Below are 57,066 nucleotides of genomic sequence, written 5' to 3'. Positions count from 1 at the left end.
GGCCGAGAGCAGCGGCGGCATGGTGGCCAGCACCACCGCGCACGGGGACGCGACGATCATGAAGGTCATCGCGCGCAGCAGCGTCGGCTGAAGCGCGGCACCGAGGGCGAGCGGGACCGCGAACAGCGCGAGCGTGGCGGCCACCATTACCAGCGAGTACCGCTGCTCGACCCGCTCGATGAACAACTGCGTGGGCGCCTTGGTCTCCGACGCCTCCTCGACCATCCGCACGATGCGTGCGATCACCGAGTCCGACGGGTCTCGCTCGACCCGTACCCGCAGCGCCCCGGTGCCGTTGACGGTCCCCGCGAACACCTCGTCCCCGGGCGCCTTGGCCGCGGGCAGCGGCTCGCCCGTGATGGTGGCCTGATCGACCTCGCTCGCCCCGTCCAGCACCCGCCCGTCGGCCCCGACCCGCTCCCCGGGCCGGACCAGCACCGTGTCCCCGACCGCCAGCGCGTCGGCGGCCACCGTCTCCTCGCCGCCGCCGGGCAGCAGCCGGGTGGCGGTCGCGGGCGCCAGGTCCAGCAGCCCGCGCACCGAGTCGGCCGTCCGCGCGGTGGCGACCGCCTCCAGGGCGCCGGACGTCGCGAAGATGACGATCAGCAGCGCGCCGTCCAGCACCTGCCCGATGGCCGCCGCGCCGATCGCCGCGACCACCATCAGCAGATCCACGTCCAGCGTCTTGTCCTTGAGGGCCTTCAACCCCTCCAGCCCCGGCTCCCACCCCCCGGTGACATACACGGCGACGTACAGCGGCTCCCACACCCACTCGGGCGCACCGAGCAGCTGCCCCGCCAGCGCGACCAGGAACAGCACGAGCGCCGACAGCGCCCAGCGGGCCTCCGGCAGGGCGAGCACACGGGTACGGCGACGGGGCACGGTCGACGGCCGGGCCGTCGGGGGCGCGGAGCGGGTGGTGAGCGTGGAGGTCATGGCCGCACACCGTACCACCAACACTTGAACAAGCATTCATGTGTTGCGTGGTCCGTAGGATGAGCCCATGGGCCATGGAGCACAACCCCCCGCCGGTGACGCCACCGCCCCGCGCGCCCGGCTCACCCCCGAGAACGCCCCGACGGTCGCCGCCACCCTCCAGGCCCTCGCCACCCCGTCCCGCCTGCTGATCCTGGCCCGCCTCCGCGAGGGCCCCTGCCCCGCCACCGAACTCGCCGAAGCCGTCGGCATGCAGCAGTCCGCCTGCTCCCACCAACTCCGCCTGCTCCGCAACCTCGGCCTGGTCACCGGCACCCGCCAGGGCCGCTCGGTCGTCTACTCCCTCCACGACAACCACGTGGCGGAACTCCTCGACCAGGCCCTCCACCACGTCGAACACCTCCGCCTGGGCGTCACCGACTGACCCCCTCGGCTGAACCGCCCGGGTCGCGCTCTAGGTGTCGTAGCCGGTCAGGCTGTCGGCCGCCTCGTTGAGCCGGCTGAGGTCCACGTCGCTGAGGAACGGCAGCAGGGCGCCGCAGTCGAGGCAGGCGCGGGCGAAATCGACGTCGAACGCCGGACGGAGCTTGTAGGCGCGTGGCCGGGGGAACTTGAGGCGGAGGCGGTTGGTCTGGCTCTCGTACGTCCTGAGCTGCCCGGCCGGGGTCAGCCGACTGGATCCACATATCCCGCAGCGCAGCACCCCAGTTCCCATGCGGGTGACGATACCTCAGGCGACCGGCGCCACAAGGGAATTGGACCCTCCGCCAGAAGCCTCCGGGCGGCCTGCCGCCGTCTCGGGGCCGGTGGGCCGGTTGGGCTGGGGTCAGGAACCGTCGGGCTGAGTCGAGTCGGCGGCGGGCTTCCGCAGCTCTTCGTTGAGCCGCTGGGCTTCTTCCAGCTGATCTTCGAGTATGACGATGCGGCAGGCGGCGTCGATCGGAGTGCCCTGGTCGACGAGTTCGCGAACGCGTGCCGCGATGCGCAGCTGGTAGCGGGAGTAGCGGCGATGACCCCCTTCGGACCGCAGGGGGACGATGAGGCGGGCTTCGCCGACGGCCCGCAAGAAGGCGGGTGTGGCGCCGATCATCTCCGCGGCGCGGCCCATGGTGTACGCCGGGTAGTCGTCGTCATCGAATTTGTCGGTGGCTCGCTCTCGGGGCTTTGAATTCATCGAACCTCTCTGTAGGACGCGTCGAGGAGCCCTGGTGCCTTATGGCACCAGGGCCCCGAGGGTTTCAACACCATCTACCGGCGATGTGCACCGGCCTTCTGTTTCCGCTGTCCGCCCGAGGGGCGGGGTGCGGGGATCGCGGTTGCGTGACCGGGGACCACCTTCCAATCCGGGTCCTGCGGTACCCGAGCGGACCAGGAGGTCCGTGCCCGGGCGATCCTGATGGCGTCTCCTCCTCTCCTGTTGCTCTCGCCGCTCTTGCTGGAACTGCTGTCGTGCGTCATACGTGGTGGCCCTGGAGCCACCCGGCCCGGCAGCCAGTGGCGGGACCTTTACGTACTTCCCGGCCCCGCCACTCCGCTGTCGTGCCGTGTTCCGTTCGCGGCAGTTCGTCTCTGCCGCGCCTGACTGACGTCGTTGGCTACGCGAGAAACAGTAGCCGCAGGAGCGCCACATGTCTACTGCGGCCGATGCAGGTTTACCTCTATTGCCGCAACAGGCCCAGGGTGACCCGGGTCATGGGGCCGGGGAGGCGAAGGTGCGGGCGCGGCGACGGCGACCTCGGTCGTCACCGGCGCCGCCCACCGCGTGGCCGTCTTCCCGGTGATCCGCTGATCCTCGGCGGCGTTCTCCCCGCCGATGCCCAATATGTAATGCCGCGACTGCAGAAATAGCCTCTGAATTGGCAAGGAGTTTTTACCTCGCCGAGGGTGACTGTCGATTTCCGTGCATGATCCGGTGTGCCGTGCTACTGTCGTTGTCAGTTGCAGTTGTGGTTCCCAGACTTCAAGCGTCCTCGCCGTCGCACACGGCGGGAATGCTTTTGTATTTTCCGGTGCATTTCCGGAGGGGCGATCATCGCGGCGACGCGGGGTCCGCAAAGTGTGGGCTCCGGGCACTGCGCCCGAAGGAGATATGGCATGGCTACTGGCACCGTGAAGTGGTTCAACTCGGAAAAGGGCTTCGGCTTCATCGAGCAGGACGGTGGCGGCCCCGACGTCTTCGCCCACTACTCGAACATCGCCGCCCAGGGCTTCCGTGAGTTGCAGGAGGGCCAGAAGGTGAGCTTCGACCTCACGCAGGGCCAGAAGGGCCCGCAGGCCGAGAACATCGTTCCCGCCTGACGCTGACGCGTACAGCGACGTTGGGGCCCGCACCTTGGGTGCGGGCCCCAACTCGTTTTCGCTTCGTTCAACGTCAGCAGCATGAATTCGGTCCGTTCTTGCGATTCTTTTATGTGCGGCCTACTGCTGCCGAGAATTCCTCAACGTACCGCATCGAGGAAGGTTCGCATGAAACGCACTGCCCGAACGAACAACCGCTCCGTCCGCCCCCGCTCCGGTGGAAACGGCCGTCGTCCCGCCGCGCCGCAGGGTGAATTCGCCCTGCCCGTCACGCGGACCCCCGCTCTGCCTCCGGCCGAGACCTTCGCCGAGCTGGACATGCCGCCCGCGCTGCTGGCGGCCCTGGCCGCGGAAGGCATGGCCGTGCCGTTCCCGATCCAGGGCGCCACGCTGCCGAACTCCCTCGCGGGCCGCGACGTCCTGGGCCGTGGACGCACCGGCTCGGGCAAGACCCTCGCCTTCGGCCTGGCCCTGCTGGCCCGCACCGCCGGACAGCGCGCCGAGCCCCGCCGGCCCCTGGGGCTGGTCCTGGTCCCCACCCGGGAGCTGGCCCAGCAGGTCACCGACGCGCTCGCCCCCTACGCCCGGGCGCTGAAGCTGCGGCTGACCACGGTCGTCGGCGGTATGGCGATCGGTCGGCAGGTCAGCGCTCTGCGCGGCGGAGCCGAAGTCGTCGTCGCGACCCCCGGGCGGCTCAAGGACCTCATCGACCGTGGTGACTGCCACCTGAACCAGGTCGGCATCACCGTGCTGGACGAGGCGGACCAGATGGCCGACATGGGCTTCATGCCTCAGGTGACCGCCCTGCTGAACCAGGTTCGGCCCGAAGGGCAGCGGATGCTCTTCTCCGCCACCTTGGACCGCAATGTCGACCTTCTGGTCCGGCGCTACCTGGCCGACCCGGTGGTCCACTCCGTCGACCCCTCGGCGGGCGCCGTCACCACGATGGAACACCACCTGCTGCACGTCGACAGCGCCGACAAGCACGCCACCACCACGGAGATCGCCGCCCGCGACGGCCGGGTGATCATGTTCCTCGACACCAAGCACGCGGTGGACAGGCTCACCCAGCACCTGCTGAACAGCGGCGTCCGCGCCGCGGCACTGCACGGCGGCAAGTCCCAGCCCCAGCGCACCCGCACGCTCGCCCAGTTCAAGACCGGCGATGTGACGGTACTGGTGGCCACCAACGTCGCGGCCCGTGGCATCCACGTGGACAACCTCGACCTCGTCGTCAACGTGGACCCGCCCAGCGACCACAAGGACTACCTGCATCGCGGCGGCCGCACCGCCCGGGCCGGCGAGTCCGGCAGCGTCGTCACCCTCGTCCTGCCGGGCCAGCGCCGTGACATGACCCGCCTCATGAGCACGGCCGGCATCACCCCGCACACCACCAAGGTCCGCTCCGGCGAAGCCGAACTGAGTCGGATCACCGGCGCCCAGGCGCCCTCCGGTATCCCCGTCACCATCGCCGTGCCGGTCGTCGAACGCGCCAAGCGCGGCGGCTCCTCCTCGCGGGGACGGCGTAGCCGCCCGGCCCGGGCCCGCCGCGCCGCCGGATCGACCCGGACGGGGTCGGGGGCCTCGCAGCGGCGGTCCACCTTCGGCCCGGCCGCGTAAGTCCGGGACCGGACGCTCAGGTACGGCTCCGCTGATCTCTCCGGCCGACCGTCCAATTCCGCCTTCTCTTCGACCTTGTTGAGGCATTATGCGCTGTGTCATCGCCCGCTTCCCCTTCGATCTGATCAAGAGTGAGGTGCAGGAAGCGATGGCAGATATCAAACCCGAACCCGTCACGGGCGACTTCGTGATCATCGGCCGCCGTCATTACCCCGTCAAACAAGTGGGTGCGGTCATCACCCGTCAGGACCGCCGTGACTTCACCGCCGACGAGGTCACCCGAGCACTGACTCGTCTGGGCTTCACCTGCCGTTCGGTTCCCGTATCCGTAGCCGACGCAGCCGACACTCCGCTCAAGGCGGCGTCAGCACTGCTCGGATCCCCGGAACGCGCCTGACCGGGAACGACACGCTTGCATGATGAGGGCCCCGACCGTACCGGTCGGGGCCCTCATCCGTGTGCATTCAGCGGTCGTGCGCGATGTCCGCTGTCCGTTATCCGGTGCACCATTTCGGAATGAGGCGGTCCGCCGCATCATTCGTGATGACGCCTTCACAAGGGGTCGCCCTATTGACGGCATCCAGAAGCGATCAAAGAGTGTCCATTACAGTTCAAGGCACTCCCGGGCCATACACGTATCGAAGAAAAGGGGAAAGGTCGTGACCGCAACCGTCAGCGCAGCGACCGGCGTATGGGGCCGCGCCGAACAGCAGGACTTCCGCAGCCGGGTACGGGGCTGTCTGCTCGGCGGGGCGATCGGGGACGCCCTGGGGGCGGCCGTGGAGTTCTCCTCGCTGGCCGACATCCGGGCGAACCACGGCCCGCAGGGCGTGACGGACTTCCTGCCCGCGTACGGGCGGCGCGGCGCGGTCACCGACGACACCCAGATGACGCTGTTCACCGTGGACGGCCTGATACGCGCCCAGGTGCGCCGCGACACCGGCGCCTGGCATCCGCCCACCGACATCCACTCCGCGCACCGCCGCTGGTACGCCACCCAGCGCGACTGGGGCCCCGACGAGCGCCGCGAGGACGACGGCTGGCTGGCCCGCGAGGAGTGGCTGTACGCCCAGCGTGCCCCGGGGCGGGCCTGCCTGACCGGGCTCGGGGACGCGACCATGGGCACCCTGGAGGCGCCCAAGAACCCCGACTCCAAGGGGTGCGGCGCCGTGATGCGGTCCGCGCCGTTCGGGCTGCTGGTGGGGTGGGAGCCGCAGCTGGTGTTCCAGCTGGCCATCGAGTGCGCGGCCCAGACCCACGGCCACCCCACGGGATACCTGGCGGCGGGCGCGTTCGCCCTCATCGTCCACGGGCTGGCCCGGGGGGAGGCGCTGGACGGCGCCGTCCAGCGCGCCCTGGCCCATCTGTCCGGCCGCCCCGGCCACGAGGAGACCACGGACGCGCTGCGGCGCGCACTCGGCGCCGTACGCCAGGGGCTGCCGACGCCCGAGCGCGTCGAATCGCTCGGCGAGGGCTGGACCGGCGAGGAGGCGCTGGCCATGGGGCTGTACTGCGCCCTGGTGGCCGAGGACGTACGGCATGGTCTGCTGCTCGCCGTCAACCACGGCGGGGACAGCGACTCCACGGCGGCGATCTGCGGCAATCTGCTGGGCGTGCTGCACGGCGAGACGGCGCTGCCGCCCGCGTGGCTCGCCGAGGTGGAGGGGCGCGGCACGATCCTGGAGCTGGCGGACGACTTCGCGATGGAGATGACCCAGGGCCCCGCCCTGCACAGCCCCGAGAACTCGGCGCCCGCCTGGCTCAGCCGCTACCCGCGCGCGTGAGCGGCCGCGACGTCCGCGCCGGCGCGCCCGCCACGGTGCGGGGCGTGGGCGGAGGCCCCGGGGTGTCGCCGCGCGGGGCGCGGAAGGTGACCCGGGCCGCGACCGCCAGGAAGACGGTGCCGATGATCGGGTAGACGGCGGTCATCAGCATCTGGGGCGGCGTCTGGTGCAGCTCGACGCGCTCTTTCATGCTGTGCGGGGCGTACCAGATCATGAAGGAGCAGAAGAGCAGCCCGGTCAGCGCCGTGCAGCCCGCCCAGGCCCGGGACGCCCGGCGGACCGTCTCGACGGCGAGCAGCAGCATCATCGGGAGCGCCCACACCCAGTGGTGGGACCAGGAGATCGGGCTGACCATGAGGGCGGTGACGGCGCAGCTGACGGCGGCCCAGGCGCGGGCGTGCGGGAGGGCGCGGTCGTCGGCGAGCTGGGCGGCGACGGCGGTCGCCAGGCCGACGCAGCCGATCACTGTGGCCGCGGCGAGCCACCACAGGTCGGGGTCGGGGGTGTGCAGCACCCGGGCGAGGGCGCCGCGCAGGTTCTGGTTGCCCGCGCCCTCGACGTCGCCGGGCCGGTCGGTGGCGAAGAGGACCTGGGTCCAGAAGCGGTGCGAGTCGTACGGCAGCGCCAGCGCCGACAGGCAGACCGTCCAGGCGAAGGCGGCCGTGGCGACGCCCGCCCGCCGCAGGTGGTCGCTCCGGAACCCGCACCCGGCACGCAGCCGCCGGATCGCGTCGATCAGCCCGGCGGCCGCGAGGAAGACGATGAAGAGCCCGGGGGTCAACTTGATCCCGGTGGCGATGCCGGTGCCGACCCCGGCCCACCGGTGGCCCGTCGGGCGGGTCAGGTCCCACAGCACCAGGACGGCGACAGCCAAGTTGATCTGGCCGTAGCGCAGGGTCGTCCACACCGGTTCGCACCACACCGCGACCCCGGCCAGGGCCAGGACGGCGGCGGCGCGCGGCACCCGGCGCGGGCGGGCCACGAGCCGCAGGGACAGGTGGGCCAGGGCGACCATCAGGGCCAGGTTGACGGCGGTGCCGAAGGTGCGCAGGACGCCCGTGCCCATGAGGGTCAGCGGGGTGAACAGCATGGCCGCGAACGGCGGATAGGTATTGGGCAGCTGGTGCACGCTTGCCCGCATGTCGTACAGATCCGCCGCATTGCGTACGGTCCAGCCCTCGGCCTGGTAGACCAGCAGATCGACCATGGACACCTCGGCGGCCCGCTGCGCGATCCAGAAGCCCGTGAACGACAGCAGACAGAACACCGCCGCGCAGAGCGTGGGCCGCCGAGTGATCATCTGTGTCGCGGTCACGAGGGTCGCTCCAGAGGTGCATGAGGCGGCAGACGGCACAGGCAGCCGACGATAGTTCATTCCGGATGATGGCCCCACCTGGGGGAATGGTTGCCTGTACGGGTCACAGTCACGGGCCCCGGTCACCCAGGAGCGAGTGGGTGGCCGGGGCCCGGTGGCGCTGCCGCCGTACGACGGGGGCGGCGGGGCGTCAGTCGGACGCGCCCGAGACCTTCGTGCGGCCCGTCGTGTCCGACGCCGGAACGGTCCGCGCGGCACCCGCCGAGCCCGGTCCGTCGCCGTCCGAGTTGAGCGAGGCGAGGATGGCGTCGCGCTCGGGGGTGTCCTCCGGCTTCAGGTAGCCGATGGCGATGAAGAGCACGAGCGAGACCGCGAGCGGGACGGCGACCTGGTACTCGAGGTTGACGCCGCCGTCGACCGCCTCGTTGATCGGGTAGTTGACCAGGTAGAAGGCGATCAGGCCCAGGGCCCAGCTGGTGAGCGCCGCCGTCGGCCCGGACTTGCGGAAGGCGCGCAGCATGCCGAGCATCAGCGGGATCGCGATCGGCCCCATCAGACCGGCGACCCATTTGATGACGACGGTGATGATGTCGCCGAAGAAGGGCGAGTTCACCTGGGTGGCGATGCCCATCGACAGGGCGAGGAAGAGCAGCGTGGTGTAGCGGGCGGCGAGCAGCCCGGTGCGGGTGCTCCACTGCCGTACGGACTTGAAGATCGCGGGCATGATGTCACGGGTCACCACCGCGGCGATCGCGTTGGCGTCCGAGGAGCACATGGCCATGGTGTGCGAGAAGAAGCCGACGATGACCAGGCCCAGCAGACCGTGCGGCAGCAGGTGTTCGGCCATCTCCGCGTACGAGTCGGCGGGCTTGTCCGTCTTGATGATCAGCGGCGCGACCCACATCGGGAAGAACAGCACCAGCGGCCAGACGAACCACAGGACGGCCGACAGCCGGGCCGAGCGCTTGGCGGAGTGGGCGCTGTCGGTGGCCATGTAGCGCTGGGCCTGGTTCCACATGCCGCCGTTGTACTCGAAGGTCTTGATGAAGAGGTAGGAGAGCAGGAAGATCAGCGTGTACGGGCCGACGGTCGGCTCGGCGTGGCTGTCGGGCAGGTCGTCCCAGACGGTCCAGAAGGTGCTGAAGCCGTCCAGCTCGTTGAGCACGGCGATCAGCATCGCGATGCCCGCCACGAACTGGATGACGAACTGGCCGAGTTCGGTGAGCGCGTCGGCCCAGAGCCCGCCGACGGTGCAGTAGACGGCGGTGACCGCGCCCGTGATCAGGATGCCCTGGTTGAGCGAGACGCCGGTGAAGATGGAGAGCAGGGTGGCGATGGCGGCCCACTTGGCGCCCACGTCCACGATCTTCAGCAGCACCCCGGACCAGGCCAGCGCCTGCTGGGTGGGCAGGTTGTAGCGGTTCTTCAGATATTCGAGGGGCGAGGCGACGCCCAGTCTGCTGCGCACCCGGTTGAGGCGGGGCGCGAAGAGGTTCGCGCCGATCGCGATGCCGATGGCGATGGGAAAGGACCAGGTGACATAGGAAGTGACGCCGTATTGGTAGGCGATGGCCGCGTAACCGGTGAACATCACGGCGCTGTAGCCGGACATGTGGTGCGAGATGCCCGAGAGCCACCAGGGCATCTTGCCGCCGGCGGTGAAGAAGTCGCTGACGTTGTCCACGCGTTTGTGGGACCAGACGCCGATGGCGACCATGACGCCGAAGTAGCCGATGAGTACAGCCCAGTCGAGACTGTTCATGTCCCCTCCCAGGGGTCCGCCTTGTGAACGGGAGCGCACTTCGCCGCGACGTTCCGTGGGGCGGTTCCCCCGAGCGGGAGCGGGGTACTTCCGGGATTGAACCGCTTGTCCGGGTGGCCGGTCAAGGGTTCGAGAGGTCACGAGTGTGAACGCAAGTCAGAAAGAAGAACGATTTTACGGTTTCTTGACCCGTCGAGGCGTTGTCGTGCACGCGTCCGCGAATCCACGATGAGCGGGCACTTCGTCAGACGCACGCCCACGCATCGATGGGGTCGGTACGGGAGCGGGATCCCGAAAGGCCGGACAGGAGTCGCGCTAACGCATCAGTTCACCGGCGTTCACCAGCAGCGACTGTCCGGTGATCGCCCGGGCCCGGTCGGAGGCCAGGAATACCGCGGCCTCCGCCACGTCGCCGTCCGTCGCCAGGTCGGGCAGCGCCATCCGGCCCGCGAGCCGCTGCTCGATCTCGGCCTCGGGTACGCCCTCGCTGTGCGCGGCGAACTGGACGTACGCCTGCACCGGCGGCCCCCACATCCAGCCGGGCTGCACGGTGTTGACCCGGATCCGGTGCGGGCCCACCTCGCGCGCGAGCGAGTACATCGCCGAGGTGAGCGCCCCCTTGGACGCCGCGTACGCGGCCTGCCGCACCTCGCTGGGGGCGGCGACCGACGACTGCGTACCGATGAGCACCACCGCGCCGCCGTTCCGTTTGAGCGCGGGGAGGCAGGCCCGGGTCATCCGCAGCGTCCCGAACAGGTTGACGTCCACCACGCGCTGCCAGGACGCGAAGTCGGCGTCCTCCAGGCCGCCGAAGTGACTGTCCAGCGCGGCCACGTTGACGACGGCGTCGATCCGGCCGAAGCGGTCCAGGGCGAGCGCGGCGAGCGCCTCGCACTGGGCCTCGTCCGCGATGTCGGTGGCCCGGTGGGCGGTGCGCGTGCCGTCCGGGTCGACCTCCTTCGCGGTCTCGGCCAGCCGCTCCCCGGTGCGCGCCCCGAGGACCACCTGGGCGCCCTCGCGCAGACAGGCGGCGACGACGCGGTGGCCGAGGCCGGGGCCGACACCGGAGACGATGACCGTTCTGCCGCGCAGCATGGGGCCTCCTCGGGGCTGACGCCGCGTCAGGGTAGGCGTGCGGACCACGAAAGGCCATACCCGGCCCGCATCGTGTGCCGAGGGGGCGTGGATCGTGCCGCACCCCTCCACAGCTGACGTTGCGTCAGCTACACCTGATGGGCATGACGAGCGACGCGAGCGAAGACACCCGCGGCGAGTTGGAGGACACATGCGCTGCGCGGTATGGCGAACTGGCCTCCGTCGGCCCCTACGGGGTGCGCCCGGGGCACGCCCTGATCACGATGGTCGAGCCGCATCCCGGCCATGAGTACGCGTACAACCGCTGGTACGAGGACGACCACTTCATCGCGGGCGCGATGGCCATGCCCTGGATCTACGCCGGGCGCCGCTGGGTCGCCACCCGCGACCTCCAGCGTCTGCGCTACCCGGAGAAGTCGGCGGTCGCCCAGCCGGTCACCGCGGGCTGCTACCTCACCGTCTACTGGCTCACCGAGGACCGCTACGCGGAGCACATGCGGTGGACGGTCGGCATCAACAAGCGGCTGAACCGGGACGGCCGGGTCTTCCAGGAGCGCACCCACGTCCTGACGGCCTTCCACGACCGGGAGGCGACCGTCTACCGGGACGGGGCGGCCGGGCCGCGCGACCACCACGCCCTGGACCACCCCTACTCCGGGCTGGTCCTGGAGGTCGTCGAGAGCGAGAGCCCCGAGCGGCGCGGCGAGCTGCTCGAGTGGCTCCGGACCCGCCATCTGCCCCGCCGCCTGGCCGGCTCGCCCGCCGCGATGGTGACCGTCTTCCGCCCGACCCCGCTGCCGTCGGACCGGATGGCGTACGTCAAGCAGGTGGAGGGCGTCGACACCAGGCTGACCCTGCTCTGGTTCCTCCAGCGCGATCCACGGATGTGCTGGGACGAATACCTGACGGGTCTCGACACCGATGTGGAGCGGTCCGGACTGGGCCGGGTGGAATTCGTCGCGCCGTTCATTCCGACGATTCCCGGTACGGACCAATACGTCGCGGAGCTTCGATGAAAGCGACGGAAAGCGAAATGCGACGAGCCCTCTCGGCAGGGACGGCGGCCGGTCGAGAGGGCTCAGTGGCTGTGGTGCGAAACAGCGGTTCTACAGGGCCGGACCGCACGGTCGCGGCCGGTCGAACAGCGGGATCAGCCGAGGTCGAAGGCTCCGCCGTGGACATCGGCGACGAAGGCCGACCAGGAGGCGGGGGTGAAGCTGAGCGTCGGTCCGTGGGGGTCCTTGGAGTCGCGCACGGCGATCTCGTCGACGACCGGGGAGGCGACCTCTACGCACGCGCCGTTTCCTGCGGAGTACGAGGATTTCACCCAGGTACTGGTCTTTCCCTGCTGAATGGACACAATTGCTCCGATGCGTTTTGTTGACGAGATGCACCCCCGTTTGGAGGCGAAGCCGACGTTACTCGTCAACATCGTCAGGAAAGGTGGCCATTCACTCGACCGGGTGGCATATTCCATTGGCCCCTTCCGCGGCAGGGTACGGAGGTGTACGCTCCGCCCTCGCTCGCGACCGGCGTCGTCAGCCCTCCCCGTGCCGACGCGCGTGGTCCTGCGCCACCTCGGTGATGAACTGGCGGCTCTGGTCCACGTTCAGCGCCTGGGCCCGCAGATGCTCGTACATCATGCTGTAGCTCTGCACATCGGTGAGCTTCTCCAAGTAGAGGTCGCTCGTGACGCCCTCCAGATAGACGACGCTCGTATCCGACTCGTCCGAGAACTCCAGGATGGTGAACTGCCCGCTCATGCCCGGGTGCGAGCCCATGCCGAACGGCAGTGCCTGCACCGTCACATGCGGCTCGTGGCTCATGCGGACCAGGTACTCCAGCTGATCGCTCATGATCTTGTGGTTGCCCACCACGCGCCGCATCGCCGCCTCGTCCACCACGGCCCACAGCCGCAGCGGGGTCAGCGGATCGGTGATCCGCTCCTGCCGCCGCAGCCGCACCTGCACCCGCTGGGCGATCTGGTCCGGGGCGACCTCGGGCAGCGCCCCGCTGATGACCGCCTCCGCGTACTCCGGGGTCTGCAACAGCCCCGGCATCACCTGGGGTTCGTAGACCCGCAGGGACGCCGCGTCCGTCTCGAAGCCGATGTAGACGCTGTACGGGACGTCGCCGAAGGCGTTCCACCACCCCTGCTGGCGCGACTCCTTCGCCATTTGCATCAGGGAATCGACCAGGGCCTTGTCCTCGACCTTGTACGTACGGCAGAGATCGCGCACATCGCGCTGGCTGATGCTGCGACGGCCGTTCTCCAGTCGGCTGATCTTCGACTGGGAGACCATCAGCTCCTCCGCCACCTCCTCCGCCGTCATGCCCTTCTCCTGGCGGAGCCTGCGCAGTTCCTGGCCCAACCGGCGTCGCCGGACAGTGGGGCCGACGTTCGATGTCACGGGACGTGCACCTCCGGCTTCGTACTGCTGATACATGCTGTTCAGCAGCCTGCCACTACCGGACCCGGCCGCGCTGGGAAATGGCCCGACAAAGACCGTACAAAGGGTGGTCGAACACGCGCGCGGGGCGGCGGGACGGCCGGTCGTCCGGAACGGCCGTCCCACCACCCCGCGCTTCAGCGGCTCCCGAACCGGGTCGGTGGGGACTGCGGTGCGGTCGGTGGAGCGGAATGGTGCTCGCTGGTGCTGTATCGGTTCTGCGGGCTCTGGCGAGCCCGTTCGGTGCCCTGGAAAAGTGCCCTGTGGTGCGCTGTGGTGCCCTGTCGTGCGCGGTGGTGCTTCGAGGAGGTCCTCCGGACCCCGGAGCCGCTCACGCATGCTGTGCGGCGTCCTGAGGCGCCCTGGGGGCCTCCTGGTGGTGGGTCAGCGCGCTCCGACGCGGGCCATGCTCCCGCGGCGGGACGGCTGCGCCGGAACCCCGGCCGCGGGCTCCGCGGCGCGCGCTCCCGGCGGTCGGCCAGGCGCCGGTGCGCGCCGTGGCTGCGCCGCGACACCGTTCTGCACGTCCATCACGGCGTGCGCCACCAGACCGCCCATCGGGTCGTGCCTGATCAGATCCCGGAGCCTGGAGCGCGAGGAGCGCCCCTCGTTCCCGGGATACAAGTGCTTGCCGAGCCCGACCGCGTGGGCCAGGGCGGCGAGCGCGGCGGTCCGCGGGTCCGGCGGTACGCCGGTGCGGATCGCACTGTCCAGCCGGTTCCTGATCTCCCGGCTGATCGCCGTGTCCGTCGCCTGGTAGCGAGTCGTCGGCAGTACCCCGCACATCTGGCCCGCCACGGCATGCACCATGCCGCACCGCTCCAGGTGCGTGAGATACGTCTGGCGCAGCCCCAGCCGGGGCCCGCCGATCCAGTGGACAGCCCGAACCGGACTGCCGCGACGGCGCAGCAGTTCCAGTGCGGAGTCCAGAGTTGGATCTCCGGTCGGCCGTGGCAGCACCACGGCGATACGATCCCCGTCAGGGGCTATCCGTCCGGCCAAGGCCAGCTCTACTAGCTGTGCCCCGGCCAGACCGAGGTCGAGCGACTGCGGCTGCGCCGTGGTACCCGTGGTCGGGTCCAGGGCCAGCAGCAGAAGCTCCTCCGGAATTGTTCTGCGGCTCCTGCCCATCCATGCCTCCCCGCGTGGATGAATGACAGGGTGACCCCTGCCACATTGGTCTGTCGAGAGTGCCTGGGGGATTTGGGTGGGAACCGGTAGGTATGTCTTTCTCGTCTAGCGGGTGAGCGATCACCTTGAGGCGCTCTCCGGCGGCGGTGTTGCACGGCTGCGCGCCGGACACACAGGACACTGGATGATGGTTGTAATGCGGGACGCGGCGTCAGGAGACGCCCGGCGTCCCGTGTGACGTATCGAGGAGGCATCGGTGGCGGGCGAGTCCCCCGGCAAGTCGGATCAGCAGAAGTCGTCGGGGGAGACGGCTAGGGGAGCACGCGATCCGCGGCTCACGGCCTTCCGGGAACGGGAGGCCGACGGCGGGCATGCGTCGGTCGCCGTCGCCGAATCCGGCGCGGCCTCGGCGGAAGAGGAATCGGAACGTCCGGAAGCCGCCGGTGACCGCGATGCGTCTGATGTTCGCGAAAGCGAATCGGCGGAGCCGGAGGGTGCGGAGACGGAGTCGGGGCTGCCGGTCCGCCCCAAGGACGAGGCGCCCTCGCCGGAGGCGACGTCCGGCGGAGCCGGTGAGACGGACAAGCCGGAAGGAAGCGACGCCCGCCTGCGCGAGGCCGTCGCGGCCTGGGTCGCGACCGACGAACCGGACGCCGAGGCGGAGGCGGATTCGGATGCGGAGGCTGACGGCGACGCCGCCCCGGTCGACCAGCGGACGACGTCGCTCCGTACGACGGACGTGCCCGCCGACGCGGACGGCAAGGACGCCGAGGCCGACGACGACGCGGACGCCGACGACGCCGAGAAGGCCGCGTCCGGCGTGAAGGGTGACGCGGGGGCCGAGGGTGACGCTGCCTCGGACGACACGTCGTCCGACGGCGATGCCGCGTCCGGTGGCGAGGGTGCGGGTGCGTCTCGTACGGAGAAGGCTGCCGCCGACGCCGACGGTGATGAGGACCGCACCAAGGCCGCGTCCGACGCCGAGGCGACGTCGGACGTTGACCGCGACGGCGACGCCGCGTCCGGCGTGAAGGGTGACTCGGTCGCGTCCGGTGGCGAGGGCGCGGGTGCGTCCCGCACGGAGAAGGCTGCCGTCGACGTCGGGGACGAGGACGCCGAATCGGCCGCCGAGGGTGACGCTGCCTCGGACGACGCGTCGTCGGGCGGGCCGGTCGATCGGAAGACCGCGGTGTTCCGCACGGCGGATGTGGTCGCCGACGCCGACGGCGATGAGGGCCGGGCTAAGGCTGCGTCGGACGCCGAGTCCGACGACGACGCCGACTCCGGCGGCAAGGGCGACGCGGGTGCGTCGGCCGCCGAGGGTGCGGGTGCGTCTCGTACGGAGAGGGCTGCCGTCGACGGCGAGGACGCCGACTCGGCCGCCCAGGGTGACGCGGGCGGCGAGGACGCCGACTCCGGCGCCAAGGGCGAGAGCGATGGCGACGCTGCCTCCGACGACACGTCGTCGGACGGGCCGGTCGATCGGAAGACCGCGGCGTTCCGTACGCCGAAGACGGACTCCGACGCCGAGGCGACCGCGGACGCCGACCGTGACGACGACGCCGCGTCCGGCGGCAAGCGCGGCTCGGGCGCGTCCGGTGACGACAAGCGCCCCGCCGGCGGCAAGGGCGGCTCGGGCGCGTCCGGTGACGACAAGCGCCCCGCCGGCGGCAAGGGCGACTCGGGCGCGTCCGGTGACGACAAGCGCCCCGCCGACGGCAAGGGCGGCTCGGGCGCGTCCGGCGACGGCAAGCGTGCCTCCGGTGGGCGGCGTCCGGCGTGGGCGGGGGCCGATGACGACGGCGACGAGGGCGGGGAGAAGGCCGCGTCCGGCGACGGCGACGACAAGCCGTCCGGCCGGTCCGTCGACCAGAAGACCGCCGTCTTCCGTGCGCCCAAGGTGGACGAGGACGGCAAGCCGATCGACCGGCCCACCGCCGCGTTCGGCGTGCTCCCCGAGAAGAAGACGGGCGTCGACCAGCCCACCACCGCGATCAAGGCGCTCCCGAGCGACGCGGACAAGAGCGGCAAGGGCACCAAGCGGTCCGAGGGCGAGAACGAGCGCACCAGCAAGTTCGTACCGCTGCGTTCCCCCGACGACCCCGCCCCCGCCCCCGCCTCCACGAAGGCGAAGGCACCCGAGAAGGCGAAGGCACCGGCGAAGCCGGACACCGCTCCGGCGAAGCCGGGCGAGCTGCCGGAGACCGAGCGCACCAAGCAGCAGCCGCTGCCGCCGCAGACGCCGGACGGGAAGCAGCCCGCGCCGCTGGATCTGCTGGCGGAGCTGACGAACAGGCCGCCGAAGCCCGAGACGCCGATCCGGACGGCGGTGCGGCGGGTCAAGATCTGGACGCCGCTGGTGCTGCTGCTCGTGGTGCTCGTGGCGATCGCCCAGGCGGTGCGGCCGCTGCCGGATCCCGAGCTGACGCTGACGGCTGACGAGTCGTACGCGTTCAAGGGCGACAAGCTGGCCATGCCGTGGTCCGGCGAGGGCCAGTCCGCGGCCGAGGTCGAGGGCGTGGGCAGCCTGGGCACGTCGGGGGCGCAGAAGCCGGTGCCGATCGCCAGTGTCACCAAGGTGATGACGGCCTACGTGGTGCTCAAGAACCATCCGCTGAAGGCCGGTGCGGAGGGCCCGCGCATCAAGATCGACGCGACGGCGGCCGAGGAGTCGGGGTCGGCCGACGAGTCGCGGGCGTCGGTCGAGGAGGGGCAGAAGTTCACCCAGCACCAGCTGCTCCAGCTGCTGCTGATCAACTCCAGCAACAACATCGCCCGCCTGCTGGCCCGCTGGGACGCGGGGTCGCTCGACGCGTTCACCAAGAAGATGAACGACGCGGCCAAGAGCCTGGGGATGAAGAACACCACGTACACGGACCCCAGCGGGCTGAAGGAGACGACCAAGTCCACCGCGGAAGACCAGCTCAAGCTGGCGAAGGCGGCGATGCAGTCCGAGGCGTTCCGCGAGGTCGTGGCGACGCCCAACACGCAGATCCCCGGTCTCGACGGCAAGATCTACAACAACAACAACCTGCTGGTGAAGCCCGGTGTGATCGGCATCAAGACCGGGTCGTCGACCCCGGCCGGCGGTGCGCTGATGTGGGGCGCGGTGCGGACGATCGACGGCAAGAAGCAGCGGATCCTCGGGGTGGTGCTCGAACAGCGCGCGCCCACCACGCTGGACGCCAGCCTCCAGCTGGCGCAGACGGAGAGCTACAAGCTGATCACCACCGTGCAGGACGCCCTCACGTCGGCAACCGTCATCAAGAAGGGCGATGTCGTCGGCCAGGTGGACGACGGTCTCGGCGGTACGACTCCGGTCGTGGCCACCAAGGACCTGAAGGCGGTCGGCTGGGCGGGGCTCAACGTCGACATCAAGATCGGTGACGGCGGCAAAACCATTCCGCACACGGCGAAGGCGGGCACCGTCGTCGGCGAGGTGACCGTGGGCAGCGGGCCCGGTCGGGTCAAGGCGCCGGTTGCGCTGCAAAACGACTTGTCCGAGCCGTCCTTCGGGGCGAAGCTGACCCGTATCTCCTGACCCGGACGGGCACCGGCACGGGGAGCCGCGCCGGTGCCCGCAGCCGCTGACGAACCGCCTCGCGTGCTAGCGTCGCAGGATGTCCCCGACCCTGACTCGCCCAGACCAAGGCGAACCGTGGGGAACCGGAACAGGGTTGAAGAGATGAACAGGGGCAGACCTCGGGGGAGACGGGGAGAGCCACAGTGACCACCGTGGATCCGACACGGGCCGATCAGAACGGGAGCTCGGAGGAGAGCACCGCGGCGCGAATACGCCTGCCCGCGCAGCGTCGGCTCGCCGAGCCGGACGAGCCCGCGCCGGAGGCGGCCCCCGGGGGTGAGGCGGCCGTTCGGGCGGGGGTGTTCCACCGCGCCTGGGGCGCCCTGCGCCGCCCGGTGCCCGCCGCGCTGGCCGCCGCCGCGGTGCTGCACCTGCTGTGGGTGGCGCTGCTCGCGAACAGCGGCGGCGACCTGGCCGCGCAGGACGCCTGGGCGGAGTTCGCGCTCCAACATCCCGACTCGGCGTACAACCTGGCCTGGTACGGCGGGATGCACCCGGTGTCGTACAGCGTCATCTCGCCGTATCTGATGGCGGTCCTCGGCGTGCGGTCGACCATGATCATCGCCGGGACGCTGTCCGCGGGGCTGCTCGCCCTGCTGCTGGTCCGCAGCCGCTCGGTGGCGCGGCCGATGCTGCCCGCCATGTACGGCACGTTCGCGCTGGTCTGCAACGCGACCTCGGGCCGGGTGACGTTCGGGCTCGGCGCGATGTTCGGCCTCGCCGCGGTGGCGGTCATCTTCGCGTGGCCGGTGCGATGGCGGTCCCGGCACTGGCACCACCGGACCGGCCGGTTCCTGCTGGCCGCGCTGCTGTCCGCGGTGGCGACCATGGCCAGCCCGGTGGCGGGCCTGTTCGTGGGGATCGTGGCGGCCGCGCTGTGGCTGACCAGGCGGCGCCCGGCGGCCTATGCGCTCGGCGTCACTCCGGTGCTGGTGGTCGCGCTGTCCGCGTGGCTGTTCCCGTTCTCCGGTGAGCAGCCGATGTCCATCGGCTCGGTCATCCTGCCGCTGACCGCAGGGCTGGCGGGCTGGCTGCTGTCCCCGCCCGAGTGGCGCACGGTGCGGGTCGGGGCGGCGCTGTACTCGCTGGGTGTGGTGCTCACCTGGCTGATCCCCTCCCAGATCGGCACCAACATCTCCCGGCTGGGCATGATCTTCGGCGGTGTGGTGGTGATCGCCGCGCTGACCGAGCCCCGCATCAAGCCCGCCCGCGACGAACTGCGCACCACGCGGGCCGGACGGCGGTGGCTCGCGCTCGTGCTGTCGCTCGCGACGATCACGGTGTGGCAGGTCGTCAAGACCGCCGACGACGTCATCCACACCACCCCCTCGGCGTCCTGGGCCCGTGAGCTGGCGCCGCTGGTGGACCGGCTGAAGCGGGTGGACGCCGACCGGGGCCGGGTCGAGGTGGTGCCGGTGCGCAGCCACCGCGAGTCCTCCGCGCTCGCCCCGTACGTCAACCTGGCGCGCGGCTGGAACCGGCAGCGGGACCTGGACCGCAACCCGATCTTCTACGGCGAGAACACCCTCACCCCGGCGACCTACCACGAGTGGCTCAAGCGCTGGGCGGTGCACTTCGTGGTGCTGCCCGCCGACAACCCGGACCAGGGGGCCGAGAAGGAGGCCCGGCTGCTGGAGGACACCAACCTGCCGTATCTGCGGCAGGTGTGGTCGGACGCCAACTGGAAGCTGTACGAGGTCGAGAACCCGACCCAGCTCGCCGACCCGCCGGCCACCGTGCAGCGGGCGGGCGCCGACCAGCTGGTGCTGAAGGTGCGGGAGCGCGGGCCGGTCCTGATCCGCATCCCGTACTCGCCGTGGCTGGGCCTGGTCGACTCCGAGGGGCGCAGTGTCCACGCACCGAAGGCCGACCCGCACGAGGAGCTGCCGGTCAACCGCCAGGGCTGTCTGACCAAGCAGGTCGAGGGCGCCGTGGAGGGCCAGCCGGAGGACGAGTGGACCGTGCTGCACGCCCCGCGCGCCGGTACGTACCGGATAGCGGGCAAGTACCAGCTGCCGCGCGGCACGCCCTGCCCGAAGGAGATGGCCCCGTAGGCCCTGTCCGGCGCGTCATCCGCAGACGGTCGACAGCCAGGGCCGTCCGCGCTGCTCGTGCAGGTCGGTACGGACCTTCTCCAGGCTGGTCAGCAGCGCGTCCGGCCCCTCGGCGACATCGCTGAGGTAGGCCAGGGCGGCGCGCTGGAAGGCCAGCCGCATCCGGGTCGGCATGGCGTCGGAGGCGTCCAGGCACAGCGAGCGGGACTTCTTGAGCGTCTCGGCGATCTCCTTGCCCACGTCGTCGGACTGCGCGGAGAGGGGGACGTCGCCGTTCGCGAAGAACGGGCGGGTGCGGCCGGACGGGGTCTCCTCCGCCCAGGCCGTCTGGGCCTTCGCCGAGGTGAGGTACGCCAGGAGGCGGCGCGACTGCGGGGTTTCGTGGAACATCGCGGCGAAGTCCGCGGACACCTCCCGGGCGGTGGAGGTCCGGTCGGCGCCGGGGATCAGCCCGGTGGAGAAGGCGAAGGAGGCGTGGGCGCGGTCCTCCGTCGGGTAGCCGCCGCGGATGAACGAGCCCTGGTGCTCCAGCGCGCACGGCGGCCGCGCGGCGAACAGCTTCCTGCCCGCGTCCCGGAAGTCCGTGACCAGCGCCGTGGCAGCCGCGCCCTTTCCGAACAGGGAGCCCCAGGTTCGCCACGCCCGTCCGATCCGGGGGTCCGTCCAGGCCAGGCCGCCGGTCGCCCACGCCTCGTAGACGGCCTTGCCCTGCTGCTGGAGCAGGATGTCCTCGATCCAGTCGGTGCCCGGCCAGCCGGAGGTCGCGTCGCCGCCCATCCCGGCGCACCACTGGCCGTCCCGGGCGGCGAGGGCGGGCAGTTCGGATGGTTTGTGGCGCTTCGCGTCGTACCAGGCGATGCTCTTCAGGTCGGCCTTGACCGCGATGCCGTACACCGTGCCGTCCCCGCGCGGCGCGGGCTTCCACAGCGGGCCGTAGGCGGCGAGCGTGTCCGTGGGGAGCACCTTCTCCAGCGGGACCAGGGGCGCGTCCGCGTAGGCGGCGAGTTCGCCCGGGCTGGGCAGCACGGCGATGTCGGGCGGGGTGCCCGCCTTCACCTCCGAGGACAGCACCTCGCGCAGCGCGGTGGTGCCCTGGTAGTCGACCCGGATCCCGGTCTCGTCGGTGAACAACTGGAGCAGGTCGCGGAAGGCCGCGCCCTCGTCACCGGTCCAGGTGGCCAGCACGCTGACACTGCCGCGCGACTGGCGGCCGCCGGTGTCGCCCGCGCCGACGGCGGACAGCACCACCAGCCACAGCCCGAGGACGGCCGCGGTCACGTTGAGGGAGCGTGTCCGGGCGCTCATCGCGGCTGGAACCTGTACTCGTCGATGCGCGGCTGGAGTCCGACCAGGATCAGCGCCGCGAGCACCGCACCGCCGAGCGGGATCCAGCCGACGGCCCCGGCCCGCCAGCGGGTGTCCCGCAGGGTGTCCGCCACCTTGTCGGCGGTCTCGCCGCCGTTGGAGCCGATGTCGTCGCCGTTCAGGACGCGCCCCGCCGTGCCCAGCCGCTCCTGGGTCTCGTACGTGAACGAGGCCAGCGGCAGCACCGCGACCAGCAGCGCGGTCGCCGCGGCCAGCCATGGGTTGACCAGGCGCCGGAAGCGGCGCCGCAGAGAGCGCTGGGTGTGCCACAGCAGCACCGCGAGGGTGCCGAACAGGGCGGGCACCAGCAACCACCAGGCGAACGCCAGCAGCCAGCCGAACGAGGTCTGCGCCCGCAGTACCTGCCGCTGCCCTTCCTGCACGGTGCTCAGCCGGGCCAGGATGCCGTCGTGGTCCCGGGCGAGCATGGTCCTGGCGTAACTCAGATAGGCGTTGCGCAGGGCGTGGTTGCCGCGGTTCACGTACGCCTGCTCGATGATGTCGCTGTACGAGGAGACCAGCCCGGCGATGGTGAGCAGCGACTGCCGGGCCGCCTTGCCGCCGGTGGTGCTCTTGACGGCCTGGGCCAGGCTCTGGTTGGCCGTGGACAGTTCGTTGCGGTAGTCCTCGCCGAGCCCCTCGACGTCCGTGGTGTGGCCCTTGAGGCTGTCCTCGGCCTTGGCGTCGGCGGCTTCGAGGGCGTCGTGCGCGGCGGCCACCTGGAGGATCGCGGGGGTCGACCGCTCGCTGACCGCCGTGGTGTTGCGGCTGACGCCGTAGTACGCGGCGAACAGCGCGGTCACCGCCGCCGCCGCGAGGACGAGCAGCGCGGTCAGCCGCCGGACCAGATACGCACGGGTCCCGCCCTCTCTTCCCCGCTCAGTCCCGGCGCGCTCTGACGCGCGGGCTTCCTTCGTCGCTGCGCGGCTCCTCAGTCCAGCCCGCGCGGCGCGCCGTGCCCCGCTCATAAGACACCCTCCGGGCGCAGCGGGGTGTCGCACTTCTGGCAGTACGCGGCGGCGGCGGGCGCGGTGCGGCGGCAGGACGGGCAGAGCCGGTCCGGGCCGGTGGGGGCCGCCACCGGGGCGGTGCCGGGGAGGCCGGTGAAGCGGACGCTCTCCTCGGTCACGATCATCGCCGAGTTGAGGTCCAGCGGCCGGATGGGTTCCCGGATCCGCACCTCGCCGGTGGCGGCGTCGACGATGTGGACCAGTCCGCGCAGCCGCTCCAGCATCTTGGCGCTGCCCAGCCCGTGCGCGAGCCGGACAGCCTGCCCCCACTGCCGCCGGGCCTCCTCGCGGTCGCCCGCCTCGTACGCGTCGCAGCCCGCGGTGATGGCGTGGCCGAGGGAGGCATCGGCCCCGTAGTGCGCCAGCCGGGGGTCGACGCGGGAGGACAGCAGCACGTCGTCGGTCCACTGGACGAGCACTGACTGGGTGGGCGGCGCGGCGGGCAGCGGAAGGTCCGTATCGCCGTCCGGAGCGAGGTCGACGGCGGCCAGTTCGACGTCCTCGCCCATCGGGTCGCCGTCGGGGTCGGCGAGGACGCACAGGTGGAACTCGCGGGACTCGTCGCCCCACGCGTCGGTGCGGAACTCCCAGGTGCGCGCGTCGGGCCGGGTGCCCTCGCCGGTGAGGTCGGCCCGGGTGGGGTGCACCTGCTTGACGAAGCCGATCCGGCCGCCCGCCCGGGTGCGGATCCGGATCCGCACCCCGGACAGGGCCTTGGCCATGGAGGCGCGCGTCATCTCCTCGAACTCGGCGGCCAGCGCGGAGTCGTCCAGCACCGCGTCGGCGCGGCCGTGCAGCCTGCGCACGATCTCCTTCAGCTCGGTGGCGTCCCAGCCGTCGCCGATGCCGCGCGCGTCGCAGGTGAAGTGCGGGGCGCAGGCGTCCAGCACCTTGTCCAGGTACCCGGCCGCGTCGTGCTCGTTGCGGCCGTCGGTGAGGAGCAGGGTGTGCCGGATCGCGGCGGGACGGCTGAGGTGCAGCCGCCGGGCGAGGTCCAGCCAGGCGCCGATGGCCGTGCCCCCGATGGCGGGCAGCCGGGCCGCGACGCGGGCGGCGGCGGCCCGGGTGTCGGGGCCCGCGACGGCCATGCCGCCCGCGAACGGATAGACGACCTGGGCCTGTTCGGTGCCCTCGATGATCGCGAAGTGGGTGCCGTCGCGCAGGACGCCGACGGCGGTCGCGGTCGCCCGGCGGGCCGCCGCGATCTTCGTCGGGGGCCAGCTCATCGACCCGGAGCAGTCGATGACGATGACCTCGGATGCGGCGGTACGGGCCGCGGCGGGGCCGAGTCCCCGGGCCTCGACGCTGAGGACGGCGTGCATCTCGGCGCGGCCCGCGGCGGCCGGGAGGTACTTGTTCTGGTGCACGCGCAGCGTGATGGCGGGCTCGTCGTCCTCGTGGTCCCCGTACGGCCCCGGATGGTCCTGGCTCATGCGCTCCCCCTGTCCCCCTGTCAGACGCCCGTCATGGGCCGGACGGCGTTGGCGCGGTCCACCAGCACCCCCAGCGCCTCCGGGCTGTCCGCCTGCCGGGCCAGCCGGCGCAGCACCGCTTCGAGCCGCGACCGCACCGACAGCTCGTCGTCCCCCTCGCCGAACAGCAGCCCGGCGCCCGCCGGGTCGCCCGCCGCTCCCTGCCGCAGCGTCCGGTCGAGCGCGGCCTCCAGCACCTCCGCGGTGAGCCGGTCCCGGGCCTGCCCCTGGGCGCGCCCGTCGTCCAGGTACAGCCGCGGCAGCCGGGTCAGCACCTCCACCAGGTCCTCGCCGGTGGCCTGGTCGTGCGGGTGCTCGCCGAGCCGCCCCGCGAGCACCCGTACGGTCGCGATGCGGGCGGCGTCGTAGTGCCGCGACACCTTCGGCACCCCGTCGAGGACGGTCGCCGCCCCGCCCCGGTCCCCGGCGGCCAGCCGCAGCCGGGCCAGGCCGAAGGCGGCGCTGCCCTGGGAGCGGTTGCGCTCCCACACCGCCTCGTAGAACCGTTTGGCGGCGTCGTGGTCGCCCAGGTGCTCGGCGCAGTAGCCCAGCGCCAGCTTGGGCGCGTACTCGCCGGGCAGCGCGCTGTACACCTCGTCGAACGCGCGCCGCGCCTCGGCCACCGCGCCGCCCGCGAGCCGCAGCAGGGCGCGGTGCCAGGCGGGCCGCCAGTCGTACGCGGCGCCACTGCCGATGATCTCCTCGGCGGCCGTCAGCTCGGCGTCCGCGCGGTCCCGCATCCCCAGGTCCAGATAGGCGCGGCAGGTACGGAAGCGGATCTCGGCCGAGGGGTACGGGAACGCGCCCAGCTGCTCGATCAGCCGCCGCGGGCCGCTGTCGGTCGGGGTGTTGAGCAGGGCGGCGCCCGGGTCCGCCGCGTCCGGGAACGGCACCGGCAGCCCCGGCGGCACCTGCTCCGGGGACGGCAGCCCGTGCGCGAGGGCGCGGCGCGGGTCGCCGTCCAGCCAGTGTTCGAGCCCCGGGATCCGGCCGAGCCCCGCGTCCAGCAGCGCGGCGGTCGGGGCGAACAGCGTGGACGGCTCGGGCTGTTCCTCCCGCAGCCGCAGCGCGTGGATCTCCCGCAGCACGCCCCACAGCTGCTCGGACATCTCGCCCGCCGACCCGAACCGCCGCCGCGGATCGCGGGCCGTGGCGCGGGCCAGCACCCGCCGGTACGACTCGGCGCCCAGCCCCGGCGGCGCCTGGGCGGGCCGCCCGGCCTTGTCGGACAGCGACCGCAGGGTCGCGCCGACGCCGTACAGGTCATGGCGCTCGGTGAGCGGGCCGCCCCGCAGCGACTCGGGGGAGGCGAACCCCTGGGTGACGACGGGCGGATCGCCGCCCTGCCGCCCCAGCCGCCGGACCGCGCCCAGGTCGATCACCTTGATCCGGCTCTCGTAGTGCATCACGTTGCTCGGCTTGAGGTCGCAGTACAGCAGCCGCTCCCCGTGCAGATAGCCGACTGCGCGCAGCACCAGACAGCCGTACGCCAGGATGTGCTCGTACAGCCGGGGCCCGTCGTACGGCGGCATGGCGTCCGCGATGCAGTCCCGTATCTGGGCGAGCGTCATGCCGCCGACGAACTCCATCACGATGTAGCCGGTGAGCCGGTCGCTGCCGGGTTCGGGCTGGGTGACGTAGTTGATGATGCGGACGATGCCGGGGTGGTCGAGCATCGTCAGATAGCGGCGCTCCTCGACCGCCGCCCGCAGCGCCGCCTCGTCCTCGTTGTTGATCAGGCCCTTGATGGCGACGGGCTGCCGGTCGAGCTGGGTGTCCTCGGCGAGATAGACCCAGCCGAGCCCGCCGTACGCGACGCAGCCGATCACCTTGTACTGGTCGCCCAGCAGGTCCCCGGGGCGCAGCCGCGGGGTGAAGTCGAACGGATGGCGGCAGCGGGGACAGAACCCCGCCGACAGGGCGGGCTCCCCGTTGTAGGGCGCGCCCACGGTCTCCTCGCAGCCGGGGCGGCCGCAGATCTGGCCGCGGGACGGGGGCCGCGGATCGTCGAGCACGAGGTCGGTGAGGGAGGGCAGTTCGACGTGCGGCAGATCCAACAGCCCGTCCCCGGCGGGCCCGAGGCTGAACTTGCGCGCCGCGTCCCGGCGCCGCGCGCGATCGGTGGCCGTGGTCGCACCGGATCGCACGCCCCCGGTGGGGGCACCGGGGTCCGTTCCGGGGGCGGCGGGGCCGGGGGCCGTGCCCGAAGGTGTCGGGGCAGGTCTGCGGCCGCATTCGGTGCAGAAGCCGCGGGGGTTGATCCGGCCGGTGCCGCCGCCGGGGCAGTCCGCGCGGGTGCATGCCGCGGTCGGTGGCGTCATGGCGCGTCCCCCTCCGGGAGCAGGTGCACGGCCCGTACGAAGCGGTCGACGGCACGCCGCGCGGCGGCCACGTCGCAGGGCACCGCGGTCAGTTCGTGGTGGGCGGCGCGCTGGAGCGGGAACAGCTCCCGGCGCTCCGACGCGGCCTTCGCCCCGAGCAGCGCCGCGTACGCGTTCAGCAGGCCCGTCAGCTCCTTGATCTCGTCGCGCTGGGTGTCGGCCGTGCGCATCGCCGTTTCGAGCCGCTTCCGCACCGCCCCTACCGCGTGCTCGAACGCGGCGAGCTTGGCGACGATGTGATGGGTATGCCGTTCGGGATCGTGGTGCAGCCGGGTCAGGTTGATGCGCAGCGCCGGGGCCTCCGCCGGGTCCGATGCGGCGCGCGCCCCGGCGGCGGTGGCCTCTTGTTCCAGGCCGGTGGCCTCCGCGACCCGGTCGGCCAGCTCCTCCAGCCAGGCGTCGATCCGCTCCGGGTCGGGGCGGAACAGCCCCTCGGCCAGCCGCAGTCCGGGCGCGTGCGGATCGCGGAAGACCAGCATCAGCCGGGCGCCCCGGTCGGCGAGGAGCTTCATGAAGCGCAGCAGCGCCTCCGGTTCGCTCGCCCGGTCAAGACCGACGGCCACGACGGTCAGCGGGACGTCGTTGGCCCGGATCCGGCTGAGGGGGGAGGTGTCGCCGGGCGAGCGCAGGTCCAGCCGGTCGGCGACCCGGCGGGCCACCTCGGTGTCGGTGCGACCGGTGACGTCGATGGCCAGGTCGACGCTGCCCAGCGGCGGCACGGTGCCGTGCGGCGCGGCGGACACCGCCTCGTCGTCGCCGCCGGACAGCTCGCGGTCGGCGAGGGTCACGGCGCGGCTGAGCGCCTCGTAGCGGCCGCTGTCGTCGTGCGCGATGACGACGGTCTCCACGTCCGCGACACCCGGGCGCCGCCCGGTCAGGGACTCGCGGCGCAGCCACAGGGCGAGCCGCTGGGCGAACGGGATGTCCTGGACGCCGCCGGTCAGCCGGGAGACGAGCCGTGCGTCGACGACCCGGTCGCCGCCCACGAAGCGGTGGACGAGCGGGAGGTGCTGAAGGATCGTTTCGATGTGGATCATGTTCGACCGCTGTCGGCGCTCGTCGGCGGGGATGTCCAGGGCGTCGTCGTAGCGGTTGACGATCATCCCGATGACGTGGCCGGTCTTCACGTCCTCCACCCCGGCGCCGCTGCATCCCCGGCGCACCACGTCCCCGGGGGAGTCCGGGATCAGCTCCAGCCACTCCGCGCGCGGGCCGACGGTCCCGGCGATCTTGGCGTAGAACCAGGTGCCGTTGTCGTTGTGGCGCGGGAAGCCCAGGTTCCGGACCTGCCCCAGCGGCTCCGGCGACAGCCGGTACAGGGGCGCGGCGTGCTCGGCGGGCTGCGGGCGGTCCAGCGTCAGCAGCGCGATGTCACCGCATCCGTCGGCGCGCCGGGGCACCCAGCAGCCCGCGGCGACGCGCGCGGTCACGGGGGCGGCATCGGGCACCTGCACCAGGTCGACCAGGACCTGTGACGCGGGCACCGGGTGCCCGTCGTCCGGGATGACATGGGCGCACGTCAGCACGGTGTCGCCGCCCAGAAGGATTCCGGCGCCCAGGATCTCCCCGGTCATGCCGCGGATGCGTACCCGCCAAAACCCCCCGGCGGTGGACTCATTGACGGGAATCCCCCTGTCCGCCCCCATGCGGCAAGAGGATACGCCCGCCGGGTGCGGAAGTGACCCCTTCGTCCGATGAGTCACGGGAAAGGGTGAGCGGCCGGCGAAGGGCCCGACCGCGCGCCCCCCGCGCGGTCCCCGCGGGCCGGGCGCAGGGGCCGCGGGGACCTGCGGCGGTCGCACGCCCCGCCATACGAGTGATGCGGCGTCACACTTCTTGTGGACGGACTCATTCCGATGGATTACTGAAAACGTGCGGTACGGCCTCCGCCGGGATTCCCGACGAACCAGGCCCCCGCACCCTCGCCGGTCCCGGGCGCCAGGCGTACCGAGCGAGGGGGCCGGGCGGGCGTCCCCAACGACCCGGCCGGCGCACATCGCATTCTCCTGCGAGCGCGAGCGGGTCCGACCCGCCCGGCCCGTCCCTCCCGTCCCTTTCCCTTTCCGTCCGCTGAGCCGCCTTCGGGATTCCGGGCCCGCTCAGTCTTCAGCAGGGAGAAATCGCCATGCCCATCTCTCCGAACCAGGGGTCGACCGGCGGCGGCACCACGGTCACGATCACCGGTACGAACCTGGCCAACGCCTCGGCCGTGAAGTTCGGCAGCAAGAACGCCACCATCACGGCCAACACACCCACCTCTGTCACCGTGATCTCGCCCTCCGGCACCGGTGCGGTCCCGGTGACCGTGACCACGCCGGGCGGCACCAGCAACCCGCTGACGTTCTTCTACGTCGGCGCGCCCTTCAAGGCCGGCCTGAGCGCCTCGTCCGGGCCGCTCGCGGGCGGCAACACCGTCACGCTCACCGGTACCGGTCTGTCGACCGCCACCGGCGTGAGTTTCGGCGCCAACACCGCCACGCCCACCATCGTCTCCGACAGCGTCATCACGGTCGCCGTGCCCGCGGGCACCGCGGCCGGGTCCGTCGGGGTCACGGTCACCACCGCGGGCGGCAGCAACAACGGCCTCTCCTACACCTATGTGGACGTGCCGACCGTCACCACCTTCGCCCCCACCTCGGGCCCGGCCTCCGGCGGCACCGCGGTGACCATCAACGGCACCAACCTGGACACCACGCAGTCCGTCACCTTCGGTGGCATCGCGGCGCCGTTCAGCGTCGTCAACGCCACCACCGTGTCCGCGGTCTCGCCGCCCACGGCGGACGGACAGCCCGGCCCCGCCGACATCACCGTCACCAACCCGGCGGGCAGCGCGACCGCCGCGACGCCGTTCCAGTACCTCGCGTCGCCCGGTATCTGATCACCCCTGGGACGTTCTGCCGGAAGGAGCAGCACCTTGAGCACCCCTCAGGCCGCAGGCCCGGAGACAGTTTCCATGGCAACCGCCGCGCCCGCGGTCACGGCGGCGTCCCCTCCGGTGATCAGTTCCGTCAGTCCCGCCTCCGGATCACCCGGGGGCGGGACCGTCGTGACCATCACCGGGACCAACTTCAACCAGGCGACGGCGGTCCGGTTCGGCACCACCCTCGCCCCGGCCTTCACGGTCGTGTCCGCCAACCAGATCACCGCCACCGCCCCGGCGGGCTCCGGCACCGTCCTGATCACGGTGACCACGCCGGGCGGCACGAGCAACGGCGTCGCCTTCGGCTACACCTCCGCGCCCGTCCCCGTGCTGAGCGGGGTCTCGCCCGCGCAGGGCCCGGCCGCCGGGGGCACCACCGTGACGCTGACCGGCAGCGGTCTCGGCGGGGCCACGGCGGTGCGCTTCGGTTCCGTGAACGCGTCGTCGTTCACCGTGGTGTCGCCGTCGCAGATCACGGCGGTGGCGCCGCCCGGGAGCGCCGGTCCGGTGCAGATCACGGTGACCGGCCCGGGCGGTACGAGCAACGGCATCACCTATACGTACGTGGCCGGTCCGGTGCTGAGCGGCGTCTCGCCGAACCAGGGCCCGGCCGCCGGAGGCACCTCGGTGACACTGACCGGCAGCGGTTTCACCGGCGCCACGGCGGTGCGCTTCGGTTCCGTGAACGCGTCGTCGTTCACGGTGGTGTCGTCGACGCAGATCACGGCGGTGGCGCCGCCGGGGAGCGCCGGTCCGGTGCAGGTGACGGTGACCGGTCCTGGCGGTACGAGCAACGGCGTGACCTACACCTACGCGGCGGGCCCGGTGCTGAGCGGCGTCTCGCCCGGTCAGGGCCCGGTGAGCGGCGGCAACACGGTGACGCTGACGGGCAGCGGGTTCACCGGCGCCACCGCCGTGCAGTTCGGCTCGACGCCCGCGGTGTCGTTCACCGTGGGGTCGGCCACGCAGATCACCGCGGTGGCGCCGACAGGGGCCGCCGGTCCGGTGCAGGTGACGGTGACCGGCCCGGGCGGTACGAGCAACGGCGTCACGTACTTCTACGTCGGCCTCCCCACCCTCAGCGCCGTCAGCCCCAACCAGGGCCCGGCCTCCGGCGGCACGCCCGTCACCCTCACGGGGACGAACCTGCTCGGCGCGACGGCCGTCAAGTTCGGCACCGTCGACGCCACGTCCTTCACGGTCGTCTCCGCCATCCAGATCAACGCGGTGGCGCCGCCGGGAAGCGCCGGAACGGTGCAGGTCACGGTGATCACGCCGGGCGGCACCAGCAACGGCGTTCCCTACACCTACGCTGCCGTTCCCGTCCTCACCAGCGCGGTCCCCGGCCAGGGCCCGCTGGGCGGCGGCAACACGGTCACCCTGTTCGGCACCGGCCTGACCACGACGAGCGCGGTCCATTTCGGCTCCACGCCCGCCGCGTTCACGGTCGTGTCGGACACCTGGGTGACGGCGACCGCCCCGGCTGGGTCGGCCGGGGCGGTCAACGTCACCGTGACGACGCAAGGCGGTACGAGCAACGCCGTGTCCTACACCCGCGTCGCCGGGCCCGGCATCTAGAGCCCCAGGGGGAGTGGCCGGTCGCCGGACGGGCGGGACAGCCACACCCCCTCGCCCCGCGACAGCCCCGGCAGCGCGTGCTCGAACGCGTGCACCGACCGCACCGGAATCTCCCCCGTGAGCAGCCACCCCGCCGCACCGCCCGCGCTCTCCGCGATGTCCGCCCCGACCGCGGCGAGCCGGGCGGTGACGGGTGCGAGCACCTCGGACGGAACCTCCAGCTCGAAGGCGTGATACGGCTCGTACACCCGCCACCCCGCCCGCTCCAGGGCTTCTCCCAGCACCCCCGGGGTGACGCCCCGGAAATCGGCGGCGGTGCTGACCGGGGCGGCGAAGCCCGAACGGATCAGGGTGACCCGGCAGTCCGTGACCGCGCGCCCGCGCGGGCCCTGGCGCAGCGTGTCGTGCACGGTCTGCTCGATCGCGGTGTGGAACGCCCGCGGCAGGGCACCCAGTTCGGTCTCGTAGCCGAACCCCACCCCGGACCCGGTCGCGGCGGGCTCGACGCGCAGCCCGACCGTCGCCCACGGCCCCGTATGGCCGCGCCGGGCCATCTCGTAGCACGCCTCGCCGACCCCCGCGGGCCGCTCCACCAGGACCGGGCGGCTCGGCTCGAAGTCGGCCTCGATGCCGTAGTCCTGGGCGAGCGTCGCCGCGATGATCTGCTTCTGGACCTCGCCGTACAGCAGCACCGACGTGGCGCCGCCGGGCATCGCCCGGGCGTGGATCAGCGGATCCTGGTCGGCGAGGGCGAGCAGCGCGGTGTGCAGCCGGGCGGCGGCCGCGGGGCCGGGCTCGCGGGCGTGGACGAGGGTGTGGAGTGTGGGCGCGGCGAAGTGCGCCTCCTTGTGTTCGTCGTGGAATTCCCCGAGTTGGTCGCCGACGCGGACCTCGGGCAGCCCCTTGATCCGCGCGATCTCCCCGGCGGTCAGCGCCCGCGCCCCGGCCCGGCCCACCACCTCCAGCGCGGTGATCTGCCCGCTGTGCCGGGCGCCGGGGCCGTGCCGGTCGCCGGGCCGGTGCAGGGTGAGGTGCTGCCGTACGGTCAGCTCGCCGGAGAACAGCCGCAGATACGCGGTCTTCGTGGCGGATCCCGCCGCCCGCTCGACCGCGAAGACGGTGCCCCGGGGTGCGGCGCCGCCGTCCCCGGCCCGGGTGGGCGGGACGAGCCGTACGACGCCGTCGACCAGGGCCGCGACGCCCTCCCCGCTCAGCGCCGAACCGAAGTACACCGGGTGCGCCCGCCCCTCCGCCGTCCCCGCGGCCAGCGCCTCGCGCACCTCGGCGGGGGAGGGGAGCGGGCCGTCCACGAGCCGGGCGAGGAGCGCGTCGTCGGTCTCGGCCAGCGCCTCGGCGATCTCGGTGCGCACGTCGACGTCGTCCAGCGACCGCGGCAGGGCGCGCGCGGCCCGCGTGCCCAGGTCCCGTACGGCCGTCATGCACGCGATGTGCGGCGCCAGCAGCCGCCGGATGTCGGCCAGCAGCTCCGTGTGCCGGGCACCGGCCCGGTCGATCTTGTTGACGAAGAGCAGCACGGGCAGCCGCAGCCGCCGCAGCGTCTTCATCAGCACCCGGGTCTGGGCCTGGACGCCCTCCACGGCGGACAGCACGAGCACGGCCCCGTCCAGCACGCCGAGCGCCCGCTCGACCTCGGCGATGAAGTCGGAGTGGCCGGGGGTGTCGATCAGATTGACCTGGGTGTTGACGGCGCGGAAGGAGGCGACGGCCGACCGCACGGTGATGCCGCGCTCCCGCTCGATGGCGCCCGTATCGGTCTGGGTGTCCCCGGCGTCGACGCTGCCGAGGCGGTCGATGACGCCCGCGTCGAACAGCAGCCGCTCGGTGAGGCTGGTCTTACCGGCGTCGACATGGGCGAGTACGCCGATGTTGATGGTGTGGTGCATGCGTGGTGATGTCCTCGAAGACGGTCGTCCGGTGGGGGCGCTGAGTCGTTCCGAGGAATCGGCGCATCGCATGCTCCTGTGCTGTCGGCGGAATGTCGCGGACATCCTGAGCGCGGCGGCGGGGCGATGGCAACCGATTTACGCCCCGTCAGCCCTGTCCTCGTCCCCCGCTCGTCCCCCGCTCGTCCCCGTCTCCGGCACCGTCGGCAGAACGGCCAGAAAGCGCTGTCATATCTCTCGACAACTCCCCCTCCGCACCCGACGCTTCACACCACGGGGGCCCAAGCGGCAGAAGGGACACATGGTGCGACGAAGAACGCTCCTCACCGCAGCAAGCGCAACCCTGCTCGGCACCGCACTCTCCACCGGCACGGCCCACGCCGACGAAGTCGTCAGCGTCGACCCGGGCACCGACCACGGGGGCTGGGAGGGCTGGGGCACCTCGCTCGCCTGGTGGGCCAACCTCTTCGGGCAGCGGGACGACTTCGCCGACCTCTTCTTCACCACCCGTAACACCACGTACGCCGGTACGACCCTCCCCGGCCTCGGCCTGAACATCGCCCGCTACAACCTCGGCGGCTGCGCCTGGACCAGCGTGAACGGCCAGTCCATGGCCGTCTCGCCCAACATCCCCCGGTTCAAGCAGATCGAGGGCTACTGGCACGACTGGTCGAGTGAGGACCCGGCGTCCGCCGCCTGGCGCTGGACCTCCGACGCGACCCAGCGCGCGGCGCTGACCAAGGCCGTCCAGCGCGGCGCCGTCACCGAGCTGTTCTCCAACGCGCCCATGTGGTGGATGTGCCTCAACCACAACCCCTCCGGCGCCGCGGACGGCGGCAACAACCTCCAGTCCTGGAACTACCGGCAGTTCGCCGTCTACCTCGCCACCACCGCCCGCTACGCCCAGGACCACTGGGGCGTCCGCTTCGCCACCGTCGAGCCGTTCAACGAACCCTCCTCCACCTGGTGGAAGGCGGACGGCACCCAGGAGGGCTGCCACATCGACGCGGCGGTGCAGCGCACCGTCCTCGGCCACCTCCGCACCGAGCTGAACAGCCGCGGCCTCACCGCCGCCCGCATCTCGGCCTCGGACGAGACCAGCTACGACCTGGCCCGCACCACCTGGGGCTCCTTCGACACCGCGACCCGCGCCCTCGTCGACCAGGTCAACGTGCACGGCTACCAGGGCTCGGGCGGCCGCCGCGACCTGCTGTACGCGGACGTGCGCGCCGCGGGCAAGAAGCTGTGGAACTCCGAGACCGGCGACAAGGACGCCACCGGCCTCACCGTCGCCACCAACCTCTGCCTGGACTTCAACTGGCTGCACCCGACCGCCTGGTGCTACTGGCAGGTCATGGACCCCAGCGCGGGCTGGGCGCTCATCCACTACGACCCGAACACCGCGCAGCCCGGCGCCGTCCAGACCAAGTACTACGTCCTCGCCCAGTTCACCCGGCACATCCGCCCCGGCATGCGCATCCTGGCCACCGGCTCGGACCACGCGGTGGCGGCGTACGACCCGGCCGCCCGCCGCCTGGTGCTCGTCGCCGTCAACCCCGGCGCCGCGCAGACCATGACCTTCGACCTGTCACGGTTCGGCCAGGTCACCGGCGGTACGGGCGGCCTCGTGCCGCGCTGGTCGACCCGGACGGCGGGCGGCGGCGACCTGTACACCGCGCGCCGGGACACGGTGCTGGACGGCAAGCGGCTGAGCGTGCCGTTCGCCGCGCAGTCGGTGCAGACGTTCCAGATCGACGGGGTGACGGAGTAGCCCTGGCGGCTCCCACTGCCCATCAGGGCCGCAAGTCTGCCCCTGCGCCTCTGGGAAGGCGGCCACCTTCCCTGCGAGCGTGAGGCGGTTGGATCGCCTTGACCGCCGGAGGAAGACACATGGGACTGGCCCGTGACGAGAACAGCACGACGAGGGAAGGGCGGGCACCCCGGCGGCCACGCGCGACCCCCTCCTTCGCCGGAACGGCCGTGCAGCGGATGCTCGCCCAGCAGAGCCAGGCCGGGAACCAGGCAGTGGTCGAAATGCTGCGGCGGGCCGGGCACCCGGGAGCGCAGGACCGGCATCAGCACGGTGCCGGATGCGGGCACCACGCGCCGGAACCTCCGGTTCAGCGTTCCCCGGGCGGCGCCACCGTCGCGCGCGCCGAGGAGGAGGACGGGCACGTCCACGACGGGGTGCGGGACACCAGCCCGGAAGGGCAGAGCGCCCTGGTGGCCGCCGCCATGAACTCGTCGAGCGAATCGCTGCCCTCGTCGGTCGTGGCGAAGGCCGGGGCGTTCTATCAGAACGACAGGCTCTCCTCCACCCGCGTCCACCGCGACGCGGTGGCCCAGCGTGCCACGGCGGCGATGGGCGCCCACGCCATGACCATCGGCAACCACATCTTCCTCTCCGCCGGGTCCGCGGGCGACGAGAAGCTGATCGGCCACGAGCTCAGCCACGTCGACAAGAACCTCAAGGGCGTGCCCGAGACGGGCTACAGCAACGGCGCCGGAGTCAGCGTCACCGACCCGCGGCAGGACTCCGAACAGGCAGCGGAGAAGGACGGCGACGCCTACGCCGCGGGTCAGGCGGCCGCCCCCTCCGTCACCGCCCAGCGCGCGGCGGCGAACGGCTCACACGGCACGGTCCAGCGGATGGCGGGGCGGGTCGCTCTGGCGGATGAGGCTCCGGATCTCAGCGGTGAAGATCACGTCAAAGGGCTGGGCGAGGACAGCGAAGAGGAAGTCTTTCTCAAGCGCGGTGTGACGCCCACGCAGCGGATTCATATGCAGCAAGAGATCATTCGCGGCTCTTTCGTCGGCCTCTCGAAGATGCTCAAGGAACCTGACGAGCACGCCACAAGACCCGATGGCGACGATGTCACAGGATATATCAATCAGAATCGCGAAAGGGAGGGGACCGCAAGTCTGATCGAATTTTCTACGGACGGCAAAATAGCCGAACAGTTCGCGTCGGAATCCCGGTTCGGGTACATCCTGACGATCCGGATCAAGAAGAAGTACCTGGTCAAGGGTGCTAGCGGCGCCGAGGGTGGCTGGATCACGAAACAGGGTGCACCCTATGAGATCGTCCGTGTTGAGCAAAAGGACAGGATCGATGGGAATGTGGTCCTGCTGACCGAGGAGGAGCTGCGCGAAGCGGCCAATAAAGAGGAAATGGCCGAGTATCTGCTCGAAGCCAACAAATCAATCGCGGCCCATATGCAGAAATTCCAGGGGGCGGACAGGCTGGCGGAGGCCAAGAAGATTGCCGAATACAAGAGCAAGGTGTTCAAATAGGCGTGGCGACCACGGTGCTCCCGGCGCTCATGTCGCGAGGTGGCGGACGACTCTCCGTACCTGCTCCGCGTAATGCTCGCGGAACTCCGGCGACTCCGGGTCGGCGTCGAAGAACTGGCGCACCGCGTGCGGCAGCGCGATCGGCGCCGTCACCAGGCTGACGTACAGCAGCATCGCCATGGCGGGATCGATGTCCTCCGCGATCTCGCCCTCCGCCTGGCGGCGCCGCAGGTCGGAGAGGTCCTCGGGGCCCTCCTCCGGGGCGGCGTCGTCGAGGCCGCACCAGGCGTTGAACCGGGTCGCCCGCGGATCGGCGAACGCCTCCCGGAGGTAGCGCAGGACCAGCTCGTCCAGCGGGATCGCGGGGTCGTTGAAGCTCTCCTCGCGCTTCAGCCACTCGCGGCCCAGCTCCCGGTACAGGCCCTCCTTGCCGCCGAAGTGGTACGCGATCAGCTGCTTGTTGACGCCCGCCCGGTCCGCGATGTCCTGGACCCGGGCGCCCGCGAACCCCTTCTGCGCGAACACGTCCCGGGCCGCCTCCAGCAGCAGCCGCCGGGAGCGCTCCGGGCACAGCTTGCGCTCCTCGGGCGCGGGGGCGCGGCGGGGCCTCTTCGGCGTCCCCTCCATGTCCTTCAACTCCTCGTACTCGACCGGACCAGGCTAGCTGCCAACTTTACCCATCTATGTGTTTGACGAGTTCATCCGTCTGGATGAAACTGGGCTTGACCGCACAGGGCAGTCAGGACAGTCAGGGGAGATTCGTCATGATCGTGGTAACCGGAGCCACCGGAAACGTCGGCGCGCACGTGGTGAAGGAGCTGGCCGACGCGGGTGCGGAGGTCCGCGCGCTCACCCGCGACCCCGAGGCCGCGCGCTTCCCGGACGGCGTCGAGGCGGCGCGGACCGAGGACCTGCCGCTGGAGGGCGCCACCGCGCTGTTCCTCCACGCCGCGGTGGTGTGGCAGGGCGCCGACAAGCTGCTGGAGCGGGCGAAGGAGGCCGGGGTGCGGCGCGTCGTGACGCTCTCCTCGTCCTCCGTCCTGGAGGACACCGACCCGCAGGACAACCCGATCGGCGCCCTCCACCGCGACCTGGAGGCCCAGGTCGAGCGCACCGGGCTGGAGTGGACCCATGTGCGGCCGGGCGCCTTCGCCGTGAACGCCTTCCAGTGGGCGGACCAGATCAAGGCCGGGGACGTGGTGTACGGCGCACACGCCGGATCGCACATGGCCCCCATCCACGAGGCCGACATGGGCGCCGTCGCCGCCCGCGCCCTCCTCGCCGACGACCTGGTCGGCAAGACGCCCGAGCTGACCGGCCCGGAGTCGCTGACCTTCGCCGACCAGGTGCGCATCATCGGCGAGGTCATCGGCCGGCCGCTGCGGTACGAGGAGGTGCCGCCGGAGGTGGCGCGCGAGAAGATGATCGGCGGGTTCATGACGCCGGAGATCGCGGACTCGCTGCTGCGGGTCTTCGAGGGCACCGTGGGCCGGCCGCAGCCGATCTCCCCGGAGGTCGAGCGGATCACGGGCCGCCCGGCGCGGACGTTCGCGCAGTGGGTCGCGGACCACGCGCCCGCCTTCAGCTGATCGGTGGGGCGCCGGGGCTTCGTGGGTGGTGNGCGCGGACGTTCGCGCAGTGGGTCGCGGACCACGCGCCCGCCTTCAGCTGATCGGTGGGGCGCCGGGGCTTCGTGGGTGGTGCGGGTGCGGGGCCTCCGGGGCAGGGTCCTGGACTCGTATATTTTTGGCGCCGGTGCCCGGAGGCGTGGGGTGGGCCGGAAATGGGCGCCACAAATATACGGAACGTCCAGGACCCCACCCCTGCGCCCCCGCCCCCTCCCGTCTCGTCGGCGTCCCTGCCCCGGTGGTCCTGACCTCGGCCCGGCTCCGGTGCGCCCGTGGCGGGCGGCTGGGCGCGGGTGGGTCCGCCCCCGCCCCCTCCCGTCGAGTAGCGGCTCCCCGCCGGTTGTGGGCAATCGTTCCGCAGGGGGGGACCTCCCAGCGGTAGCCGGGGGAGGAACGGGTGGGCACAACCCGGCCACCGGCCCGCACCCGGCGGCGAAACCCGACCGGGCAGGCGCCGGCTCCGCACCGGTGGTCCCGGCTCACGATCCGGTCCCGGTCAGCCCGGCGGCCGGACCCCGGCCCCGGCCAATTCCGGTTCGCCCAGCGGCAGGCGCTCAGGCGCCCCGTTTGCGCGGCTGCTTCTTGGCCGCGGTCTTCTTGGCCGTGGTCTTCTTCGCGGCCGTCTTCTTCGTGGCCGTCTTCTGCGTGGTCTTCTTCGTGGTCGCCGTCTTCTTCGCCGCGGTCTTCTTGGCGGGGGCCTTCAACTCGGTGACCGTGGCCTTCCCCCCGGCCGACTCGCCGCGGGCCTCCTTCGCGCTGCGGACGCTGTCCTTCAGGGCGGCCATCAGGTCCACGACCTGCGCGCCGGTCGGGCGTTCGCCCGGTTCGGCGGTGGGGGTGGCGCCGGAGACCTTCGCCGCCACCATGGCCTCCAGGGCCTCGTGGTACTCGTCGTGCAGTTCGCTCAGGTTCACCTCGCCCAGCGTGGCCATCAGGGTGTCGGCGAGGTCCAACTCGGCCGGTTTCACCGTGACCTTCTCCTTGGGCGCCACCCCCGACGGCTCGCGCACCTCGTCCGGCCACAGCAGCCGGTGCATGGCGATGGCGTCGCCGACGACGCGCAGCATCCCGAGCCGTTCCCGCCCGCGGTGGGCGTACTTGGTGATGGCGACCTTCTCGCTGCGCTTGAGGGCCTCGCGGAGCAGGGCGTACGGCTTGGCGGCGGCGGTGCCGTTGGCGCCGAGGTAGTACGCGTCGCCCATCTGGAGCGGATCGATCTCCGAGGCGTTCACGAACGCCTCGATCTCCAGCGCGCGGGTGGTCGGCAGCGGCAGGGCGGCCAGGTCCTCGTCGGTGATGGGGATCAGGGCACCGTCGGCATCCTCGTACGCCTTGCCGATCTCGGCCGCGTCGACCTGCTTGTCCTCCAGCTCGCAGACCTTGCGGTACCGGACGCGGCCGCCGTCGGCGGTGTGGATCTGCCGGAAGGACACCGAGTGGTCCTCGGTCGCCGGATACATCTTGATCGGGATGCTCACCAGGCCGAACGAAATGTTCCCATTCCAGATAGATCGCATGCTTGATCCCTTTCGTGAGATTCTTATCGTATGTCCCCGATCACGGAGGTGGAGGGGCGACGGATCGCGCTCAGGAACCTCGACAAGGTCATCCATCCGGCCACCGGCACCACCAAGGGCGAGCTGCTGCACTACCTGGCCTCGGCCGCCGGGGCGATGCTCGGCCATCTGCGGGGGCGCCCGCTCGCGTTCCTGCGCTATCCGGACGGTCCGGACGGCCAGACGTTCTTCACCAAGAACCCGCCGCCCGGCACCCCCTCCTGGGTGACGACCGCCGAGGTCAGCCGCCACGAGGGGGAAACCGCGCAGCAGGTGCTGGTGCAGGACCTGGCCTCGCTGATGTGGGCGGCGAACCTGGTGGTGGAGTTCCATGCGCCCATGTGGCGGATCGACGAGGGGACGGGCATCGCCGACCGGCTGGTCTTCGACCTCGACCCCGGGCCGCCCGCCACGATCGTGGACTGCTGTGCCGTCGCCGTATGGCTGCGGGAGCGGCTGCGGGCAGACGGGCTGGCCGCGTACGCCAAGACCAGCGGCTCCAAGGGCTTGCATCTGCTGACCCCGCTGGAACCGGCCCCGTCCCGGCAGGTCACCCACTACGCCCGGCGGCTCGCGGCGGAGGCCGCCGCCGCGCTGCCGGGGCTGGCCATTCACAAGATGACGCGCTCCCTGCGGCCGGGGAAGGTGTTCGTCGACTTCAGCCAGAACGCCGCCGCCAAGACCACCGCCGCCCCCTACACGCCCCGTGCCCGCCGGGAGCCGACCGTCTCCACGCCCGTGACCTGGGACGAAGTGGAGGCGTGCGACGACCCCGGGCGGCTGGTCTTCCGGATCGACGACATCCCCGCCCGCCTCGACCGCCACGGCGATCTGCTGGCCCCGCTCCTCGACCCGGCACGGGCCCACCCGCTGCCCGCCACCCCATGACCGCCCTGCTGCCGCCCATTCCGGTGGCGCTGGCCCGGCCCATCCCGACCCTGCCGATCGCCGCGCCGGGGCGGCAGCTGGCGTACGAGCCGAAGTTCGACGGCCATCGGCTGCTGATCTTCCGGCTGGCGGACGAGGTGCAGATGCAGGCCCGCTCCGGCCGCATCGTCACCCGCGCCTTCCCCGACCTGGCGGCCGCCGCGCTACGGCTCCCGGTGGGTACCGTGCTCGACGGGGAGGTGGTGGTGTGGGTCGGCGGCCGCACCGACTTCGCCGCCGTGCAGAAGCGCGCCACCGCCGCCACCGAGGCCCGCGCCATGCGGCTGGCCCGCGAACTCCCCGCCTCGTACGCCGCGTTCGACCTCCTCGCGAGCGGTACGGACGACCTGCGGCCACGGCCGTACGAGCAGCGACGCGCCCTGTTGACGATGCTCCTCGAACCGTACGGCCCGCCCCTCCAGGCCGTCCCCATGACGATGGACCCGGAGCAGGCCGCCGCCTGGTACGAGGCGTTCCCGGCCATCGGCGTCGAGGGGCTGGTCATCAAGAGCCCCGACCAGCCGTACCGGCCCGGACGGCACTGGCGGAAACTGCGGCACTCGGAGACCCGGGACGCCATGGTCGTGGGCGTCATCGGCCCCCGGCTCCGCCCCCGCGCCCTGGCCCTCGTCCTGCCGGGCGACGACACCCCCGTGGTCTCCGGCCCCCTCTCCCCGGCGGTCCGGGCCCAGCTCACCACGGCCCTGCGCGACCTCCCGCCCCCGCCCGCACTTCCGGCGGACTCCGATCCGCCCACGGCGATCGACACGGTCGGCGCGTGGATCGCCTATCAGCCGATCGCGCCCGAGCTGACGGTGGAGGTGCGGCAGGAGAGCACGGTCCGCCACGCGGCGACGGCGGTCATCCGGCTGCGGACCCCGGAGTGACCCCGGCGGCTGATGCTCACTCCGCCTGAATGCTGAGGCGGATGCTGAAGGCGCTCATCCGTACGGGTCGGGCGGACCTGTGACCACCGCCGTCAGCCGGCTCCCCCGGGGCAGCGCCCCGGCCTCTGCCAGCCCGTACAGCCCCCACAGCATCTTCGCCACGTACCGCCGCTCCACCCGCACCCCGTGCCGCTCCTCGAACCCGGCCGCGAACGCCTCAAGACCGGCCGGGACCCGTCCGTACCCGCCGCCGTGGTACCCGTGCTCGATGCGCCAGCCGGGGAACGTCCGACCCCACCCCCGCCGGTGCAGCTCCGCCACCTCGTCCTCCAGATAGCCGCCCGCCCCCTTCAGTACGGCGAACCCCAGCGCCCGCGCGCCCTCCGGCAGGGCGGCGGCGATCCCGGCCAGCGTGCCGCCCGTGCCGACCGCGCAGCACACGATGTCGCGCGCGCCCAGGTCGGGCAGCTCCGCGACGAGGTCGGCGGTCCCGTACGCGGCCAGGGCGTTCGTACCGCCCTCGGGCAGGACGTAGGCCCGCCCCCAGCGCGCCTCCAGCTCCCGCAGCGTCCGCGGGTCGTCCAGGGAGCGCAGGGTCTCCCGGTAGCCGGACCGGTCGAGGAAGGACAGCCGCATGCCGTACGACTCGGCGAGGGCGAGGGACCAGTTGCGCGGGGCGTCGGCGAGTTCGTCGCCCCGGATGATGCCGACGGTCTCCAGCCCCCGGGCGGCCCCGGCCGCGGCGACGGCCCGGATGTGGTTCGAGTAGGCCCCGCCGAAGGTGAGCAGCCGCGTGTGCCCCTGCTCGACGGCGGCGCGGAGGTTGGGCGTGAGCTTGCGCCACTTGTTGCCGGGGACGGTGGGATGGATGAGGTCGTCCCGCTTCAGCCGCAGCTCCAGCCCCGCCCGCTCCATGGCCGGATCGGCGAGCGGGGTCAGCGGGGAGGGGAGGGCGGCGGGAGGCATCACGGCCAAGCCTACGGAACCGGGTCCGGAGTGGGGCGTCGCGATCTCCTTCCTTGAAAGGGCTTCACGTTTTACGACAACTCCGATGGGGAGATGTTGAGTTGCCGGGTGCGAAAAAGTTGATCAGACGGCCACTTCGGTGCGGAATTGATAACGCGCCGAGGACATTGCTGTGAAGTGAATGTGAAGGCAGTTTTGGGGGAGTCGGCTCGGCTAAGAGAGGCCCATGAGCAACCCCCATGACCGTATGGTGGACAACGGTCCGTACAACCACCACGCAAATCCGTCCAACCGTCTCGGGACGGAGCGGACAGCGCTGATCATTCATGGCCTCGCGGACGTCGCCGCGATCTTTCTGGGTTTGTGGATCCTGCTCTACATGCTCGACGCGAACGAGGCGAACGTCTTCGTCGACTTCGTGCACGGCGTCGCGGACTGGCTGGCCGGCTGGTCGCAGGACATCTTCACCATGGAGCCCGAGGGTGCGCGCGTCTTCCTCAACTACGCGCTGCCCGCGCTGATTTACCTCGGCATCGGTCACGGTGTGGCCGCTTGGGTGCGGCGGCTCTGACCGTGTGCGGCCGGTGGTCCGCGTAACACTTTCCGACCCTCCGGCGCTGAGGAGGATGCGGCTGGGTTCAGGGAATCCAGCGCCATCGTTCCATGACGGCCGGAGGGTAACGGAGAGAGCGGACGGGAACACTCGCGGTGCCGCATACGGCAAAACCTCATACGCCGCTGCCCAGAAATGTGCCGCGCTTCACCAGGTCTGCCAACCCGATTTGCCTTTCGGCCCCATGGAGAATGCAGACTGCCCCGCATGAATTCACGGAGCGACAGCAGATACCCCGATTTCCAGGACCCCACGTATGCCCCGCCGCACAACGGGCATCCTGGCGTCCCGCCGCAGCAGGGAGGCCACGGAGGTCCGCCCGAGGTGCCGTATCGGCGGCGTCGGCGGCGTGGCCGGACGGTGAAACGCGTACTGGTCACCCTGATCGTCGTTCTGCTGGTCGCCTCGGTCGCCACGTACTTCTGGGCCGACTCCAAGCTGCGCAAGGAAGTCGACCTCAGCCAGGTGATCGACCGCCCCGAGACCGGGGACGGCACCAACTACCTGATCGTCGGGTCCGACAGCCGCGAGGGCATGTCGGACCAGCAGAAGAAGGACCTGCACACGGGCTCCGCCGACGGCAAGCGCACGGACTCGATGATGATCCTGCACGACGGCGCGTCCGGCCCGACGCTCATATCGCTGCCGCGCGACTCGAACGTGACCATCCCGAAGTTCCGCGGATCGGAGTCCGGTGAGGTCAAGGGCCCCTTGGGCGACAACAAGCTGAACGCCGCGTACTCCATCGACGGCCCGCAGCTGCTCGTCCGCACCGTCGAGGCCAACACCGGGCTGCACATCGACCACTACGCGGAGATCGGGTTCTCCGGCTTCGCCGACATCGTGGACGCCATCGGCGGCGTCGAGATGAACCTCGACAAGGGGTTCAAGGACAAGCAGGCGGGTGCGGACTTCGAGGCGGGGCAGCAGACGATGAACGGGCAGCAGGCGCTGGCGTTCGTCCGCAGCCGGCACGCGTTCGCCGCCAGCGACCTGGACCGGACGAAGAACCAGCAGAAGTTCCTGTCGTCCCTGGCCAGTCAGACCGCGACGCCCAGCACACTGCTGAATCCGTTCACGCTCTACCCGACCATGGGGGCCGGGCTGGACACCCTGATCGTCGACAAGGACATGAACCCGTATCTGCTGGCCAAGATGTTCTTCGCCATGAAGGACGTGACCAGCAGCGGCGGCAAGTCCATGAACATGCCGACCTCGGGCAGCGTCGGCGGCAACCTCCAGTGGGACCAGGCCAAGCTCAAGCAGCTCGTCCAGCAGCTCAAGAACGACGAGCCGGTCACCGTCACCGACACGCCGTGAGGACGCGTCGAGGGGGTCACCGGACCCGGTGACCCCCTCGTCTCTGCGTGCGCCGCGCCTAGGCGGCCGTGGGTACGGGGCCTATGGAGCGGCCCGCCCACTCGGGTGCCTTCTCGACCAGGGAGGTGAGCCGCTCGCGGACCTCCTCCGGGAAGGGTGCCGCGTGGCCCGCCTTCTGGTCGATGTGGAGGGCGAGCAGTTCGGTGGTGGCCACGGGCTCGCCACCCTCCGGCTCGCCCACGTACATCTCGTGGGAGAACCGCACCTTCTTCTCGTCCACGCCCAGCACCCGGGTGCGGATGGTCAGCTCGGCGCCCTCCTCGACTTCGTGGAGATAGCGGATGTGCGTCTCGACGGTGTAGAGGGAGCAGCCGGTCTTCACCCGGTATCCGGAGTCGAGACCGGTCTCGACCATCATCTCGTCCGTGCTGTGTCCGAAAACGAGGACGTAGAACGCCTCGCTCATATGACCGTTGTAGTCGATCCATTCCGGTCGGACGGTCTGGTGGTAGTGGGGGAGCTGGTCGCTCACTTGTCGCCTCCCTCGTTGCGCTGGTCGGGCAACCGGCCGGTCGCCCGCAGGACGTTGATCACGCCCTGGTCCCTTTCCGCGACGAGCTGGGCGATACTCCGCCCGCCCGCCGCCTCGTCACATCCGTCGACCATGGCCGTACGCAACGAGTCGTCCAGCTCAGGGGCTTCGAGACGCGTCCATGGCGATTTCAGTGACGGTCCGAAGTGATCGAGCATATGCCCCATGCCGCCCTCGCCGCCCGCGAGGGCGAACGTCAGGCACGGGCCCATGAAGGCCCAGCGCAGGCCGGGTCCCTCGGTGATCGAGTCGTCGATGTCCTGCACGGTGGCCTCGCCGCTCGCCACCATGTGCAGGGCCTCGCGCCACAGCGCCTCCTGGAGGCGGTTGGCGATGAAGCCGGGCAGTTCGCGGTCCATGGTGATGACGGACTTGGCGGCCGCCTTGTAGAAGGCGGAGGCCCATTCCACGGCGGCCGGGTCGGTCTTCTCGCCGCCGACGACCTCGACCAGGGGGATCAGGTACGGCGGGTTGAACGGGTGGCCGACGAGGAGGCGGCCGGGGTCGGTGGCCTCCGTCTGCATGTCGGTCATCGGATACCCGGAGGTGGAGGACGCGATGACGACGCCCTCCGGGGCCGCCGCGTCCAGCTGGGCCAGCAGGCTCCGCTTGAGCTCCAGCTTCTCGGGGGCGCTCTCCTGGACGAACTCCGCGTCGGCCACGGCCTCTTCGAGGGTGGCGGCGAGGGTGAGGCGGTCCGGTGAGGCGCCCTCGGCCAGGCCGATCTGCTCCAGGGCGGGCCAGGCGGCGTCGACGAGGCGGCGCAGCTTGGTCTCGGCGTCCGGCGCCGGGTCCCAGGCGGTGACGTCGTAGCCGCGGGCGAGGAAGTGGGCGACCCAGCCGCCGCCGATGACTCCCGCGCCGATACAGGCGACGCGGCGGACACGGTCGGGTGCGCAGGGGGGTGAGGGCATGGGGGTCCTAAGGGAGGAGGGTCCTGAGACAGCAGGGGGAGGGGCGTTACGAGCGGGGCTTGAGGCCGAGCCGCTGCCGGGCCTCGTCCGGGGTGGCGACGGTGGCGCCCAGCAGCTCGGTGATCTGGACGGCGCGTTCGACCAGCTGGCCGTTGGTGGCCTTGACGCCCCGGCTGAGGTACAGGTTGTCCTCCAGGCCGACCCGTACGTTGCCGCCGAGCAGGATGGACTGGGCGACCCACGGCATCTGCATGCGGCCCAGCGCGAAGCTGGCCCACTGCGCGCCCTCGGGCAGCATGTCGACCATCGCCTTGAGCACGCCGGGCTCGGCGGGGGCGCCCCACGGGATGCCCATGCACAGCTGGAAGACGGTCGGGTCGTCCAGCAGCCCCTCGGCCAGCAGCTGCTTGGCGAACCACAGCTGCCCGGTGTCGAAGATCTCCAGCTCGGGGCGGACGCCCAGCTCCTGGATGCGCTTGGCGCCGGTGCGCAGCATGTCGGGGGTGGAGACGTAGAGGTTGCTGCCGTCGCCGAAGTTGAGCGAGCCGCAGTCCAGGGTGCAGATGTCGGGCAGCAGGTCCTCGACGTGCGGGAGCCGGTCCAGGCCGCTGACCAGGTCGGTGCCCGCGAGGTGGGTGAGCGGGTTCTCGGGGTCGATGACGAGGTCGCCGCCCATGCCCGCGGTGAGGTTGATGACGACGTCGGTGCCGGTCTCCTTCACCCGCTCCACGACCTCGCGGTACAGCCGCGGATCGCGGGCGGGGGCGCCGGTCTCGGGGTCGCGTACGTGGATGTGGACCACGGCCGCCCCGGCCTCCGCGGCCTCGACCGCGGAGCGGGCTATCTGCTCGGGGGTGACGGGGACGTGGGGGCTGCGGCCCACGGTGTCACCGGCCCCGGTGAGAGCACAGGTGATGATGACGCTGTCGTTCATGGGCATGGCGTTGCTCCGTCTTCTGCGACTGCTCCGTAGCTACGGGAACGGGGATGAACGGGTTTCGTCGGGACGGTGAGGAGGCTGTGCGGACAGTTCCGTGTCGAGGTAGGCGAGGCAGGCGGTGCGCATGACCTCCGCGCTCGTCCCACCCTCGCCGGGCGCGGTGGCCACCACCTGGGTGGCGAACCCGTCGATCAGCGCGGTGAGCCGCAGCGCGCTGAACTCGGGGTCGACGTCGCGGAACACGCCCTGGGTGATGCCGCGCCGGATCACCTCGGCGATCGTCCGCCGCCACTCCCGGTAGAACGCGGCGTGCAGCTGTCCGATGGCGGTCGAGCGCGCGGCCTCGGACCACAGGTCCATCCACACCAGCCACTGGTGGCGCTGCTGGGTGCTGTCCGGGACCTGGAGGTCGATGAGCTGGCGCAGCTCCTCGAGGGCGTCGTCGGCCTCGGCGAGGCGGGCGGCGCGGCGCATGGTGTCCTCGTCCATGCACCAGCGCACGGCGGCTTCCAGTAATTCGGCGCGGCCGGGGAAGTGGTAGTGGATGGCGGCGGTGCTGGTGTCGCAGGCGGCGGCGATGTCGGCGACGCGTACGGAGTGGAAGCCGTGCTCGGCGATCAGCCGCACGGTCTCCCGGACGATCTGGAGGGGCCGCCCGCCCTCGGGGGGTGAGGTGCGGGCGGCCGGTTCAGGGGTGTCGGCGGCGGTTTCGTCGGGCCCGGTGGTGCCGAGCAGCCACCCGGCGTCGACCCGGCCCGCGTCGGCGATACGGGCCAGTTCGGCGACGGTGAAACGGCGGGTGCCGCCGAGCGAGCGGGACAGCTTGGAGGGGTCCATCACCACACGCCGCGCGAACTCCCGCTGGGTGCAGCCCGCTTCGTCGATCACCTGACGGACGCGCGCCGCGACGTCGAACTCTTGCCGCATGGCCGACACCGTACGGAGGTGTTGAGATAAGCGCAATGGACGCGGGAGTGGAATGGCCCCTTATGGACGGTAAGACACCGGAATTTCATCCGGGTGATGCGGTGTGGACTGACTCAATGATCAGTTGAGGCGGATAAGAAACCAGCCACTCAGCCGAAGCGGGCGATCGCGGTCATCGTGGGCCGCAGATTCCGAACCCCGGGCAGCCGCCGCAGCACCGGCACCAGCGCCCCGTGATACAGCCCCCGCCCGCGCGGCGGCGGCAGCTCCCGCACCTCGGAGATGCGCGGATGGGCGCTACGGACCTTGCCCAGCTCACCCGCGTCCATGCCCCACGGCATGGGCGGCGGCCGGTACCCCCGCGCGGTGCGCAGCTCGCCGCGCAGCGTGCGCGCGCTGAACCAGCGCGGCACCGCGTCGAAGACCAGCGCCCCACCCGGAAAGCCCTCGGCGCATCCGGCGATCAGATCCCGCACCTCGGTGGGCCGCAGATACATCAGCAGCCCCTGCGCGGTGATCAGCACCCCGCGGGAGGGGTCGACCTCGCCCCGCCACGACAGGTCGAGGGCCGAGCGGGCGAGGGTGCGCCGCCGCTCGTCGTCCGGCAGCAGGGCGCGCCGCACCGCGGCGGTCTCCGGCAGCTCGACGCACAGCCAGCGGGCCCGCCCGTTGTCCACCCGCCAGTACTGGGTCTCCAGTCCCTCGGCGAGCGTGACGACGGTGCCGTCCGGGTGGGCGGCGAGGAAGTCCCGTACGGCGTCGTCGAAGGTCCGCACGCGCAGCGCGTGCCCCTGCGCGAGCAGCGGGCCGGGCGGGCCGAAGGTCTCCTCGAAGGGGTAGTCGATGCGGTCGACCAGCTCCACGGCCTTGGGGTCCGTCAGCACCGGCCGCGGCCCGCGTGCCTCGTACGCGCGCATGTACAGGTTCCACAGCAGGGTCTCGGGCACCCCGCTCAGCTCGACGCTCCAGCCGCGTTCCTCCGCCATGCAGCCCATTGAACACCTGGGGTCCGCGGGAAGCGCAGGTCATTCCGCCAGATATTCGAACACCTCATCCCAGAACGGTGCGTCCTCCACGTACGCATCGAAGGCGGTCATCTCGGCGCGCAACTTCCCGACGGCCTCGGCCCGGGCCTCCTCGTCGTCCTCGATCGCGTCGATGGCCTCCGCCCGCTCCGCGAGCAGCCCGAGCAGGACGGCGAGCGAGGGCAGCGAGGAGGCCACCGTGCCCTTGTAGCCCTCCCCGTGGTCCCAGCCGTTCGGGTCGTAGTGATCGATGTCGCCGAGGGCCCCGGCGAGCATCAACATGTCCTCGTGGAGGCGGCCGAAGCAGAAGCAGAAGTTCTCGGGCGGGACGTACTCGCCGGGGCGGCGCCTCCCGTACACCTCGTCGGCGTCGAAGGTGTGACGCCGCTCGGCGTCCCGCAGATGGGTCGAGTCGAAGCCGATGAGGCCGATCGTGACGGCGGGGAAGCCGACCGTGGTCAGGAACTCCCGCGACGCCCGGTCGGTCAGCTCGGCCGGAAGATCGGCCTCCGTCGGCCGCCACAGCGACCCCGCGCCGAACCGGGCCTCCAGCCAGGCGGCGTCCGGAACCCGGGGAGGGGTCTCTTCGGTGGTGGTCATCGCTGTGCCCCCTGAAGTGCGGTGTGCGGATGCGGTGTTGCCGTCCCGCCCGGCCAAACGCGTACGCACTCAGTCAACCGCACGGGTACGACAACGGTCCGGCTATGCTCGCCCGCATCGTTCCCCGCGCGTCGGCGGGGGCCGGGGGGAGAGAACAGGGGAGACCGAGTGAGATCCGCCGGAGAAGGACGGCTGATCGCCGAACGCTATCTGCTCCTGGACCGGCTCGGCCGGGGCGGTATGGGCACGGTGTGGCGTGCCCGGGACCATGTGCTGGAGCGCGAGGTCGCCGTCAAGGAGCTCCATGTCAGCAGCGACGGCGACGAGCACCACAGACGGCTGCGCCGGGCGGTGCGGGAGGCGCGCACCGTCGCCCGGGTGCACCACCCCCATGTGGTCGGCGTCCACGATCTGGTCGAGTACGACGACCGGTTGTGGATCACGATGGAGCTGATCGACGGCCCCTCCCTCGACCGCCACCTCGCCGCCGTCGGACCGTTGTCGCCGCCCCACACCGCTGCCCTCGGCCTCCAGCTGCTGAGCGCCCTGGAGGCCGTGCACGCCATCGGGGCGCTGCACCGCGACATCAAGCCCGCCAACGTCCTGCTGCGCCGCGACGGCAGCGCCGTCCTCACCGACTTCGGCATCGCCGCCCTCGAAGGCGACGACTCGCTCACCACGGCCGGTGAACTCCTCGGCTCCATCGGCTACATGGCGCCCGAGCGGCTGACCGCGGACGAGGTGGGCCCGCCGTCGGACCTGTGGGCGCTGGGCGCGACCCTGTCCGCCGTCGCCTCCGGGGTGGCGCCCTTCCACCGCACCACGCAGGCCGCGGCGCTGCACGCCGTCACCTTCGCGGAGCCGAACATCCCGGAAAGGGTCGGCCCGCTGCGGCCCATCGTCGAGGCCCTGCTGCACAAGTCCCCGGACCAGCGTCCCTCCGCGGCCGCGGTGCGCGACGCCCTGCGGCAGGTCGCGGACGGTGCCGAACCCGAGCCCCTGACGACGCCCTCCGATGGTGTGCGGATCGCGGAGACCCACGCCGCGACGGTCCGGGTGCCGCAGACGGTGGCGGACGCGTCCCAGTCGGACACCGCGACGATGACGGGCATACGGTCCCCGGGCACGGCCCCGACCCTCGTCGGTGTCGGCCCGGAGCCGACCGTCGTGGACCGCTCGGCCGCCCCGCCGCCCCGCCGCCGCAGGGTGCGGTGGTGGTGGCCGGTGGCGGCGGGCGCCGCGTCCGCCCTGATCACCGGCCTCTTCCTGGCGCTGACGGACGCGCCCCCGTCCGGCGCGGACGACGGGCCGTCGGACGCCCGGGCCACCCCCGTCACCTCGGCCGCACCCACGCCTACGACTACGACCACGACGCTGAGCGTCCAGTCGGCCCAGGGCTGGCAGCGCCCGACGCGAGCCCGACTCCGCCGGGGCGACACGGTGACGGTGCGCTACTCCACCGGCACCTGGACGGTGGACTCCGGCCTCCTGCCCGGCGTCGGCCCCCTCGGTCACAGCGCCGCCGACGACGAAACCCTGGGCTTCGCCCGGGACTGCAAGGTCGACGCCACGGCCCCGTTCGGCACCCTCCTGGGCCGCTTCTCCGGAAACCCCAAGAGCCTGCCGAGCCACCGCGTCAAGCGCGAGTGGCGCTTCCGGGCCGCCCGCGAAGGGACCCTGGAGCTGCGGATCAACGACGGCGACACCTGCCTGGACGACAACGAGGGCGCCCTGAGAGTGAGCGTGCTGGTCACCCGTTGAGGGACACCCCCTAGCGGTGCCACAGCAGTTCGCAGACCCGGGCGACACCGCGGGTGAGGTGACGGCGGTACGTACTGAACGGCACGCCGAGCCGTGCGGCCGCGGACTCCTGGGTCGGGGCGCCCTCGAAGAACGTCACCTCGACCGCCTGGTGGAGCTTTTCGCCCATCCGGTCCGCGCGCAGCTTCCCGGCCGCCTCGGCGAGGACGTCCCGCAGCGCCTCCACCGGGTCGGCCGCGTCGCGGGCCACCAGGCCGGTGTGCAGCAGCGGGCTGGCCGACAGCGCGTCGGGCCGGTGCCAGGAGCGCAGAGCGCTCCGTACGGCCGCGTCGAACTCGGCCCGGGACAGGGCGCCCTGGGCACGCTCCGGGGCGTCGGCGGTACGTGGCGCGGGCGCGTCCCCGGGGGCGGGGTCCAGCTGCATCGTCTGCTGGAGGAAGGTGTCGGGTGACACCTTTCGCTGGTCGTGGCCGAAGAGCCCGTAGAGCCGGCCGCCGACCCGGACCAGGGGCGGGGCGTCCAAATGGGCCACGAATGAGGACCGCTGATACGCCTCGAAGTCGTCCATCACCACGAGCGCCCAGGTCAGCCCCTCACCGGTGAGGACCTCGGCCATGATCCGCGCGCTCATGAGGTCCCCGGCGGGGGAGGGGTTGGGGTCGGCGCGCACCGTGAACCGGGCGATGCCCAGGTGCTCTCCGGCCCCCGGCGGGGCCGTCCGGCGGGCATGCGCCCAGGCCGCCGCGATGACCGGATCGGCGTTCTGGTCCGCCGCCCGGGCCTCGGTGAGCCGCAGCCAGGACATGAAGCCGACCGTCTCGCCCGAGACCGAGCGCCGGTAGACGTGGAAGGACTCGGGCTGCCGGTCGAGCCAGTGGCGGACGATGGCCACGTTCTCCTCGGGGCCCTCCCTGGCGGCCAGTTCCAGCACCGCGGCGCGGTCGCCGGGCCGCAGCGTGTCCTCGTACACCTCGTGCGGCCGGGTGGCGCCGAACCAGTTGCTCCCGAACCCGTCGCGCTGGAGGTAGAGCACGGCGGCCGACAGGCCGCGCAGCGCCGGGCCCGCCGCGGAACCGGAGCCCGAGGAGACGCCGGGGGCACGGGAGCCGACCGAGCCGCCGGAGCCGCCGCGGGCCTGCTGCACCTGCGCGACGAGATGGCTGAGGATGCGGCCGTGCATGGCCCGGTAGCGCTGCGGATCGCGCCAGCGCAGATCGGCGTCCAGGGTCTCGCGCACCACATCGTGCGGAAAGATCCCGCACGGGCCCGTCTCGATGAACGGCAGCCCGCGCAGCCAGGCGAACAGGTCCGCCGTGTCGGTCGCGGGCGGTGCGGCCGGGTCGGTCTCGGGCAGGGCGGCCCGCAGCAACTCCTCGGTGGTCATGTGCGCGTGGGCGCATATCTCCAGGGCCTGCCGGTGGACCGTCGACGGCACGTCCCCGACCAGCCGGGACACCAGGGTGCCGATCACGTCCTGGGCCGGTGTCCAGGCGCCGTTGCCGTCGTCGGCGTCGCGTGCCACCTCGGCGGCCAGCGACAGGGCCAGGGGGTTGCCGCCCGCGAAGGCGAGGACCCCGGCCTGCCGCTCCGGCGGCACCCCGCGCGCCGCGAGCAGGGCCACCGCCTCGTCGCGGGGCAGCTCCGGCAGGCTGACGACCCGCAGGATCTCCGCCCAGCCGGGGTCGGTCCGCCAGCGGTCCGAGGGCGGCTGCCGTCCGGCGAGGACCACCAGCGACCCCAGCGGCAGCCGGGGGAGGAAACGGTCCCGCAACCAGCCTTCGAGCGACTGGTACTCCTCGAACGTGTCGACCAGCAGCACCGGCCGGTCGGCGGCGAACACCTCGGCCGCGTCCGCCTCGAACGCCGCGGGGGAGCACTCACCGCTGCGCCCGTCCAGCTCGACCGCCGTCAGCCCGGCCGCGTGCGCCTCGTCGGCGAAGCGCCGCAGCAGCGACGACTTGCCGATGCCGCCGGGGCCGGTGAGGAAGAGCACAGTGAAGCTGTCCGCGGGGCCGTCGAGTGCCGTGCGGAACCGGGCCAGTTCGCGGTCGCGTCCGACGAAGGCGCGCTGTCGCGCCGCGCGTAAGTGCTCACCCAGACTCCCGGGTGAGTGGCTGTCACGGTGAGTCATGGCACTCCCTTGCCGACCTGCTGGTGCGCTGCTCAAGCGCTTACTGAGGGAGGAGGGTAGCGGCGCTTCCTGGGTTGCCGCCCGGCGGTGCTCATCCTGCGGTGAGCACCGCGGTGAGCAATAACCGGCCACTTTCCGAGCAGTTTTCTGGGCACTTTTCTGGACAGTTTTCCTGGCGCGTCGCGGGCGCGGCCGACAAATATCCAAGTGGTAGAAAGGATTCCACCCGTACGGCTGTTAACGGGAGCTGCCGTACCATCGCGGCGGCAGGGGAGGGAAAAGTGCGCGGAACTTTCCATTCGGTGATCGCGGAACCCGAGAAAAAGATTCCGGTCGTGGTCCATGCGCCGGACCCGATCTCACGAGAAGGAACGATCAGCCAGCTGCGGCAGCACCCGGAGGTCGACCTCGTCGACGAGGCCACCGTGAGCGGTGCCGGCGTGGCCGTGCTGCTCGCCGAATCCCCCGATCAGGCTCTCCTCTCCCAACTGCGCCGACTCGTGCGCAGCGAGGGGCTGCACCCCGTCCTGGTGGTGAGCCTGATCCGCGAGGCGGAGCTGCTGGACGTCATCGAATGCGGCGTCGGAGCCATCGTCTGGCGGCACGAGGCCACCGGGGGACGGCTGCTCCGGGCCGTGACCGCGGCCTTCCACGGCGACGGCGACCTGCCCTCCGATCTGCTCGGGCGGCTGATCAGCCAGGTCGGCAGCTTACGACCGGGCACGTCCGGCCACCCCGTCGCCCAGCCCTCCGGCCTCACCCCGCGCGAGATCGACGTGCTGCGGCTGGTCGCGGAGGGAATGGGAACTGGGGAAATTGCTAGTAAGTTGTCGTATTCGGAGCGGACCGTCAAGAACATCATGCAGGGTTTGACGACGCGGCTGGACCTGCGCAATCGCGCGCACGCCGTGGCCTACGCCCTGCGCGAGGGGTACATCTCGTGATTCATGAAGTCGACGCACTCCTGCGGACGCTGCTCCAGGGGGGAGCACTCGCCGGAAGTGATATCGAGATCGCCTTCGACGCCCCGACCAAGGAATGGTCGGCGCGGCGCAACGCCCCGGTCCTGGACTGTTATCTGTACGACATCCGGGAGGACGTCAAACGGCGCGAGCGCGGCGCGGCCGCCATCCGCGACGGGCAGGGGATCGTGGTCCGCAGGCGCCGTCCGCCGCGCTGGTTCCGGCTGTCGTACCTGCTCACCGCGTGGACCAAGCGGCCCGAGGACGAACACCGGCTGCTGTCGGCCGCGTTGGCGACCCTGCTGCCCCGCGAACTGCTGCCGCCGGACATCCTTCCGGAGCCGCTCGCCGAGCTGGGGCTGAGCGTGCCGCTCACGGTCGCCGGGGTGCAGACCGAGGCCCGCTCGCTGGCCGAGATCTGGTCCGCGCTCGGCGGCACGCTCAAACCATCGATCGACCTGGTGATCACCGTGCCGTTCCCGGCGTACCCCGACTACGACGCCGGGCCGCCCGTCACCGAGGGCACGCTGGTGCGCGCCCGCGAGATCGACGGAGCCGAGGACGGCGAGCGGATGCACCAGTCACGGCACCTCGACAGGCCGACCACGGAAGCACACGCCCGGTGACCGACAGCACCACACCTGACACCCCGTCCGACGACCCGGCCGGTGCGCTGCTCGCGCGGCTCGCCCGGCTGCGGGAGCGGATCGCCGCCCTGGTGGAGCGGCGCAGCGCGGGCGACCCCACCGCGACCGACCTGCTGCGCGGCCTCTATCTGTCCGACGACGCCGTACGCCACCATCTGCTGCGGTCCGCCGACGGGCCGCACCCGGAGGACGGCGCCGCGCCGGGGCCCGTCGACGGCTCCGGCGACGAACCGGCGCGCGACGGCGACCGGCTGCCCGGCCTCGTCCGCCGTCTGGGTCTGACCGAGCTGGACACCGCCGCCCTGCTCATCGCGCTCGCGCCCGACCTCGACCGCGGATTCGAGCCGCTGTACGGCTACCTCAACGACGACGTCAGCCGTCGGCGGGCCACCGTCGGGCTGGTGCTCGACGTGTGCGGTCTGTCCGCGGCCCATCCCGCGGCCCGGGCCCGCTTCCACCCCACGGCGCCCCTGGCCGAACTCGGCCTGCTGGTCGTCGAGGAGGCCGAACGGCCCTTCCTCAGCCGCTCGTTGAGCGTCCCGGACCGGCTGGTCGCCCACCTGCTCGGCGACGACACCCGGGACGCCGCGCTCGACGGCCGCGCGCGCATGCTCCCGGCCCCGGCCGAACCCTCCCCGAACTCCATGGAGCGGCTCGCCGCCCACCTCGCCACCGCCCCGTGCACGGTCTATCTGCGCGAACAGCGGGAGGGCGACGGACTGCTGTGCGCCGCCACCGCGCTGAGCGCCGCCGGGTACGAGGCGCTGCACTTCACCCCGCTCACCACCGGGTACCAGGAGCACGGCCCGGACGACCGGCGGCACGACGCCCTCGGCCCGGTGCCGGAGCTGCTGCGCGAGGCGCGGCTGCGCGGCTGCGGCATCGTCGTGTCCGAACTGCCCGACCGGCCGGGCCCGCTGATCCGGGCCCTGGCGGCGCCCGACGTACCGGTGGTGCTCACCGGCAGGGCGGCGTACGACCCGCAGTGGTGCGACCACGACCCCCTGGTGCTGGACGTGCCCCGGCTGCCGTCGGGCGGGGTGGACGCCTGGGCGGCCGCGCTCGGCGTCGGCGGGAGGGACGACGCCGGGTTCGACCTGGCGGCCACCGTCGCCCCGTACCGGCTCGGCGGTGAGCGGATCCGCCGGGCGGCGCGGTCCGCGCGGGAACTGGCCGCCTTCGAGGGCGCCCCGCTGGGCCCGGACCACCTGCGGCGCGCGGCCCGGCAGCACTCCGCCTCCGGTCTGGAGAACCACGCCCGCCGCATCCGGCCCGATGTCGGCTGGGACGATCTGGTGCTGCCCGCCGATCCGCTCGGCCAGCTGCGCGAGCTGTCCCTGCGCGCCCGCTACCGCGACCGGGTGCTCGGCGACTGGCGGCTGAGCGCGGGCGGCGGCCGGGGCCGGGGCGTCCTGGCGCTGTTCGCGGGGGAGTCCGGCACCGGCAAGACCATGTCCGCCGAGGTGGTGGCCGCCGATCTGGGCCTGGACCTGTATGTCGTCCAGCTGTCCTCGGTGGTCGACAAGTACGTGGGCGAGACCGAGAAGAACCTGGAGCGCATCTTCACCGAGGCCGACCGCACCGACGCGGTGCTGCTCTTCGACGAGGCGGACGCGGTGTTCGGCAAGCGCTCCGAGGTCAACGACTCCCACGACCGCTACGCCAACCTGGAGAGCGCGTACCTCCTCCAGCGGCTGGAGGCGTTCGACGGGATCGCCCTGCTCACCACCAACCTGCGGGCGAACATCGACGACGCGTTCACCCGGCGGCTGGACACGGTGGTCGACTTCCCCTTCCCCGACGCCGGTCAGCGGCTCGCCCTGTGGCGGCACAGCCTGGCCCATGTGCCGTGCGAGGACGGCATCGATCCGGGGCCGTGCGCCCGCGACTTCGAGCTGGCGGGCGGCTCCATCCGCAGCGCGGTGGTGACCGCGGCGTATGCGGCGGCGGGCCGTGGCGAGCCGGTGACCGGAGCCGATCTGCTGGCCGGGGCGCGGCGGGAGTACCGGAAGGCGGGCCGCCTGGTGCTGGACGAGGTCACCTGGTGAGCGGCCCGCGCCTTTCTCAAGGCTGCTGGGCGTCCGGCTTGACGATGAACCACGTCTGGTCGTCGTCGTCCGAGCAGTCGAAGAGGGTGAGGTTGGTGCCGTCCGCCTTGTCCTCGCCCTTGGAGGCGTAACCGGCGACGTCCAGGCAGAGGTTGCTGCTGGCGTAGTTGTGGATCCAGTGGAGCCCGTTGGTGTTGGGCCGCTTCTCCACCCACCACAGCTGGTTGTCGTCCATCTTGCGGGTGCAGGGCGCCTCCGAGATCGGCGAGGTGGCGGGCTGCGCTCCGGTCTCGGGCAGGTCCAGGCAGAGTCCGTCCATGGTGTTGCGGATCTGGACCAGGTTGGCGTTGTTCGGCCCCTTGCCCTCGAACACCGTCTCCAGGTCCCACAGCTGCCCGTTGTTGCCGCCGTCGCAGGGGAACTGGGCGGCTCTGCCGCCCGCCTTGCCGCCCGGCTCCTTCGGGGCGGCGCACTTCTGCGTGGTCCCGTTCCGGAGCAGGACGCGCGCGAACGGGTCGACCGGCTTCGGCTTGGGCTTGTCGGCTCCGCCCCCGCCCCCGCCCCCGGTACCGTTCCCGTCGCCGTCCCCGCCGGGCTGCTGCGTCGGCTCGGCCGCCGGTTTCGACGCGGGCGCGGAACTCGGGGCCGAGGGCTCCGGGGTCGGCACCGA

47 protein-coding genes (1 of these 47 only partly in view) are annotated in these 57,066 nt (G+C 71.8%); 21 read left to right on the top strand and 26 right to left on the bottom strand.

Annotation, left to right across the window (positions count from 1 at the left end; all coding sequences use genetic code 11):
• Positions 1-936 carry part of the coding region annotated (locus tag EEJ42_RS30500; RefSeq protein WP_123105045.1) for a heavy metal translocating P-type ATPase on the bottom strand (this coding region is incomplete at its 3' end). 527 nt of the annotated region lie to the left of the window's left edge, so 936 of the 1,463 annotated nt are shown.
• 67 nt (positions 937-1,003) lie between these two features.
• Between EEJ42_RS30500 and EEJ42_RS30495 the strand changes: the two genes are divergently transcribed.
• A complete protein-coding gene (locus EEJ42_RS30495; protein WP_009715718.1) occupies positions 1,004-1,360 on the top strand; it encodes an ArsR/SmtB family transcription factor in 357 nt (118 codons plus the stop codon).
• Positions 1,361-1,390: 30 nt separating this feature from the next.
• On the opposite strand, the gene EEJ42_RS30490 is transcribed toward EEJ42_RS30495, so the two are convergent.
• Positions 1,391-1,651, bottom strand: coding sequence for a hypothetical protein (locus EEJ42_RS30490; protein WP_148082050.1), 261 nt, complete (start codon positions 1,649-1,651; stop codon positions 1,391-1,393).
• Between the two features lie 111 nt (positions 1,652-1,762).
• Positions 1,763-2,110, bottom strand: coding sequence for a MerR family transcriptional regulator (locus tag EEJ42_RS30485; RefSeq protein ID WP_123105041.1), 348 nt, complete (start codon positions 2,108-2,110; stop codon positions 1,763-1,765).
• A 920-nt stretch (positions 2,111-3,030) separates the two neighbouring features.
• Here EEJ42_RS30485 and EEJ42_RS30480 point away from each other — a divergent pair.
• From EEJ42_RS30480 to EEJ42_RS30465, 4 genes are all read left to right on the top strand, one after another.
• A complete protein-coding gene (locus EEJ42_RS30480) occupies positions 3,031-3,234 on the top strand; it encodes a cold-shock protein (RefSeq protein ID WP_123105039.1) in 204 nt (67 codons plus the stop codon).
• A gap of 168 nt (positions 3,235-3,402) precedes the next feature.
• Positions 3,403-4,854, top strand: a complete 1,452-nt coding sequence (locus EEJ42_RS30475; protein WP_123105037.1) for a DEAD/DEAH box helicase — start codon at positions 3,403-3,405, stop codon at positions 4,852-4,854.
• An 88-nt stretch (positions 4,855-4,942) separates the two neighbouring features.
• Positions 4,943-5,251, top strand: coding sequence for an SCO5918 family protein (locus tag EEJ42_RS30470; protein ID WP_123105035.1), 309 nt, complete (start codon positions 4,943-4,945; stop codon positions 5,249-5,251).
• 262 nt (positions 5,252-5,513) lie between these two features.
• A complete protein-coding gene (locus EEJ42_RS30465; RefSeq protein WP_123105033.1) occupies positions 5,514-6,638 on the top strand; it encodes an ADP-ribosylglycohydrolase family protein in 1,125 nt (374 codons plus the stop codon).
• On the opposite strand, the gene EEJ42_RS30460 is transcribed toward EEJ42_RS30465, so the two are convergent.
• The 3 genes from EEJ42_RS30460 to EEJ42_RS30450 form a co-directional block, all read right to left on the bottom strand.
• Positions 6,616-7,953, bottom strand: a complete 1,338-nt coding sequence (locus EEJ42_RS30460) for a glycosyltransferase 87 family protein (protein WP_342778346.1) — start codon at positions 7,951-7,953, stop codon at positions 6,616-6,618. The genes EEJ42_RS30465 and EEJ42_RS30460 overlap by 23 nt on opposite strands.
• Positions 7,954-8,143: 190 nt before the next feature.
• Complete coding sequence (locus EEJ42_RS30455) at positions 8,144-9,715, bottom strand: sodium:solute symporter family protein (protein WP_123105031.1); 1,572 nt, start codon at positions 9,713-9,715, stop codon at positions 8,144-8,146.
• Between the two features lie 315 nt (positions 9,716-10,030).
• Positions 10,031-10,810, bottom strand: a complete 780-nt coding sequence (locus EEJ42_RS30450) for an SDR family oxidoreductase (protein ID WP_123105029.1) — start codon at positions 10,808-10,810, stop codon at positions 10,031-10,033.
• A 137-nt stretch (positions 10,811-10,947) separates the two neighbouring features.
• On the opposite strand from EEJ42_RS30450, the gene EEJ42_RS30445 reads away from it, so the two are divergent.
• Positions 10,948-11,826 (top strand): hypothetical protein, encoded by an 879-nt coding sequence (locus EEJ42_RS30445; protein ID WP_123105027.1) that lies wholly within the window; start codon positions 10,948-10,950, stop codon positions 11,824-11,826.
• Between the two features lie 134 nt (positions 11,827-11,960).
• On the opposite strand, the gene EEJ42_RS30440 is transcribed toward EEJ42_RS30445, so the two are convergent.
• The 3 genes from EEJ42_RS30440 to EEJ42_RS30430 all read right to left on the bottom strand — a co-directional run bounded on the left by EEJ42_RS30440 (position 11,961) and on the right by EEJ42_RS30430 (position 14,391).
• Entirely contained in the window at positions 11,961-12,170 is a 210-nt protein-coding gene (locus EEJ42_RS30440) for a DUF397 domain-containing protein (protein ID WP_123105025.1), read from the bottom strand.
• 178 nt (positions 12,171-12,348) lie between these two features.
• The gene (locus tag EEJ42_RS30435; RefSeq protein WP_123105023.1) at positions 12,349-13,221 is read right to left on the bottom strand and encodes a helix-turn-helix domain-containing protein; all 873 of its coding nucleotides are present in this window, start codon (positions 13,219-13,221) and stop codon (positions 12,349-12,351) included.
• Positions 13,222-13,644: 423 nt separating this feature from the next.
• Positions 13,645-14,391, bottom strand: a complete 747-nt coding sequence (locus EEJ42_RS30430; protein WP_063735990.1) for a GOLPH3/VPS74 family protein — start codon at positions 14,389-14,391, stop codon at positions 13,645-13,647.
• Positions 14,392-14,647: 256 nt separating this feature from the next.
• Between EEJ42_RS30430 and EEJ42_RS30425 the strand changes: the two genes are divergently transcribed.
• Positions 14,648-17,932, top strand: coding sequence for a D-alanyl-D-alanine carboxypeptidase (locus EEJ42_RS30425; RefSeq protein ID WP_123105021.1), 3,285 nt, complete (start codon positions 14,648-14,650; stop codon positions 17,930-17,932).
• 185 nt (positions 17,933-18,117) lie between these two features.
• Entirely contained in the window at positions 18,118-20,028 is a 1,911-nt protein-coding gene (locus EEJ42_RS30420; protein WP_184503346.1) for an MFS transporter, read from the top strand.
• 15 nt (positions 20,029-20,043) lie between these two features.
• On the opposite strand, the gene EEJ42_RS30415 is transcribed toward EEJ42_RS30420, so the two are convergent.
• From EEJ42_RS30415 to EEJ42_RS30400, 5 genes are read right to left on the bottom strand one after another with little or no spacing between them, the layout of a single operon-like run.
• Positions 20,044-21,333 (bottom strand): ABC transporter substrate-binding protein, encoded by a 1,290-nt coding sequence (locus EEJ42_RS30415; protein WP_246097497.1) that lies wholly within the window; start codon positions 21,331-21,333, stop codon positions 20,044-20,046.
• Positions 21,330-22,361, bottom strand: coding sequence for a hypothetical protein (locus EEJ42_RS53260; RefSeq protein ID WP_246097496.1), 1,032 nt, complete (start codon positions 22,359-22,361; stop codon positions 21,330-21,332). Before EEJ42_RS53260 ends, EEJ42_RS30415 begins: the two co-directional genes overlap by 4 nt.
• On the bottom strand, positions 22,358-23,836 hold the full coding sequence (locus EEJ42_RS30410) for a VWA domain-containing protein (protein ID WP_246097495.1): 1,479 nt from the start codon (positions 23,834-23,836) through the stop codon (positions 22,358-22,360). Before EEJ42_RS30410 ends, EEJ42_RS53260 begins: the two co-directional genes overlap by 4 nt.
• A 20-nt stretch (positions 23,837-23,856) precedes the next feature.
• Positions 23,857-26,196 carry a serine/threonine-protein kinase gene (locus EEJ42_RS30405; protein ID WP_123105017.1) on the bottom strand — a complete coding sequence of 780 codons (2,340 nt, stop codon included), beginning with the start codon at positions 26,194-26,196 and terminating at the stop codon, positions 23,857-23,859.
• On the bottom strand, positions 26,193-27,830 hold the full coding sequence (locus EEJ42_RS30400) for a S1 family peptidase (protein ID WP_246097494.1): 1,638 nt from the start codon (positions 27,828-27,830) through the stop codon (positions 26,193-26,195). Before EEJ42_RS30400 ends, EEJ42_RS30405 begins: the two co-directional genes overlap by 4 nt.
• 551 nt (positions 27,831-28,381) lie before the next feature.
• On the opposite strand from EEJ42_RS30400, the gene EEJ42_RS30395 reads away from it, so the two are divergent.
• Together EEJ42_RS30395 and EEJ42_RS51980 are read left to right on the top strand one after the other, a co-directional pair.
• On the top strand, positions 28,382-29,134 hold the full coding sequence (locus EEJ42_RS30395; protein WP_123105013.1) for an IPT/TIG domain-containing protein: 753 nt from the start codon (positions 28,382-28,384) through the stop codon (positions 29,132-29,134).
• A gap of 75 nt (positions 29,135-29,209) precedes the next feature.
• Complete coding sequence (locus tag EEJ42_RS51980) at positions 29,210-30,754, top strand: beta strand repeat-containing protein (protein ID WP_221179443.1); 1,545 nt, start codon at positions 29,210-29,212, stop codon at positions 30,752-30,754.
• Here the strand turns inward: EEJ42_RS51980 and otr(A) are convergent.
• Positions 30,751-32,658: a tetracycline resistance ribosomal protection protein Otr(A) gene (gene otr(A), locus EEJ42_RS30385; RefSeq protein ID WP_123105011.1), complete on the bottom strand. Its 1,908-nt coding sequence runs from the start codon at positions 32,656-32,658 to the stop codon at positions 30,751-30,753. The two genes, EEJ42_RS51980 and otr(A), sit on opposite strands and share 4 nt — an antisense overlap.
• Positions 32,659-32,959: 301 nt before the next feature.
• Here otr(A) and EEJ42_RS30380 point away from each other — a divergent pair, with 301 nt between their 5' ends.
• Together EEJ42_RS30380 and EEJ42_RS30375 are read left to right on the top strand one after the other, a co-directional pair.
• Positions 32,960-34,429, top strand: a complete 1,470-nt coding sequence (locus EEJ42_RS30380; protein ID WP_123105009.1) for a glycoside hydrolase — start codon at positions 32,960-32,962, stop codon at positions 34,427-34,429.
• 119 nt (positions 34,430-34,548) lie between these two features.
• Positions 34,549-35,952, top strand: a complete 1,404-nt coding sequence (locus EEJ42_RS30375; protein ID WP_123105007.1) for an eCIS core domain-containing protein — start codon at positions 34,549-34,551, stop codon at positions 35,950-35,952.
• A 27-nt stretch (positions 35,953-35,979) separates the two neighbouring features.
• Here the strand turns inward: EEJ42_RS30375 and EEJ42_RS30370 are convergent, their stop codons facing one another.
• On the bottom strand, positions 35,980-36,579 hold the full coding sequence (locus EEJ42_RS30370) for a TetR/AcrR family transcriptional regulator (protein WP_184503345.1): 600 nt from the start codon (positions 36,577-36,579) through the stop codon (positions 35,980-35,982).
• A gap of 137 nt (positions 36,580-36,716) precedes the next feature.
• Between EEJ42_RS30370 and EEJ42_RS30365 the strand changes: the two genes are divergently transcribed.
• Complete coding sequence (locus EEJ42_RS30365) at positions 36,717-37,541, top strand: NmrA family NAD(P)-binding protein (protein ID WP_123105003.1); 825 nt, start codon at positions 36,717-36,719, stop codon at positions 37,539-37,541.
• A gap of 593 nt (positions 37,542-38,134) precedes the next feature.
• Here the strand turns inward: EEJ42_RS30365 and ku are convergent.
• Positions 38,135-39,097: a non-homologous end joining protein Ku gene (gene ku / locus EEJ42_RS30360; RefSeq protein ID WP_123105001.1), complete on the bottom strand. Its 963-nt coding sequence runs from the start codon at positions 39,095-39,097 to the stop codon at positions 38,135-38,137.
• A gap of 30 nt (positions 39,098-39,127) precedes the next feature.
• Between ku and ligD the strand changes: the two genes are divergently transcribed.
• Positions 39,128-40,024 (top strand): non-homologous end-joining DNA ligase, encoded by an 897-nt coding sequence (gene ligD, locus EEJ42_RS30355; protein ID WP_123104999.1) that lies wholly within the window; start codon positions 39,128-39,130, stop codon positions 40,022-40,024.
• Entirely contained in the window at positions 40,021-40,950 is a 930-nt protein-coding gene (locus EEJ42_RS30350; protein WP_184503344.1) for an ATP-dependent DNA ligase, read from the top strand. The genes ligD and EEJ42_RS30350 overlap by 4 nt, the downstream gene beginning before the upstream one ends.
• A gap of 54 nt (positions 40,951-41,004) precedes the next feature.
• Here EEJ42_RS30350 and EEJ42_RS30345 read toward each other — a convergent pair whose 3' ends face one another.
• Positions 41,005-41,916, bottom strand: coding sequence for a 1-aminocyclopropane-1-carboxylate deaminase/D-cysteine desulfhydrase (locus tag EEJ42_RS30345; protein ID WP_123104997.1), 912 nt, complete (start codon positions 41,914-41,916; stop codon positions 41,005-41,007).
• Positions 41,917-42,163: 247 nt separating this feature from the next.
• Between EEJ42_RS30345 and EEJ42_RS30340 the strand changes: the two genes are divergently transcribed.
• Positions 42,164-42,487: a hypothetical protein gene (locus EEJ42_RS30340; RefSeq protein ID WP_246097498.1), complete on the top strand. Its 324-nt coding sequence runs from the start codon at positions 42,164-42,166 to the stop codon at positions 42,485-42,487.
• A 177-nt stretch (positions 42,488-42,664) separates the two neighbouring features.
• Positions 42,665-43,849 (top strand): LCP family protein, encoded by a 1,185-nt coding sequence (locus EEJ42_RS30335; RefSeq protein WP_425472981.1) that lies wholly within the window; start codon positions 42,665-42,667, stop codon positions 43,847-43,849.
• 58 nt (positions 43,850-43,907) lie between these two features.
• On the opposite strand, the gene EEJ42_RS30330 is transcribed toward EEJ42_RS30335, so the two are convergent.
• From EEJ42_RS30330 to EEJ42_RS30305, 6 genes are all read right to left on the bottom strand, one after another.
• Positions 43,908-44,381 carry a thioesterase family protein gene (locus tag EEJ42_RS30330; protein ID WP_123104993.1) on the bottom strand — a complete coding sequence of 158 codons (474 nt, stop codon included), beginning with the start codon at positions 44,379-44,381 and terminating at the stop codon, positions 43,908-43,910.
• The gene (locus EEJ42_RS30325; RefSeq protein ID WP_123104991.1) at positions 44,378-45,355 is read right to left on the bottom strand and encodes a 3-hydroxyacyl-CoA dehydrogenase NAD-binding domain-containing protein; all 978 of its coding nucleotides are present in this window, start codon (positions 45,353-45,355) and stop codon (positions 44,378-44,380) included. The genes EEJ42_RS30330 and EEJ42_RS30325 overlap by 4 nt, the downstream gene beginning before the upstream one ends.
• A gap of 46 nt (positions 45,356-45,401) precedes the next feature.
• The gene (locus EEJ42_RS30320) at positions 45,402-46,295 is read right to left on the bottom strand and encodes a beta-keto acid cleavage family enzyme (protein WP_009715673.1); all 894 of its coding nucleotides are present in this window, start codon (positions 46,293-46,295) and stop codon (positions 45,402-45,404) included.
• Positions 46,296-46,328: 33 nt separating this feature from the next.
• A complete protein-coding gene (locus EEJ42_RS30315; RefSeq protein WP_123104989.1) occupies positions 46,329-47,222 on the bottom strand; it encodes a TetR/AcrR family transcriptional regulator in 894 nt (297 codons plus the stop codon).
• Between the two features lie 149 nt (positions 47,223-47,371).
• The gene (locus EEJ42_RS30310; RefSeq protein ID WP_184503343.1) at positions 47,372-48,217 is read right to left on the bottom strand and encodes a class I SAM-dependent methyltransferase; all 846 of its coding nucleotides are present in this window, start codon (positions 48,215-48,217) and stop codon (positions 47,372-47,374) included.
• Positions 48,218-48,247: 30 nt separating this feature from the next.
• Complete coding sequence (locus EEJ42_RS30305; RefSeq protein WP_123104987.1) at positions 48,248-48,847, bottom strand: SUKH-4 family immunity protein; 600 nt, start codon at positions 48,845-48,847, stop codon at positions 48,248-48,250.
• Positions 48,848-49,015: 168 nt separating this feature from the next.
• Between EEJ42_RS30305 and EEJ42_RS30300 the strand changes: the two genes are divergently transcribed.
• A complete protein-coding gene (locus EEJ42_RS30300) occupies positions 49,016-50,608 on the top strand; it encodes a serine/threonine-protein kinase (protein WP_123104985.1) in 1,593 nt (530 codons plus the stop codon).
• A 10-nt stretch (positions 50,609-50,618) separates the two neighbouring features.
• Here EEJ42_RS30300 and EEJ42_RS30295 read toward each other — a convergent pair whose 3' ends face one another.
• Positions 50,619-52,739, bottom strand: coding sequence for an ATP-binding protein (locus EEJ42_RS30295; RefSeq protein ID WP_123104983.1), 2,121 nt, complete (start codon positions 52,737-52,739; stop codon positions 50,619-50,621).
• 302 nt (positions 52,740-53,041) lie between these two features.
• On the opposite strand from EEJ42_RS30295, the gene EEJ42_RS30290 reads away from it, so the two are divergent.
• Genes EEJ42_RS30290 through EEJ42_RS30280 form a run of 3 tightly spaced genes read left to right on the top strand, consistent with a single transcriptional unit; the run spans position 53,042 to position 56,396 of the window.
• On the top strand, positions 53,042-53,683 hold the full coding sequence (locus EEJ42_RS30290) for a helix-turn-helix transcriptional regulator (RefSeq protein ID WP_123104981.1): 642 nt from the start codon (positions 53,042-53,044) through the stop codon (positions 53,681-53,683).
• Positions 53,680-54,327: a Pvc16 family protein gene (locus EEJ42_RS30285; protein WP_123104979.1), complete on the top strand. Its 648-nt coding sequence runs from the start codon at positions 53,680-53,682 to the stop codon at positions 54,325-54,327. Before EEJ42_RS30290 ends, EEJ42_RS30285 begins: the two co-directional genes overlap by 4 nt.
• The gene (locus EEJ42_RS30280) at positions 54,324-56,396 is read left to right on the top strand and encodes an ATP-binding protein (RefSeq protein ID WP_123104977.1); all 2,073 of its coding nucleotides are present in this window, start codon (positions 54,324-54,326) and stop codon (positions 56,394-56,396) included. The genes EEJ42_RS30285 and EEJ42_RS30280 overlap by 4 nt, the downstream gene beginning before the upstream one ends.
• A gap of 16 nt (positions 56,397-56,412) precedes the next feature.
• Here EEJ42_RS30280 and EEJ42_RS30275 read toward each other — a convergent pair.
• Positions 56,413-57,066, bottom strand: a 654-nt coding sequence (locus EEJ42_RS30275) for an RICIN domain-containing protein (protein WP_148082049.1), incomplete at its 5' end; no start/stop codon positions are given.

It is taken from the genome of Streptomyces botrytidirepellens, assembly GCF_003721215.1.
Lineage (GTDB): Bacteria > Actinomycetota > Actinomycetes > Streptomycetales > Streptomycetaceae > Streptomyces > Streptomyces himastatinicus.
Note: the sequence above shows the minus strand (reverse complement) of the source record. Positions and strands in the feature narration are given on the sequence as shown.

What these genes read in the sequence shown, in the direction of transcription:
- EEJ42_RS30495 (WP_009715718.1), top strand. Translation starts at nt 1,004, where the DNA reads ATGGGCCATGGAGCACAACCCCCCGCCGGTGACGCCACCGCCCCGCGC.
- EEJ42_RS30490 (WP_148082050.1), bottom strand. Translation starts at nt 1,651, where the DNA reads ATGGGAACTGGGGTGCTGCGCTGCGGGATATGTGGATCCAGTCGGCTG.
- EEJ42_RS30485 (WP_123105041.1), bottom strand. Translation starts at nt 2,110, where the DNA reads ATGAATTCAAAGCCCCGAGAGCGAGCCACCGACAAATTCGATGACGAC.
- EEJ42_RS30480 (WP_123105039.1), top strand. Translation starts at nt 3,031, where the DNA reads ATGGCTACTGGCACCGTGAAGTGGTTCAACTCGGAAAAGGGCTTCGGC.
- EEJ42_RS30475 (WP_123105037.1), top strand. Translation starts at nt 3,403, where the DNA reads ATGAAACGCACTGCCCGAACGAACAACCGCTCCGTCCGCCCCCGCTCC.
- EEJ42_RS30470 (WP_123105035.1), top strand. Translation starts at nt 4,943, where the DNA reads ATGCGCTGTGTCATCGCCCGCTTCCCCTTCGATCTGATCAAGAGTGAG.
- EEJ42_RS30455 (WP_123105031.1), bottom strand. Translation starts at nt 9,715, where the DNA reads ATGAACAGTCTCGACTGGGCTGTACTCATCGGCTACTTCGGCGTCATG.
- EEJ42_RS30450 (WP_123105029.1), bottom strand. Translation starts at nt 10,810, where the DNA reads ATGCTGCGCGGCAGAACGGTCATCGTCTCCGGTGTCGGCCCCGGCCTC.
- EEJ42_RS30445 (WP_123105027.1), top strand. Translation starts at nt 10,948, where the DNA reads ATGGGCATGACGAGCGACGCGAGCGAAGACACCCGCGGCGAGTTGGAG.
- EEJ42_RS30430 (WP_063735990.1), bottom strand. Translation starts at nt 14,391, where the DNA reads ATGGGCAGGAGCCGCAGAACAATTCCGGAGGAGCTTCTGCTGCTGGCC.
- EEJ42_RS30415 (WP_246097497.1), bottom strand. Translation starts at nt 21,333, where the DNA reads ATGAGCGCCCGGACACGCTCCCTCAACGTGACCGCGGCCGTCCTCGGG.
- EEJ42_RS53260 (WP_246097496.1), bottom strand. Translation starts at nt 22,361, where the DNA reads ATGAGCGGGGCACGGCGCGCCGCGCGGGCTGGACTGAGGAGCCGCGCA.
- EEJ42_RS30410 (WP_246097495.1), bottom strand. Translation starts at nt 23,836, where the DNA reads ATGAGCCAGGACCATCCGGGGCCGTACGGGGACCACGAGGACGACGAG.
- EEJ42_RS30405 (WP_123105017.1), bottom strand. Translation starts at nt 26,196, where the DNA reads ATGACGCCACCGACCGCGGCATGCACCCGCGCGGACTGCCCCGGCGGC.
- EEJ42_RS30400 (WP_246097494.1), bottom strand. Translation starts at nt 27,830, where the DNA reads ATGACCGGGGAGATCCTGGGCGCCGGAATCCTTCTGGGCGGCGACACC.
- EEJ42_RS30395 (WP_123105013.1), top strand. Translation starts at nt 28,382, where the DNA reads ATGCCCATCTCTCCGAACCAGGGGTCGACCGGCGGCGGCACCACGGTC.
- EEJ42_RS51980 (WP_221179443.1), top strand. Translation starts at nt 29,210, where the DNA reads ATGGCAACCGCCGCGCCCGCGGTCACGGCGGCGTCCCCTCCGGTGATC.
- EEJ42_RS30380 (WP_123105009.1), top strand. Translation starts at nt 32,960, where the DNA reads ATGGTGCGACGAAGAACGCTCCTCACCGCAGCAAGCGCAACCCTGCTC.
- EEJ42_RS30375 (WP_123105007.1), top strand. Translation starts at nt 34,549, where the DNA reads ATGGGACTGGCCCGTGACGAGAACAGCACGACGAGGGAAGGGCGGGCA.
- EEJ42_RS30370 (WP_184503345.1), bottom strand. Translation starts at nt 36,579, where the DNA reads ATGGAGGGGACGCCGAAGAGGCCCCGCCGCGCCCCCGCGCCCGAGGAG.
- EEJ42_RS30365 (WP_123105003.1), top strand. Translation starts at nt 36,717, where the DNA reads ATGATCGTGGTAACCGGAGCCACCGGAAACGTCGGCGCGCACGTGGTG.
- ku (WP_123105001.1), bottom strand. Translation starts at nt 39,097, where the DNA reads ATGCGATCTATCTGGAATGGGAACATTTCGTTCGGCCTGGTGAGCATC.
- ligD (WP_123104999.1), top strand. Translation starts at nt 39,128, where the DNA reads ATGTCCCCGATCACGGAGGTGGAGGGGCGACGGATCGCGCTCAGGAAC.
- EEJ42_RS30350 (WP_184503344.1), top strand. Translation starts at nt 40,021, where the DNA reads ATGACCGCCCTGCTGCCGCCCATTCCGGTGGCGCTGGCCCGGCCCATC.
- EEJ42_RS30345 (WP_123104997.1), bottom strand. Translation starts at nt 41,916, where the DNA reads ATGCCTCCCGCCGCCCTCCCCTCCCCGCTGACCCCGCTCGCCGATCCG.
- EEJ42_RS30340 (WP_246097498.1), top strand. Translation starts at nt 42,164, where the DNA reads ATGGTGGACAACGGTCCGTACAACCACCACGCAAATCCGTCCAACCGT.
- EEJ42_RS30335 (WP_425472981.1), top strand. Translation starts at nt 42,665, where the DNA reads ATGTGCCGCGCTTCACCAGGTCTGCCAACCCGATTTGCCTTTCGGCCC.
- EEJ42_RS30325 (WP_123104991.1), bottom strand. Translation starts at nt 45,355, where the DNA reads ATGCCCTCACCCCCCTGCGCACCCGACCGTGTCCGCCGCGTCGCCTGT.
- EEJ42_RS30320 (WP_009715673.1), bottom strand. Translation starts at nt 46,295, where the DNA reads ATGCCCATGAACGACAGCGTCATCATCACCTGTGCTCTCACCGGGGCC.
- EEJ42_RS30315 (WP_123104989.1), bottom strand. Translation starts at nt 47,222, where the DNA reads ATGCGGCAAGAGTTCGACGTCGCGGCGCGCGTCCGTCAGGTGATCGAC.
- EEJ42_RS30310 (WP_184503343.1), bottom strand. Translation starts at nt 48,217, where the DNA reads ATGGGCTGCATGGCGGAGGAACGCGGCTGGAGCGTCGAGCTGAGCGGG.
- EEJ42_RS30305 (WP_123104987.1), bottom strand. Translation starts at nt 48,847, where the DNA reads ATGACCACCACCGAAGAGACCCCTCCCCGGGTTCCGGACGCCGCCTGG.
- EEJ42_RS30295 (WP_123104983.1), bottom strand. Translation starts at nt 52,739, where the DNA reads ATGACTCACCGTGACAGCCACTCACCCGGGAGTCTGGGTGAGCACTTA.